The sequence below is a fragment of the Micromonospora sp. NPDC053740 genome, assembly GCF_040677775.1.
GTDB classification, from domain to species: Bacteria; Actinomycetota; Actinomycetes; order Mycobacteriales; family Micromonosporaceae; genus Micromonospora; species Micromonospora alfalfae.
The window spans coordinates 57,672-115,342 of the sequence record NZ_JBFASO010000009.1; the positions used below are offsets into that span (position 1 = coordinate 57,672).

A 57,671-nucleotide genomic window follows, 5' to 3' on the forward strand; every position below is an offset into this window, starting at 1 on the left:
GATTCCCCACACAGGCGTGCCCGTCGCCTGCCGCCAGCTGTCGGCCAGTGGTCCCGCGTCCACCACGCCGTACCCGATGGAGGCGATGAATTCGGTCACCGCTGCCTTCGCGGGTGCGGAGTCGCCGGCGATCGGCAGGTATGAGCGGTCGGCCGCCCCCGCCGGGCGGGCGAGTGAGAGCAGGTGCTTGAAATAGATGGTGTTGAACGCCTTCACGAGCTCGGCGTCCGGGGCGTACCGCAGCAGCAGCTCGCTGGAGGTGAGCGACGTGCCGTCGAGCTCGGGGATGTGCCCGTCACGATCGGGGCCGTAGTTGCAGGTGTCGATGACCGTCTTCCCCGCCAGCGGCGCGGCGGGGACGTCGGGGAAAGCCGTAACCGGCACCGTGACCACGACGATGCCACCGGCCGCCGCGGCTTCTTCGCGCGTCGCCGCGGAGGCCCGCGGCCCCAGTTCCGCCACCGTGTTCGCGAGCGTCTCGGGACCGCGTGAGTTGCTGAGCACGACCTGGTGGCCGGCCGCGACGGCGAGCCGCGCGATGGTGCTGCCGATGGATCCGCTTCCGATGAATCCCACGGTTGTCATGTTCTCGATGTCCTGCCAGTAGGGCCTTGTCCTTGTCATGCCGGACGCGTTGCGATGGGGGTTCCTGCTGTCAGGTAGCGGAGAAGTAGTGGCCGTTGTCCAGATCGGCGAGGAGGCGGGGCTGAGCGGGTTCCCAGCCGAGGGTGCGGCGGGTGATGAGGTTGGACGTCGGGTAGCTCTGCGTGGCGACGTTCGTGAGGAACCCGAAGTATCCCGGCAGCATCAGCTCGTCCAGGGGGACGCTCACGGCGGGCACGCCCAGGCGGCTGGCGATGGCTTCGGCGATCTCGCGGAACGGGATGCCTCCGTCCTCGACCGCGTGCCAGTAGCTGCCAGCCGGGCCCTTCTCCAGCGCCAGGCGGAACAAGGAGGCGGCGTCACGGGCGTGCACGGCGTTCCACCGGTTCTCGCCGTCTCCGGGGTAGCCGGCGAAGCCCTTCTCCTTCGCGAGCGCGATCAGGGCGGGGAGGAAGCCCCCCTGGTCGGTCGTGCTGTGCGCGATGTTGGCGATCCGCACGACCGAGGACCGCACGTTCTGCTCGGCGAGCCCGATGATGGCGGTCTCCACGACGTTACGGGCCCGCAGGGTGCCCTTGTGCTCGTCGCCGACGGGAAGGGCCGGGTCGTCCTCGGTGCCCGGCCGGCCCAGGTCCCTCCCGCTGCCGGGCGAGCCGATGCTCCCCGCCGCGACCAGCGGCTTTCCGGTCCCCGCGAGAGCCTCGCCGTACGCGAGCATGATCGGGAGCTCCGCGGCGGCCACGGCGGCCACCCCGCCGGACGGGAGCAGGTCCTGCCGGTGCGCGACGTGGATGACGCCGTCGGAGTCCGCAGCAGCCTCCTTGAGCCCCTCGAGGTCCTGGAGGTCGCCGCGGCGTATCTTCGCGCCGAGCGCGGATAGCGCCGCCGCTGCGGTGTCCGAGCGGGCCAGGCCGGTGACCTCGTGCCCGGCGGTGACGAGCTCCGGGATGATGTACGAACCGGAATGGCCGGTCCCGCCAGTGACGAAGACGCGCACGGTACTACTCCTTGTGAGTGATGCGGGGGAAGCGTTGGTGGTGCGGGGTGGGCTCAGCCGGGGTGGCTCAGCGGGGGAAGTCGACGCCGAGAGCGACGTCGAAGGTCCCCGCACCGTTCCGGGCCAGGCCCATCAGCAGCGGCCCGACCCCTTCCAGCCAGCGGGCCATCTCCAGGCCGCCGACATCGAGGGGACGCAGCCCGAGGCTCTCGATGAACGCCGACACGCTCGCCTTGGCCCGTGCGTCGTCTCCGGCGAAGAACACGTCCAACGGACGCTCCTGGACCAGGACGTGGCCGAAGACGGTGTTGAACGCCTTCACGACGTGCGCGCTCGCCGGGGCCGCCTTGACGATCTCCTGCGCACCGGACGTGCCCTCAGGAGTGACAAGCTCGGTGGCGTCGGCGTTGAAGGTGTTGGAGATGTCGATGATGACCTTGCCGGCCAAGGCTTCCCCGTACTGGGCGATGACCGGCACGGCGCTGGCGTACGGCACGGCGAGGACGACGATGTCGCCCACAGGTACGGCGCCGAAGGTCCCCGCCGTGGCCCCGACGCCGAGCTCGGCGGCAAGGCCTTTGGCCTTGGCCGGGTCGCGACCGATGAGTTGGACGGAGTGGCCGCCCGATACCGCGCGTGAGGCGATGGCGTGGGCCATGCCCCCCAGGCCGATGAAACTGATGCTGCTCATGATGAGTACTCCTTTCCTCTGGTCTGAATCGAACGGCTTGCCCGTCCGTCGTTTCTTAGGTGGTCGTTTACTGGCTGGTCGCTTCTTAGGTGGTCACAACCGGCCGGTACGCGCGACCACCTCGGCGGTGAAGTCGAGCAGCTGGTCAAGACGCAGCGGGCGCCGGCCCTTCGACCTAGAGCCAGCCCACCCCGCTGCGGCCGACCCGGCGCATCGCGTCGCTGATAGCGGGCCCGACAACAGGAAGCACGAAACCGAGCTGCACTGCGTTGAGCCTCCTCGGGCGAATCCCTTCGCCACTGTTGATGTCTGACAGCGGCGAGCCGGTGGTCCGTCAACCAACCAGAGCGCACGGCATTCTGTTCGCCGACTTCTTGGTGACCCCCAGGGGGCAGCTGGGTCAGCCCGTGAACTCGTTGACGCCCAGGGCGAAGTTCCCGTGGCCGATCCCGTTGCCGGCGAGGCCTACCGTGAGCACTCCCGCTCCTTCGAGCCAGTGCGCCATCTTCAGGCCGCCGACGTCCAGCGGGCGCAGGCCGAGGCTCTCGATGAATGCCGCCACGTCCGCCTTGGCCCGCTGGTCGTCACCGGCGAAGAAAACGTCGGGCCGGCCGTTCTCCAGAACGCCACGGAAGATGGTGTTGAAGGCCTTGAACACGCTGGCGCTGGCCGGGGCCACCTTGGCGACCTCCTGCGCGATCGAGGTCGCCTCGCTGTGGACCAGGCCGTCGAACGCGGCGTTGAAGGGGTTGCTGATGTCGACGATGGTCTTGCCCGCGAGGGCGTCTCCGTACTGGGCGACGGTCGAAACGACACCGGCGTACAACACGGCCGTGATGACGATGTCCCCGGACGGGACGGCGCCCCACTCGCCCGTTGTCGTGCCGCCGCCCAGAGCCTTGGCCAGGCCCTCGGCCTTGGAGCGATCACGTGCCATGATCTCGACGGAGTTGCCGCCCGCTACAGCGAGCGTGCCGATCGTGCGGGCCATGTTCCCCGCACCGATGAACGTGACGCTGCTCATGAGGTGTGCCTCTTTCTCTGTGCTCGAGGCGCCTGTTCTCCAGGCGCCGCTCTGACTTGTTGGTGCGTGGTTCAGATAGCGGTGGTGCCGCCGTCGGCGACCAGTTCCAGACCGTTGACGTAGCTGGAGTCGTCGGAGGCGAGGAACAGGGCGATGCTGGCTATCTCTTCGGGACGGCCCATCGTTCCGCGGGGGATGAGGGACTCGAATGCGGCCCTCGTCGCCTCGTCGAACAGCTCTTCCTGCTTGGCGGTGCCGACCTGGCCGGGGGTCAGGACGTTCACCCGGATCTTGCGGTCGCGCAGCTCGTTGAGCCAGACACGGGCCCAGGCCTGCTGGACGGCTTTGCTTCCCGCGTAGAGGCTCCAGCCGGGGAAGGCGCCGAGGGACGCGTTGGAACCGGTCATGAGGATCGAGCCGTGGTTGTTGATCAGTGGCAGGGCCTTCTGCACGGTGAACAGGGTTCCGCGTGCGTTGAGCGAGAAGGCGCGTTCGAACTGTTCCTCGGTGATCTCGCCGAGGACACCAGGTTCGCCGAATCCGGCGCTGGCCCACAGCACGTCGATCGAGCCCTTTTCCCGCTTGACGGTGTCGTACAAGCGCTCCAGGTCGTCCAGGTCGGACGCGTCACCCTGGACGGCGGTCACGTTGCGGCCGATCAGCCTGACGGCGTCGTCCAGCGCTGCCTGCCGCCGGGCCTGGATGAAGACATATGCTCCTTCCTCGACGAACAGCTTGGCTCCGGCCAGCGCCAGGCCGGTGGATCCACCGGTGATCACCGCGACCTTGCCATCGAGCTTTCCCACGGTCACTCCTTTGAATTGATGGGTTTCCGAAACGGGAACGGAAGAGGCCCAATTATTGATGTGCTCATCCTGGTTTTAGGCCTGCCATCAAATGCCGATCCCGAATTCTTGTACCGATTTCTCTCGGCTGTCATGAACGATGCCATTGGCCGGAACGGCTGTCCAATACCTGTTTCAGCCGTGGTGATACCCTCGAGGCATTGCCGGACCTGGAGGCGCTATGGATCTGGACCTGCGCAAGCTGCGCTACTTCGTCGCCGTCGCCAACAGGCTGCACTTCGGCCGCGCCGCCGACGAGCTGCACATCGCGCAGCCGGCGCTTAGCCGGCAGATCCGCGCGCTCGAACAGGATCTCGGCGCCTCCCTGTTCATCAGGGACAGCCACGGCGTCACGCTGACCGACGCGGGCCGACAACTCCTAGACGACGCCGGTCCGCTGCTCGCCTCCGCGCACGCGGTCCGGCGCCGGGTGTCTGAGACCGCCCGTGGCGGCCAGCGGCTGGTGATCGGTTTTCGGGCCGGCATTCCGGTCATTCCCGCGGCGCGGGAGTTCGGTGGCCGCCATCCGGACGTGATCGTGGACGTGCAGCGCATGGAATGGGACGACCAGGTCCCGATGCTGCTCGACGGCCGCGTCGACGTCGGCTATGTACGGCTGCCCATCGACGAGACCGGCCTGCGCCTGACTCCCCTCTACACCGAGCCGCTCATGGTGGCGCTGCCCGCCGATCACCGGTTGGCCGGAAAGGAGGAGGTCACCGAGGACGACCTGGCCGGTGAGCCGCTGATCTGGCATGCCGACGCGAGCACGCAGCCCACCAGGCGCCCGCACCCCGACTCCGGGCTCCGGGTGCGCGGGGTGGAGGAAAAGCTCGAGCACGTCGCGGCCGGCCGCGGCATCTCGTTCGTGGGGCGTTCGGAGACCGTGTTCTACTCACGGCCGGACATCAGCTACGTGCCCGTCTCGGACTTGGCGCCCGACCAGGTATTCATCGCGATGGCGGCGTCACGCACCTCGCCGATGGCCGACGACTTCTTCGCCGCGGCTCAGGCGACGGCTGAGATCACTGCAGAATGCGGGAACTACGAGATGTGGCAGATTGTGACCGACGCCGCTTCAAAGCGCGGTTGAGCAGCTCGGCTGACAACAGGTTCCTCGCTCGACCGGTTGCTTTGTGCTCTGGAGGCCTGCGGGCTTTTGTGACCGCCATCGCCGCGCTGGCCGGAAATGATCCGTCGTAGCCCACCAGGACCCTGGCAACGCGTGTGTCAGCGATCGGTCCTTACCGACAACGGCTTCCCTGTTGAACTGAAGCCGGGCACGAGGAGTGGAATTCGGGCGGGCACCGTCAACTGAGGCGTTAGGGGTTCTTGGTGTTGGTGTCGATGGTGTAAACCACGTCTGGCCCGACGTCATGGCGGGTGATGCCGGGTACGTCCGGGGCGTAAAGCAGTGGTTCGTACGGGGTGCCTTGGACCCGGTCGCGCAGCAGGACGACGCTGCGGATGCCGAGCTCGTGCAACCGATCCAAGGCCGGCTGGCTGGGGAAGGTCGCCATAACGTCGCGGATCGCCTGACGGTTGGGTGTGGTGTAGCTGGCCGCACCGTTGACCATGGTGGGAAACCCGTCGGTCGACCAAAGTAGAACGTGGAGGTCGATGCCGTCGTTGGACGGCAATACCATGATCGGAGCGTGCGCGGAGGCTAGCGCCATCGCGGCCGGTGCGGCTGGGGTTCGGGGGTGGCCCAGGTCAGGCAGGCCCTCAGCTAGCACGAGGACCAGCAACGGAACGGTCAGCAGCCGCGCCGCGCTCACCGACCATTTCGGCTTGGCGCCCCTGCGAGCCACCTCGGCCAGGTGGGTAACCAGGCCGGCCGCGAGGATGGCCAGGCAGAGAGTGGGCCACAAGATCAACCGGCCTGGTGTACGGGATCCATCGAACCCAGGCACGTAGAGATAGAGCAGGCGGTAGATCGGCCCGTTCGTGCCCAGCGCGAACAGCACTCCGACGACCGTCCCCAACAGCAGCAGAAGCCGTTGCACCGGTGACCAGCGGGATAGGAACAGGCCGACGAAGGCCAGTAGATACAGTGCATACCCGCATAGCAGCACTTTCTCAGTCGGTACGTCACCAAGAGCGGTGCGGGCGTTGTTGTGCAGGGTGCCCCAGGGCAGCGAGGACTGCGGCGCCACGAGAAGCCCGCGCAGTGTCGGGGAGAAGAACGCGACGTAGTCCCAGTCCCGGGTGACATTTGGGTTGAGCTCGCGCACGTGTTGGTACGCGTACGCGAAGTATCCGGTCACCGCGGTAAAGACCAACCCGCCGATCAGATCACTGACGATCAGCCGGCGGCTAAGGCGTGGGCGGTGGATCAGCCAAGCTATCAGTGTGATCAGGCAGAGGGCGGCGAGGACGTATACGAATCCCAGCCCCACGCCGAAGCCTAGGCTGACCTGCCAGGCCGCGACCAGCCAGCCAGCGAACGCCCAACCCGGCCGGACTCGTTCGGCAAGGTAGCCGCGGGTGAACGAGAGTCCGTGGCCGCGCGCCAGCATCGCCAGGGCCAGAGTGATACCGCCAGTGGAGAGAATATTCAAATGGCCGTCGTGGCCGTAGCGCCAGGGCGCGTAGGCGAGAGCGGCCCCGGCTACCGCGGCGGCGACCTTGTTCGCGCCGAGCTGGCGCAGGAGCGCGTAGCCGCCGAGGAAGGCAAGCGCGAAAGCCAGCACGAACAGGATGTTGTAGCGCAGCACGGCACCGACTACACCGCTGCCTATCAGCCCTGCCGGGGCATAGCCGAGCAGGCTGTCGTTCAGGGCCAGGCCGTACGTGTCAGGATAAAAAGCGTTGGTATCCCACAGGCCACGCAGGCCGTGGGTAAGAGCGTGGCCACCCCATCCCACCAGCCATGCTTGGGCCGTCGGGTCACCCACGTCACCGACGATGGTGTGGGCCGGGTCGGCGATCGGCACAGTCTTGGCGCCGGCAGTGACGATGCGAATCACGTACGGCGGAATCAGCCAGATCATCGCGACAGCGAGGAGCACCGAACCGAGGCTCGCGTTACTCAGTTCCCGCCGATGGTCCCCACGTGTCAGCCAGTCCCTCGTGCCTCGGCCGGCGCGCGCGAGTCGGCCAGGTTGTCCAAGCTCGCTGAGGGTGACGGCTGATGTGGGGCCTCCTGCCGGTGGCTCTACCTGCGTCATCGCATCTACCCCCACTTTTGAGCCGCCGCAGTAAATCATGAGCAGGGCGGCGCATAGAGTCAAGGCATTGATCGATGTCGTTCAGGTGGCCGGGCCTTACGCTGTTTGTCAACGGCGTCTTGTCAGGCGGGAGTCGCGATCGGTGCGGCGGCGAATCTTGCCGCTGTCGGAACAGGGCACGCCAGGGTTGTTGCATGCCCTCGCCCGGGTTCCGGACCTGCGGGTACCTGACGACAGCACCCTGTCCCGGGTACTGACTGGTGTCGACGCGGACGCCTCGATGCTGCGGTGTGCTGCTGGCTGCTCAGCCGGGCGGGTCTGACCGGGGCCGGCAGACGAGTGATCGCGGTCGACGGCAGGACACTGCGCGGCAGTGGGCCGACCGGGGCCCCAGGTGCACCTGCTGGCCGCACTGGACCACGAAAAACAGATCGCTCGAAGCGCTACTGCACCCGCAGGTCTCAGCCCCGCCGGTGCAAATCGACCGTCTCAGCATCGATGCGTACACCGCGCGGCCTGAAGCCGGCCGCAGCGATCGCCTTGCCGAGAGAGTTCTGCGATGAGTACCAGTAGGGGAGGTGCTTTCTGGCGGAGGGTGCCAAGGTGTCTCCGAGGATGTCTTCGATTTCAGCGAAGGTCATCGAGGTCGAGTCGGCCCTGATCGCGCTGAGGTAGTCGGCGAGCGGCCTGTACTTGCCGGCTGGCTCGAACTCCACTTCCGTGTCTGATCGTGGCGATCTCGGGCCAAGGATCTCCGTGACCTCTGGGGGGATCCGTACCGCGTAAAGCCGTCCGGGGCCGCGGTACAGCGCCGTCAGCATGGGAGTTACCGCTTCAGGCAGACGCTGTTCGGCCTGCAGGCTGGCGGTGATGCGGGCGGTTGGGCGGGTGAAGCCAACCAACAGTCGGTCGTTGCTGTAGCCGCATATCGCGTAGACGGCATCGCGGCTGATGGTGCCACCCTGGCGAGCGGCCTCAAGGATAACCTCGGCCAGATCTCGTCGGCTCTCAATGCGAAGCCGATCCAGCAGGTCGTCCACGGTCTCGGCGGTCCACTCTCCAACGCTTACCTCGTCCGCACCCGCATCTATGACGTCATCGATGTCAGAGCGGCTGGTGCCGGCGTCCTTCGCGGAGTTCGGGTTCACCTGCACGTTGAGGGCGTCCGAGTGGTCGAGTAAGTCACTGGGACGCATCAGAAACAGCCTGTGTCCCGTGAGGTCGAAGAACTCTCTCGTCATCTCCTGGCGCGGTCCGATCAAGTCTCCGCCCCGTCGCCACCACCAGTCTTCCTTCTCGTCGTTGGTGACGATAACCAGGTCTAGCTGACGGGTCTTGGCCTCTTCGCATGCCTGGATGTATACGAGGAAGTCGCCTGCGGCGCCCTCCGGATTCTGATCGCTTTTCTCCGCATCCAGGTAACCGGGCGGCACCACCTCGGCTACCCGCTGCTTCCCCTCGTCGATGAGGGCAGACCAGCGGCCGTCGTCGGGGCGCGGAAGCACCTTGCCGTCGAGAAGATCTGTCAGCCTGTGCAGGACAGGGTCCTCGTCGGTCGGTGTGGATGGGTGAACGCGATCTGGCGCGGCGCCGTCGACGGCGGTCCGCAGCTTGTCGAAGATTTGTCCCACGTCGGCGTGTAGGTGCTGCAACTGGGATTCATCCAGTGCGACCTGTTTGGACCAGCTGTCGAGGGCGCGCAGGGCTGCCTGCTGGCTCTTGTCGAGCGCGGTACGTGCATCGTTGTTTGCTTGTTCCGGGTTGCCGATCGCTTTGAGACGGTTGCGGTGAAACTCTAGAATTGCCTGATGGGGTACGACGAGTCGATCGCCGAGCTTGTCGAGAACCGCCAGTAGATCGTTCGTTGTCCGCGGGTTGTAGCGGTACAGGTTGAGAAGCACGTTGGCGTCGACTGCAACCAGCGCTGCGGTGAGCGCTTGGCGCTTCTCCGCAGTGGTCACTACCCGGTAGCCCTCGAATCCGTCGAACAAGCCGGCCATCATTGCCTTCCGCCAGGGTCCTCCGGGGCTGACCAATCTCGCAGCGTGCCGAGGTCATTGAGATTAGCGAATCGCCACGGGTCCTGGGAACTATGGAAATCCGGCGAAAGGTGGGTAGGGCCGGCCGGTGGCCCCGACCACTGTCAACCCTGGCCTGCCGCTGACGAGCTGACGGCGGCGTCCGGTGTCCGGAACCGCTGCAGCCGTCGTGTGAGTGCCCTGTGCACAGGTCGTTGCGGGACAGCATCGAGAGCGCACCGTCGCGTGGCATCTCGGAAGATCGAGACGGCCCCTTTGTCGTACCTGGCTGACCAACTGAGTGACTACGCCTCAGCGTCGAAGATCCGGTGCACGGCGACAGCGCCGCCCAGCGAGTACTGGCCGGTGACCGTCGTGCCGGAATGACTACGCGACGGGCCCTGCGGGCCGCCCTTGACCCCGGAGCCTCTGCGACCCTCGGGCCGGCTATTGCCGGCAAGCCAGGGGTCTGCCGGTGGTGCACGCGCCGCATCCCCACCACGGCCTCGTCGGGGCGTGCGTCGTCAATCCCCGCTTGACGTTGGGAGGGTCTTCACGATCGTCCCTGCCAAGGTCGTCGCCTTCTCTTGAGCCATGGCGGTGATTTCGGAGGCAGAGTTCTGCTTGCGAGGCCAGAGCGTGAGCGCTTCGATGCTGATCAGCAATGATCCATGTGCGAAGACCAGCCGGGCGTCGCCAGGCAGATAGTCCACGCCTGCATCGATTTCCGGGTTTACTCGTTTCACCGTCGCCGTGGTTAGCCGCGCGCTCGTCGACTCGATGGTCAGCGCGCGTGACCCCCACCGGGCAGTCGCTTGGCCGATGTTGAGGCGGAACTCGTCGCTCGGGCAGCGTGCAGTTCGCGCCCTGGTCGCGGCGGCGACGGCCGCAGACGCATCGGGCAGATGGACCACCCTGACGTCCAAGAGGGTCATCGGGCGCTGGATGTTCTGGAAAGACGCGACGGGGTTGACCTCAAGGCCAGCGGCCCAAACTGCATCAAGCTGCAACCCGGCCCCCTTTGCCCGGTCCGGATCGGCGATCAGCAAGTCGCAGGGTTCGTACTGCGCCTCGCCGGTCTCGATCTCTCCCTGCCGGATGTTGTTGCCTACACCGGCCTGCTGGACCAGCCCGCCGATGGTCGCCATCAGCGCCTGCGGCTCGTTGGGTAGAGCCGAGCGCGTGGGGGTCACTGACGGCGGCGGTGCCGACGGGACTGGCTGTTCCACGCAGCCGGCAAGTCCCGCCAATACCAGCACGCTCGCGATGAGCGGTTTTCCGCGCATTCGATCACCCACACTCATGGATCACCCGATTCCATTCGGGCCGCAGCATACTGTTCTCCGCCTTCGACGGCTGCCCGTGCCGTTTGGCGACGACGTGAGGGCGAAGTCGGGGCCCACGCCCGTGACGGCGAGACAAGGATGTAGGCCACCGTGGTGCCGGTGAGCGATGGCGCTGGCGGCTGGTTACCACCTCGGTGACGACCGACACGGGCAAAGGCGGACGCCGGTGAACGCTGGCGGATCGTTCGGCAGCTCAGTCAGTCCGCCTCCGCAGCTAATCGACTGGGGATCGTTCCTTCACACCGAAGGTGTGTGCCCGGTCCACAGCGGACCCGACGGGCACCGCGCGCAGCCGGTGATGTCGCAACCTTGCACATTGGCCGCCGCGTGGATTGAACCCGTACCGCGGAGCAGGTCTGTTCCACGATGTGCGGACTCACGGCGCGGAGATGGGCTTGAAGAGCAGGAGCAGCCCTTTGCCCCACACCAGCCGCCAGCAGTCATGATCTCTTCAGGACGAGGGCAATATGATCGGTGGCCCACGTCAAGGAGGTCAGATGGAGACATGGCGCTTCGTGGCCGCTGTCACGATGATTCTGGCCATGGGCCTCATCGGTGTCGCCCTAGCGACCAACTTTCGAGGCGTGACTGAGTGGCACATGCGCCGGTCGATGGCGACCGCGAGTGTGTTACGGCGAGTTCCGCCGTGGCGCTGGCGTCAGAATGCCCAGTACGACGAGCGTTTGGCGCGTTTCGTTCTGCTGGAGCGGGCAATTGGCGTGATCTTCGCTGCGGCCAGCGTCATGTTCTTGATCGTTCTCGTTCATGGGGTTCTGTCCGGCGAGCCGATGCCGTCGAGCAAATGAGGAAGGCGACGGTCAACAGCGGTCACCTCCTGGACGTGCCGGACAGTAGGGCGACGCAGTCCAAGAGGGTTTCCACAGGTCATCGACTTGCGGAAACCCTCTTTGTGTTCGTCTGGCGCAATCTCTCGCCGTGTGAGGCGCTGCTGGAACCCTGAGGTGGTCTGCCGGCTCAGCGCTTTGGCGGCTCCAGCGCCGGCCTCGCCGCGGAGCGCACAGACGTCGACAGGTGCCCGGCTCGGGCTCCTGATCGCTGCCCCGGGCAGGAGAGCCGGTCATCAACGTCGATGACCGGCTCACTGAATGGACCGCGCTGCGCGTCAAAGGTGAGACCAAGCGATCGGGCTCAGCAGCGCGGTCACACTCGTTCCGGCAGGGTCACGCGGAGTTGCGCCACTTGCGGCCGTTCCGGCCGATGAGCCGGTCGGCGTCGGTCGGGCCCCAGGAGGCGGCCTCGTAGGTGGGGATCGGAGAGTTGTCCTTCTTCCAGTTGTCGATGATCGGGTCGACGATGCGCCAGCACTGCTGCACCTCGTCGCTGCGGATGAACAGCGACGCGTCACCGATCAGCGCGTCCAGGAGCAGACGCTCGTACGCCTCCGGGGACTCCTCGACGAACGTCTGGTCGTAGGAGAACTCCATCGTGGCGGTGCGGACCCGGAAGGAGTGGCCCGGCACTTTGGCACCGAACCGCAGCGAGATGCCCTCGTTCGGCTGGATCCGCAGGATCAGCGCGTCAGCATCGAGGCCGGTGAGCTGGTCGGTCGGGATCGGCAGGTGCGGCGGCCGCTGGAACTGCAGTGCCACCTCGGTGAGCCGCGCCGGCAGGCGCTTGCCGGTGCGTACGTAGAAAGGCACCCCGGCCCAGCGCCAGTTGTCCACGTTGAGCCGCATCGCGGCGTAGGTCTCGGTCCGCGACAGGGGGTCGACGCCGGCCTCCTCGCGGTAGCCGGCCATCAGCTCCTCGCGGGTGCCGCCCCGGGTGTACTGTCCCCGGACCGCGGCCTCGGCGATGTCCCGGTCGGTGGGGAGCCGGATCGCCTGCAGCAGCTTGACCTTCTCGTTGCGGAGGCCCTCAGCCTCGAATGAGGCCGGTGGCTCCATCAGTGCCAGCGCGAGAACCTGAAGCACGTGGTTCTGCACGATGTCCCGCATCGCGCCGGCGTCCTCGTAGAAGCCGCCGCGGCTGCCGACGCCGAGCGTCTCGGCGACGGTGATCTGCACGTGGTCGACCCAGGAGCGATCCCAGATGGGCTGGAAGATTGAGTTCGCGAAGCGCAGCGCCAGCACGTTCTGGACGGTGTCCTTGCCCAGGTAGTGATCGATACGGAAGACCTGGTGCTCGTCGAACGCGTTGTGCACCACGCCGTCGAGTTCGCGGGCCGTGACCAGGTCGCGCCCGTATGGCTTCTCGATGACCAGGCGGGAGAAGGAGCCTTCGCGTGCCTGGTTGAGCCCGACACCGGCCAGTCCGTTGATCACCGGCTCGAAGGCCCCGGCCGGGGTGGACAGGTAGAAGAGCCGGTTGCCGGACGTGCCCCGCTGTGCGTCCAACTCGTCGAGGGTCACCACGAGCCGCTTGTAGGTCTCCGGGTCGTCGTAGCCGCCGGCCACGTACCGTACGCCCCCCTGGAGCTGGCGCTTGCTGGCGAGGGTGCGTTCGCCGAGGGCGCTCTCGGCGAACTGCTCGTCGGTCATCGACGTACGGGCGACACCGACCAGCGCGAACTGGTCCGGGAGCCGCTCGTGCCGAGCCAGGCTCTCGATTGCGGGCAGCAGTTTACGCCGGGTCAGGTCACCGGAGGCACCGAAGATCACCAGTGTGGCCGGCGGGGCACTCCGCTCCTGGATGAGCTGAGATGCGTGGTCCATGGTCTGCGTTCCTCCGGGCACAAGGGGTGTGGGCTTTGGGGCTGTGCTGTCGTGCAGGGATTGTGCGGGCTCTGGCGTTCGTGTCCGGGGGCCACGCGGCGTGGCCCGTTGGTGACGGAGCTTGAGCGTCGCATGCCGGGCTGACGGGTAGACGATTCGGTGCGGTCTGTCGGCGTACGCGGTGGTGGTACGAATGATCGTGGCCGGGCAGCCCGCGGAGGTCAACGGGCTCGCGACGGCGGCGCGGGGGACCGCCAGGGTGCCGGCTGCGGGAGCAGCCCATCGACGAGCAGGGCCGCCGGCTGCCCGGCATGTGATCCGCCAGGTGATGTGCGACAGGTGTCGGCAGCTAGGCGGCAGGTTGCCGACGACGAAGCGCCCTGTCAGGTCGAAGATGGGATACCTGGCCGCGACGATCCCGGGGTGCTCGAGAGCTTGCCCGGACTACCCTCATCGGCGTGCCTGTCGATGACCTTCCGTTGCCTCCTGCGTTCGAAGCGGTCACGGCCTGGGCTGGCACCGGGCGGGTGGTGCGTGCTACCGAGCTGGACGTGGCGACGTGGCGGCTTCCCGAGCAGCAGAAGACCGCACTGGTCTCCTGTGGCGTGCCGCTGATCGATGACCTCGTCAGTGCGGTGTCATTCGACGCAGAGCCAACGACGTACCGGTTGGCGAACTCCGACGACGCGCGCTGGGTGTACGGTGCCGCGCCGGGGACAGGTGAGGTGCGGATATGGTCGCCGGACGGCAGCGCCGCGTTCGTCAACTCGACGATCATCCAGTGGCTGTGGTCGCTGCACATGGTTGGTAGCTGGCTGACCAGCTCAACCGTCATCGACCGCTGGGACGATGACGGACAGGCCGAGGAGCGAGCGCTCGCGGAGCTCACCGACCTGTTGGGACGCATCAGGGACCTTGACCCGCCCGCGTTCGGGGACGGCGACCATGCAACTCACTTCTGGCCCGGGGTGCTCGACCGGTGGCTCTACTGATCGTTGAGGCTGTGCGTCACATCCTGGACGACCCTTCGGGCTTGTCGCCGAGAGCTGCCCACTTCCTCCGCCAAGTCGCGGAGCGAACGTCGTTCGAGCTTTCGGATGGGCCCACAGCCGACGAGCTCCTAGCCGGCGACGGCGCCGTGGTCTACTGCTTCACGGGCCCCGGCTCGTCGCCGGTGGTGCCCGTCTTCCCTGGCGTCGACGCACTGCTCGAAGCCGGGGCGCTCTACCACGATTGCGCCACGTGGATTCCGGTGTCGCTCGATGATGCGCCTGGCCTGGCGGCGGTCGAAGCACACGCGGCCCGCCTCACCTTGATGCGGGAGGCGTGCGGGTACACCGAGCGCTGGTGGGAGCAGGACGGTTTCCGGCTGCACGTCTGGAGAACGTTCGCCGCCGTGTTCCCCGGCGCTGGTGCGCGGTGGGCAGTGTGGGCCCGCGACCATGCCGGCGAGCTGGCCGCCCGATCCTTCCTGACTCAGGCGAGGACGTAGCTGCTCTTCTGGTGAAGCCAAGGCGTGCCGCATCATGCGGAGTACGACACGCTGGCCGAAGTGGATGCTCCTGTTGAGTGTCAAGCTCTCGGCGGGCGGACCAGGCAGGCTGAAACGGCGCTATTCGCGGCCCACCCAGGTAGCGACGCAAGCCTCGTTGCCCTCGGCGTCAGCCAGTACCCACCACATCGGCGCGTGCGCCTCGGAGACGAGGTGGCCGCCTGCGGCCAAGGCTGCGGCGATGCGGGCCTCGGCTTGATCGTGCGGGACGGCGATGTCGAGGTGCATGCGGTTGCGTTGTGGACGCGCCGCTTCCATCTTCTGCAACCCGAAGCCTGGGCCGCGGCGTGCCGGGTCGGCCAGGTAGTTGTCGCCGACCTCGCGGTAACCGAGCAGCGCCCGCCAGAATGGCAGCACCTTCGCGCTGACGAGTACGTCGAGGGTGACGTTGATGAGCTGCACGGCGGTCGGGTCGGCGGGAATGTTCAGTGCCCTGGCGGCGGCCGAGATCTGCCGGGCCAGCCCGATGTCGCGCCGAGACAGGGACACTGTGACGCCGGCGTGGCGCAGGTCGATGTTGAGGTACGGCTGCTCGGTTTCGCTGGCGAGCTCACCGATCTCATCGACGAGCGCGATGCCCTCGGCCAGCGAACCGGTCCGGAAATAGGCCGAGACCACGTGGTACAGGGACCGCCAGTCCTCGACACCGTCGGCCTCGTGGAACTGCCCGGCGGTGATCTGCCCAGTCATGCTGGCGAGGCTAACATCGGCGACGTGGCCACCCCTCCGACCGAGCGGAACCGCGTGCCGCAACCGTCAAGGGTGGCAGCGACCCGGGGACCAGGTGGGGACCAAGGGTCGTACCTCGGCACATGACACGGCAACCGCGCTGCGGGTCGTCGACCTGCGACGGCAGTGCCCGGCCAGGCTCGGCACGGTCATCCCACTGGAGTGAGGTCAGGCGACCCGACGGCCTGCCGGTGTTCGGCCGGGCTGAGACCGCGTACCCGTTTGAAGGCCGCGCTCAGTGCGAATGAGCTGCCGTAGCCGACCTGGCGGGCCACCGCGGCGACGGTGGCGTCCGGCTCGCGCAACAGGTCGGCGGCCAGCGCGAGCCGCCAGTTGGTGAGGTACGCCATCGGTGGCTCGCCGACCAGTTCGGTGAACCGGCGGGCCAGCACCGCCCGCGAGGTACCGGTTTCGGCCGCGAGGGTGGCCACCGTCCAGGACTTCGCCGGGTGGTCGTGCAGCAGCCGCAACGCCCTGCCGACCACCGGGTCGCCGTGCGCTCGATACCAGGCGGGCGCCGCCGCGTCCGGCCGGGAGAACCAGGCCCGGAGTACGGCGATGAGCAGTAGGTCGAGCAGCCGGTCCAGGACCACATCCTGCCCCGGCTCGTCCTTGGTCATCTCGTCGCCGAGCAACGGGATGAGCGGGCTGTCCAGTGCCCCGGCCGGCAGCACCAGGAGATGGGGCAGGACCCTCAGCAGCCGTTGACTGACCTCGCCCTGCAACTGGTATGTGCCACTGAGCAGCACCGCCGCCCCGTCAGCGCGTTCGCCCCAGGTCCGCATACCCAGGTCCATCACTTCGCACAACTCGTCCCCGGTGGGCGTGGTGCTGTGCTCACCGGGATGAATCACTGCCTGCGGCGCTGTGGCCGGGTCGTCGGCGATCGTGTACGGCTCCGGGCCACGGATGATCGCGACATCGCCGGGGCGTAGTGGCACCGGAGCTCCCCGGTCCGGCACCACCCACGCTGTGCCGCGCAGCATGGTGACAAGGGTGAGGGGCGCGCGATCCTGGATCCGTACCGACCAGGGCGGGTCGAACACCGACCGCATCAGGAACGCACCGCGCGCCCTGGGCCCGTCCAGCAGCCCCGCGAGCGCATCCATGCGCTCAGGTTAGCCCTGTTACGTGGGCGGCCGAGACGCCGGGACATGCGATCGAGAGTCTCGCCCATTCCCGGTGCGCTCGCCCTCGACTTGACTGGCTGACATGACGAAGACCGTTGATGAGCAGCCAATCCTCGTACTGGGCGGCACCGGCAAGACCGGCCGCCGGGTGGTGGATCGGCTCGCCACACTCGACCGGCCGGTGCGGGTCGGCTCCCGCTCCGGTGAGCCGCCGTTCGACTGGACCGACCAACGCACCTGGGCACCCGTACTCGACGGGGTTTCGTCGGTCTACCTGGTGTACTACCCGGACCTGGCCGCGCCGGACGCCCTCGCGACGATCCGCTCGTTCACCGAACAGGCGGTGTCCGGCGGCATCGAACGGTTGGTTCTGCTTTCCGGCCGGGGCGAGGAGGAGGCCAAACTCAGCGAGCAGGTGGTCCAGGACTCCGGTGTGGCCTGGACGATCGTGCGGGCGAGCTGGTTCAGCCAGAACTTCAGCGAGGACTTCCTGACCGACTCGATACGCGGCGGCGAGGTGACCCTCCCGGCCGGGAACGTGCCGGAGCCGTTCGTCGACGCCCTCGACATCGCCGACATCGTGGTCGCGGCGCTGACCGACGACGGGCACGCGGGGCAGCTCTACGAGGTGACCGGCCCGCGGCTGCTCACCTTCGCCGAGGCGACCTCGGAGATCGGCGACGCGCTCGGGCGGAAGATCCGGTACCGATCGGTCTCGCCCGAGGAGTACGCCGCCGTGATGGCCGGGTACGACGTGCCGGCGGAGCTCGCGGCGGTGCTGACCGAGCTGTTCGGCAAGGTGTTGGACGGCCGCAACGCGCAGCTCGCCGATGGTGTGCAACGGGCCCTGGGCCGCAGCCCGCGCGACTTCACCGACTATGCCCGGGACGCCGCCGCCGCTGGTGCATGGAACACGTCACCCGGTGGAGTCCGGGCATGAACGCCACAGTGGCTGCCTGGTCGGCGGCGGTGACCCTGGCGGTCACGGGTGCGATCACCGGTGTCTACTACGCATTTTCGGTGGCGGTGATGCCCGGGTTGAACGCCGCCGACGCCGGCACCGCGATCCGGGCCATGACGAGCATCAACCAGAGGATCCAGAATCCGCTGTTCTTCGTCACGTTCTTCGGCCCGCTCGTCGCCGCCACGGTGACCGGAGTGTTCCTGTTGACCCTCGGGAAGCGGTCGGCGGGTGCGCTGTTCCTGTTGGCCGCGGCGGTGTACCTGGTGGGCGCGTTCATCCCGACGGTGGCCATCAACGTGCCGATGAACGAGAACCTCGGCGCCGCAGGCGTGCCGGCCGATCCTGCGGAGGCGGTCCGGGTGTGGGCTTCCTACTCGTCGGCCTGGACGTGGTGGAACTCTGTACGCGCCGGCGCCAGCCTGATCAGCCTGTTGCTGGCTGGTCTCGGGGTCTACCTCTCGGGCACGTCCCGATGACGTCGCCGTCCGTGCTGGCAGGGTGGCCAGTTCTGAAAACGTGGTCAGCGTGCGAGGTGTTCATCGATGTTGGACAGGGCGGCCGGCGTCGAGCCGCTGCGCGTCACGGTGGGCACCGGCGCGGTAGCGGCGGGAATGCTCGACCTGGTGGTCCACACTCGACTGCAGGGGCTTCCCGGCCGGGAGCACGTCGGAGCGTGGAGCGCCGTACCAGCTGTTAGCGTCGTGGAATGTTTGCCACCGACCGGGTTCGACTGCGCCCGCCCACGCCCGACGACGCGCCGAACATGTTCCTTCTGCTCGGTGACCCCGAGCTGCACCTGATCACAGACGGCGAGCCATTCCTGCCGCGTCACGTCGGCCAAGTCCGGGCCCGGCTGGAGAAGCAGGTCACCGAGCCGCCCGACACTCAGGCGATGGTGTCGCTGCTGGCCGAAACCGTGGCCGACGGCGCTTTCCTCGGTGGCAGCACGTTGTGGGGGATCAACGCGTTCAATCAGTACGCCCACCTCGGCGTCGCCCTGCTACCTGAGGCGCGCGGCCAGGGGTATGGGGCCGAGGTGATCCGGCTGCTCTGCCGGTACGGCTTCCGCAACCGCAACCTACGCCGCCTGGAATTGGAGACGCTGGCCAGCAACACGGCCATGCGGCGGACCGCGGAGACGTGCGGCTTCACGCACGAAGGCACCCAGCGGGAGCGCGAGTACGACGGCGACGGCTTCGTGGACATGGTGAGCTACGGTCTGCTCCGGCGAGACTGGACGCTGTAGCCGGTCGGTTCAACGTCTGGTTCTTCGCCGGGACCTTGCGCCGGGTAGCGCAGGGGCGGGCGCTCGGCCCGTTTCCGTCGGCCGGATGCCTGCGGCTTTTCTGCGCGCGTCTCTAATGTGCTTGTTACGTCTGCATGTTGCTGTTCGCATGTTGAATATTGGCGACAGGCGACAGGCGACAGGCGACAGGCGACAGGTGACAGGCGACAGGTGACAGGCGACAGGCGCTGGCGGTGGGATTCCAGCCATTTTTGCCGTGGGAATCCCGTGCCGTCGGCTCATCAGGTGGGATGAACGTCGCGGCTGAAGGGTCGCGGTAGGAATATGACCGCTTCGGGCGATTCACTATAGACGGCCATGATCGTGACGGTATTGAATTAGGTGCGGTCCTCCGATGATTGTCCGGATGGGCCGGCCGTACGCCCTCGTAGCCCGGCAGTGGCCTGGGGATCGTTGGCGATAGCAGGGTCCGGCACGTGCCGGGTGATTTATTGGGCTTCCGGGACATCATTCCGCACTTCTGGCTACCGGTCTTTTTCTGCGGGTTGTGGTGCGATGTCGGAAAGAACTGCATCTCGACGCCACCTGTCAAATATGGGTTGGCCGCGCGGGTATGTTTCGACACTCGGCAGTGCTCCGGTAGAGTGCGACCAATTCCATTGACTGTGCCGGAAGGCGTCTGGTCTGCGTGATGACACCTGGGCTGGAAAGCGCATCATCGAGCTTGCGCTTCGTTGGGCGACGACCACAGTTGGCACGTATCGGGACTGCCCAGGCCACCGTGCTGAGCCGTGGCTGGCAAATGGTTTGCGAGGTCGTCGGAGAGCCGGGCATCGGCAAGACCCGGTTCGTCCGCGAGGCCCTGGCGCGGTGCGACTCCACAGTCCCCTGGGCCGTCGGGACCTGCTCGCCGGATGAGCGAGGAGTCCCCTTCCATGTGTTTCGACACGCCTTCACGAAGGGGCAGTCACTCCGACGCGGGGTGCGCGCCGGACGGCCCATCGCGGAGAGCTGGGCGGAGTCCGTCGCGGCGGTGCCAGCGGAGCCGGCGCGGCCGTCGGACGCCCGGCGGTTCCGGACCTACCAGCTGGCCCGCCGGCTGATCGCCCTGGCGGCCCGGGACGGTCTGGTGCTGGTTCTCGACGACCTGCACTGGGCGGATGCCTCCTCCACCGGCCTGATCGCCCACCTACTGCGGTATCCGGTGCCCGCCCCGCTGCTGCTCGTGCTCGTCTACCGTCCGCGGCAGATGGCGACCCCGATGCCGTTCGGGCTACCAGATCCCGACAAGCACGCCGATGCGGAGCCGACGTCACACGACCGGATCGAACTCGGCCCTCTCAGCCTTGCCGAGGTCGCGCTCCTGCACCCCGACACCGACCAGGTGGAGCTGCGCGCCCGGTACGACCTGACCGGCGGCAACCCCGGTTATCTGGCGGTGCTGCCGAGCGACAGCACCTCGAACAGCGCAGACCCGATCCGTGAGGCACCTGGTGGCCGGCTGTCCGACGCGGCGGTGGCCGTGCTTCGCCGCGAATGGACGGACCTACCGCCCGTCGAGCTGGCCTGTCTGCGGGCCGGGGCGATAGTCGATGCACCCTTCACCGCGGACCTTCTCGCCGAGGTTGCTCAGGTCCCGACGTCACCGGCGGTCGAGGCCTGCTGGCGGCTGGCCCGACTCGACCTGATCCGCCGCGTCCCCGGCACTGGACGTTTCGCCTTCCGGCACCCGGTGCTGCGGATGGCGGTCGCTCAGGACACCGACACGCAGTGGCAGGTGGAGGCGTGCGCGCGGGCGCTCACGGCGCTGGTCGATCTGGGCGCGCCACCAGCGGATCGGGCCCGCTACGCGGAGCGCCTGCTCGCCCTGCCCAACGGCGGCTGGGTCGACCGCTGCGTCAACGTGCTCTGCCGGGCGGCGCAGGAGGTCCGGCGCGAGACGCCGGACCTGGCCATCCGCTGGCTGCGGCTGGCGTTGCGTGCGCTGCGGCCGACGGCCGGTCTGACGCAACGTCGTCAGGACGTGTCGCTCGCGCTGGCCGAGATCACCGGGGAGGCGGGGGATCTGGCCGAGAGCAGGGCCCTGCTCCAGGAGATCGTGCCGCTGTTCCCCGCCGACCCGGAGGGACGGCGGGCGCAGGCAGTAGCTCTGTGGGCGCGCGTGGAACGTCTGCTCGGCAACTACGCGGAGGCGGCGGCCATCAGCCGGCGGGAGTTGTCCGTCCTGCCACCCGATGCAGGGCCCAGCGACGGCTACCGCCTCGCCACCGAGATCGGCGTCGCCGGCATCCTGGCCGGCCGCCCCGTGACCGGGCTGCCCGACGTGCTCAGCGGAGATCTCGGCGGCTCCGGCGCGGACCGAGCCAGCCTGCTGGCGGTGCGTAGTCTGGCCGCCGCACTCGACGGCGCACTCGACGACGCCCGGGGCTTGCTCGATGCCGGCGCCCGAATCGTCGACTCGCTGCCGGACCGGGACCTGCGGGACCATCCCGACTGCTTCACCGCACTCGGCCTGAGCGAGTTGTACCTCGAACGGCAGGCCGACGCGGTGCGGCACCTCGACCGAGGGCTGACGCTCGGCCGTGCCGCACACCGCGACGACGGACTGTGCCAACTGCTGCTCGGTCGCAGTCAGGTGGCCTACCACGGCGGGCAGCTGAACACCGCCATCGGGTTGGCCACCGAGGCGGGCATCGTCGCCCGGCGCATCGGCAGTCACCACCTGCTGAGCTTCGCCCTGGCGTTCGAGGCGGAGGCGACGGCGTGGCGTGGTGGCCTCCGCGACGACGAACGGGCGGTGGCGCTGGCCCGCAGCGCCGCCGGAATCGCCACCGACCTCGCCACCTGGTGCGGTCGTACCGCCGCGACGGCGCTGGCGACCGCGGCGCTGCTGTCGGGTGATCCGGCGACCTGCGCCGACCTGGTGCGCTCGGCTGGCGGTGACAGCCGGCTGAGCCGTCTTCAGGCGTCCCTCCGACCCAGGTGGTACGAGCTGCTCTGCGCCGCCGCGCTCGTCGCGGGCGACGTGGCCGACGCCGAGCGGCAGGCGCGACTGGCACTGGCCGAGGCGGATCGGGTCGGGCTGCCCGGGCAGCGGGGGTTCGCCGAGTCGGCGTACGGCGAGGTGCTGCTCGCCCGCGGCGAGGTCCGGGCGGCGCTGCCGCACCTGGAGACCGCGGCCGACCTGTTCCGCGCCGGCGGGATGGTGCTACGGCGCAGTCTTGTCCTGGCCTCCCTGGCCCGGGCGGCCGAAGCCGCCGACCAGGCTGGCCTGGCGGCACGGGCCCGCCGTCGGGCGCTGGAACTGGCGGGGTCGTGCGGAACGGAGCGGGTCGGCCTGCGACTGGCCCGTCCGGTCGGCCCGATCGGGGTCGCCGCCCTGACCGACCGGGAGTGGCACATCGCGCGGTTGGCGGCGACCGGGGCCACCAGCCGACTGATCGGGCGGCAGCTGAACATCAGCCCCCGGACTGTGGAGGCGCACCTGACCCGCCTCTACCGCAAGACGGGCGTCGCTTCCCGGTCGGGCCTGGTCGCCTGGGTGGCTCGGCTCGATGACACCGATCGATGACTGCGTTCCAGGCCGGATGACGTCGTTCGGTGCAAGGTCGACAGGCCGGGCAGCACGAGGCCGCGCCGCCACCGTCGTAGCCCGACAGCCGCTCACATACTCGACTGCGTCGGGCGCGATTCCCGTGCACCGGTGGTGGATGGAGGACGAGATGCTGGGCAGAAGATCCGTCAGGAGCCCGCGTACCCTCGCCGCGCCGGTGCCGGCCATGCCGTTCGCCGCCGCCACGGTGGCGCTGCTCATGCTGACCGGCTGTGGTGGTGAGCCGGTGGACGCTGCCACCCCGGCGCCGCACGGTTCGGCCACTTTCGGTCGGGACCGCGCGGCGCTCGTGCTCACCGCCTTCGACCAGGCCGACTCGGCCGCCTCGGTGGCCGGCGACGTGGAGGCGCTGCGGGCGCAGGAGGTGTCGCCCTCGCTGGACCTCAGCATCGCCGCAGTGCGTCGGGCCGCGTACAACCAGCGTCCGCAACCGTCCTTCCAGCACATCAACCCGGTCTTCGCGGTGCCGCCCGGGGAACCGTCCTGTTTCCTCGCCACGGCGACTCTCCGGTTGACCGGCTCGGAGCTGGCGCCCACCGACGTCAGCCAGTTCGTGCTGGGTGCCGACGGCCAGTGGAAGCTCAGCCACAACGTTCAGGTCACCCAACCGTCGCTGGTGGTCGCCCGGAGCATCGACGGCCGGCCGGCCACCGCGGGCGGCGCCGCCCTGGACGAGACCAGCCGTCGGGCCCTCGCCGCCGAGGTGTTCTCCCGCAGCATCGGGTCCACGACGGGCAACCGGTCCCTCGTCGTGTCGAGCCCGCTGCTCGACGGCCAGTTCGCCGGCGGTTGGGAGGTCTACGGGCAGCAGCTCGCCGGCGTCGGCGGGGCGGTGCAGCGGACGATGGACCGGGCGGAATGGTCCGACTGCGCGGTCGCGGTGCCGACCGGCACGCTCACCTTTCTGACGATCCACGCCACCGACACGCTGCGCCCGGCGCCCGGCGGCCCGGCCACCGTCCGGTTGGAGCCGCAGAGCCCGGATCTGATCGCCACCGGTCACCTCAAGGCGGTCAGCGGAAAGTCGATCCGGGTCACCCGGGTGGAGACCTTCGTGCTGCTCGTGCCGGCACAGAGCGTCGGCACATCGGTGCTGGGGCTCAACGACACCGCGCTGACAGTCACCGCCGGCTGACCCTGCCGCCGAGCGTCCTCGGCGTCGGCGACGGCAGAAACCGGTGGCATCACTCGGATCGGACGCCACCGGACCGCGACCATGACAGCAGCCGTGATCGCCGGCGGGGCCGGCGGTACCGCGGTCCGACCACGAAGCTCGGGAGGAACCCATGTGGCGTCCGCGCTTCCGATCGGACTACGTGCCGGTGCGGCTGCCCGACGGTCCGCTCGTGGTGCTGGGGGAGACCCGCAGCCTCCTCATCGACGACCCGGTCGCCGCGGACCTGGCCGACCAGCTCGACGGTGCCGCCCCGTTGGCCGACGTGGTGGCCCGGCTGGCCACCCGACACCCGGTCGCCGCCGTCGCCGCAGCCCTCGCCCGGCTGCGCGACCACGGCCTTCTGGTGTCCGGTCCGACGCACACCTCGCCAGCCGAGGCCGCCGGCTGGGACGCCCGGGGTGTGCCGCCCGACGCCGGGCGGCGGTGGATGGCCGGGGGAGCTGTCACCATCGTGGACCTGGGGGCGCCCCGGGTGGCCGAGACCGCCGACGCGCTGCGCGCCCTCGGGCTCGCCCCGACAGTGGTCGGGCCGGACGCACCGGACCCCGGCCCGGGCACCGCCCAGGTGCTGGTGCTGCCGTCGTCGATGCTCGACTCCCGGCTGGCGTTGCTCAACGACCGCCACCTGGCCGCCGGTCGCGCGTGGACGCTGGCCCGGCCGCACGGCAACGTCGTCTTCCTCGGCCCGCACCTCGTGCCGGGTCGCACCGGCTGCTGGGTCTGCCTGCGCCAACGCTGGCAGGAGAACGAACAGGTGAACGCCTTCCTCGACGGGCAGGACCTGGCCGGTCCGCTGCCGCAGCCCGGTCACGCGGTCCTGCCCGGACTGGCCACCATGGCGGCCGGGCTGCTGGCCGCGGAGCTCGCCGTGCTCGCCGTCCGGGGCGCGTCGCCCCGCCTCACCGGCCGGATGGTCGCCCTGGACACCAGGGACCTGAGCACGGAGAGCCACCAACTGGTACGCCAGCCGCAGTGCCCCGCCTGCGGTGACCCGGACCTCGTCCGCAAGGCCGAACCCCGGATCGACCTGCCACCCAGCGGCACCCAGCCCAGTCGCGGCGGGGACTCCCGCATCCGGGAACCCGCCGAGGCGTACGCCTCGCTCGTTCACCATGTCAGCCGGTATCTGGGCGTGGTGAGTCGGCTGACCCCGCTGGAGGCGACCGACAACGGCGTCACCCACACGTACTCGGCCGGGCACAACTTCGCCCAGCCCCGTCAGGTCGCCGCGCTGCGCCGCAATCTGCGCGGGCAGAGCGGCGGCAAGGGCCGCACCGACCTGCAGGCCCGGATGAGCGCGGTCGGGGAGGCGGTGGAACGCTACTGCGGGGTGTGGCGCGGCGATCGCCCTGTCCACCGGGCGACCTACCGGCAGCTCGGTCCGGACCGCGCGGTACACCTGCGGGAGCTGCTGCTGTTCTCGGAACGCCAGTACGCCGACCGGGACCGGCTCAACCGCGACCTGGGCCACCTGCACCGCATTCCCCGCCCGCTGCCCGACGACGTGGAGCTGGACTGGACCACGGGTTGGTCGCTGACCCGGCAGACACCGCGTGAGCTGCCCGCCGCGCACTGCTGGTACGGGCATCCGGAGCTGACCGGGCTGGGGGTGTGTTCGGCCGACTCGAACGGCTGCGCGGCCGGCGGCAACCTGTCCGAGGCGATCCTGCAGGGCTTCTGCGAACTGGTGGAGCGCGACAGCGTGGCCCTGTGGTGGTACCACCGATCCCGGATGCCCGGGGTGGACCTCGCCTCGTTCGGCGAGCCGTGGACGGCCGCCTGCGTCGACCATCACGCCACCGCGCTGGGCCGCGAACTGTGGGCCCTCGACCTGACCGCCGACCTGGGTGTGCCCACGTTCGCGGCGGTGTCCCGGCGGGTCGACCGGGGGCCGGAGGACGTCCTGGTCGGTTTCGGCGCGCACCTGGACGCGCGGGTCGCGCTGACCCGGGCGCTCACCGAGGTGAACCAGTTCCTGCCCGCCGTCGCCGGTCCCACCTCCGCCGGCAACCGGTACGGGGTCGACGACCCGGACACGGCGCGCTGGTTCGGCACCGTGCGGGTGGCCGCCCAGCCCTGGCTGACCCCGGATCCCACCCGGCCGCCGCGCACCGCCACTGACCACCCGCCACTGACCACCGGCGACGTCGGGGACGACGTGCGCCGTTGCGTACACCGGGCGGAGCGGGCCGGCCTGGAGGTGATCGTCGTCGACCAGTCCCGTCCGGATGTCGATCTGGCGGTGGTGAAGGTCGTCGTGCCGGGCCTGCGGCACTTCTGGCGCCGGCTCGGTCCCGGCCGACTGTGGGACGTGCCGGCCCGGCTCGGTCGGGACCCGCTGGCGGTCGACGAGACGTCGGCCAACCCGCTGAACGTCTTCTTCTAGCCGGCGCTCCCGGGGCACCGGGACCGTGGGAAGGATGTGGGGATGACCACCGTGGTGGACCCGGTCGGTCGGCGGTCGTCGTGAGCGGCTCCGTCGGCGGTCCGCCGATTCAGGAGTCGTACCGGCTGCGCCGTGACGCGGAGCTGCGGCTTGGCGAGGACGGCTCGCTGACGCTGCGGCAGACCCGCTTCCAGCTCATCCTGGAGCAACCTGGCATGGGCCGGCGGGCGCTGCTGCTGCGGCTCGCCGCCGACTGGGTCAACGACGTCGAGGTCGGCCGGCTGATCAGCGGCCTGGAGGGGGAGAGCCGGGTGTTGCCCGCGCAGTTGCTGCTGCGCCGGCTGCTCGCCCACTCCTGGCTGGAGCGGCGCGTCCAGGTCGACGATCGGCCGCTGCTCGACCTGGTGCCCACCGGCCTGGGGCGAGGCAGTCTGCCGGAGAGTCGCCTGCACACCCCCGGGGTCCGCTACCGGCTCTCCCGCTTCGCCGCCCTCCAGCACGAACGGGGCATGCTGGTGGCCGCATCACCACTGAGCACCCTCGTTGTCGGCTGCGCCGACGCCGCCCTCGGCGCGGTACTGGCCGCCGCCGCCCCGGGCGTCGGACCCGAGGCGGTGGCCCGCACGCTCGGCGTGCCGCCGGACGTCGCCGGACGGGTGCTCGACGAGCTGGCCACCGCCCGGATCCTGGTCACCGACGCCGAGTTCGAGGCGGAGTGCGACGAGGCGCCGCTGGCCTACTGGTCACCGGAGGAGCTACGGCTGCATCATCGATCCCGGGCCGGGCGACACGCGCTGCCGGTGGGCGGCACCTACCGGATGCGGGGGAGCTTCGCACCGCTTCCGCTGCGCCGCCCGTACGACGGGGGCCGGGCGGTCGACCTGCCACTGCCGGACCTGGCGACGATCGCCAAGGCGGATCCCGCGTTCAGCCAGGTCGTCGCGGACCGGCGCAGCGTGCGCGAACACGACGACGCCGCGCCGCTGCCGCTGGAGCGGCTGGCGGAGTTCCTGCACCGGTCGCAGCACACCAGCGCCGTCGGCGAGGCCGGCGGGCAGGAGATCGGTCACCGGCCCTACCCGGGCGGCGGCGGCGTCTACGAGCTGGAGATCTACCCACTGGTCGCGCGCTGCGTCGGGCTCGACCCCGGGCTCTACCACTACGACGCCGTCGGGCACCGGCTGGAACCGGTCGCCGGCTGGGGACCGGCCGCCGACCGGCTGTTGGCGTACGCCCGGGCGGCCGGCGCTCTGCCTCGGCCGCCGCAGACAGTCCTGGTGGTCACCGCCCGGGTCCAGCGGCTCATGTGGAAGTACGAAGGGATGAGCTACGCCATGATTCTCAAGGACGCGGGTGTGCTGACCCAGCAGATGTATCTCGTCGCCACCGCCATGGGGTTGGCGCCGTGCGCCCTCGGCGCCGGGGACTCGCAGGCCTTCGCCGAGTTGTCCGGGCTCGACCCGCTGGTCGAGCCGAGCGTGGCCGACTTCCTGCTCGGCTCGCGCCGCGCCACCGGTCCGGCCGCAGCGGAGGCCCGGCCATGAAGTTCCGGCGGCAGGCGCTGCGCCAGTTGGAGGCGCCCGAGCAACTGGACCGGGCGGTCCGGCTGACCACGGTGCCGAACTGGCTGGCCACCACCGCGCTGGTCATCGTCGTCGTCGCCGCGGGTGTGTGGTCGGTGCGCACTGTGGTGCCCCGGACCGTCGAGGCCGCCGGAGTGCTGATCCACTCGAACGGGATCTCGGCCCTCGACGCGCTCGACAGCGGCCAGGTCACCAAGGTGTGGGCGTCACCGCACCAGCGGGTGCCGAAGGGAACCCCCCTCTACAGCCTTCGCACGGCCGACGGCAAGGTACGGGTGGAGACCGCGCCGGGTGACGCGTACGTCGTCGCCTGGCTGGTCTCGGAGGGCGAGATCGTCACCCCGGGCACCCACCTGGCCGACCTGGAACGGCTCGACGCCGCAGGGGACGCGTTGCAGGCAGTCGTCTACGCCCCCGCCGTCGCCGCCCCGCTGCTGCAACCCGGCGTGTCCGTCGAGGTGGCCGCGGCGGCCGCGCCGCGCAACGTGTTCGGCACCCTGGCCGGCCAGGTGACCACTGTCGGCGCGTTCCCGGAGACCGAGGCGTCGCTGCGCGCCTTCCTGGGCACCGGGCCGGACGTCCGGCGTCTGCTCGCCCGCGGCAGCGTGGTGCGGGTGACTGTCGCCCTGGAGCCCGACCCTGCCGCCCCGGGCGGCCTGCGCTGGACCAGGTCTCCGCCGCCGTTCCAGCTCAACTCGGCCAGCGAGGTCACCGCCTGGTTCACAGTGGACCGGGAACACCCGATCGACTGGTTGCTGCGGCGATGAGCGCGCCGACGACCGCCGTCGGCGGCGCGCCGGAGCTGCCCAGGATCCGGCGTCGACGGGTCCGTACGCCCACCCTGATCCAGATGGAGGCGGTGGAGTGCGGCGCCGCCGCGCTGGGGATCCTGCTCGCGCACCACGGTCGGCACGTGCCCCTTGAGGAGTTGCGCCGGGTGTGCGGAGTGAGCAGGGACGGCTCCACAGCCGCCACCGTGCTCAAGGGCGCCCGCCGCTACGGCATGGTGGCCAAGGGTTTCCAGATGGACCTGGCGGGCCTGGCCACAGTGGCGCTGCCGGCGGTGCTGTTCTGGCGGTTCGAGCACTTCGTGGTGCTGGAAGGGCTCGGCCGTAAGGTCTTCATCAACGATCCGGCCACCGGTCCCCGTGCGGTGAGCTGGGAGGAGTTCGACGGCGCCTTCACCGGCATCGTGCTCACCATGGAGCCCGGCCCGGAGTTCCGGCCCGGCGGCACCCGCTACCGGTTGGTGCGGGCGCTGGCCGAGCGGTGGCGCGGCCCGGGCTCGGCGATCGCGCAGATGCTGCTGCTCGGCCTGCTGATCGCCGTGGTCGGTCTGACCATTCCGGTGATGGCCAAGGTCTTCGTCGACCGGGTGCTGTTGCAGGAGGATCGGGCCGCGTTCGCCGGCCTGGTGGCGGCGGTGGCGGTGGCCACCGTGCTCACCTTCCTGGCCAGCCTGCTGCAGCAACGCCTGACCGTACGCGCGGAGACGGCGCTCGCCCTCGCCAGCGCCGCCAGGTTCTTCCGACATCTGCTGCGGCTGCCACCGACCTTCTTCGACCAGCGGCAGGCCGCCGACCTCGGCCAGCGGGTCCGCGGCAACGAGGTGGTCGCCGAGGTGCTCACCCGCCGGACGGCCACCACAGTGGTGGACACCGGCCTCGTGCTGGCGTACGGGGCTCTGCTCTGCCATTACGACCTGCTGCTCGGACTGTGCGCGGTGGTCCTCGCCGGGCTGAACGTCAGCGTGCTGCGCTATGTCGCCTCGACCCGGTCCACCGCTGTCGCCGGTCTTCAGGCGGACCGCAGCAAGCTGGTGACCACTGTGTACACCACCGTCCAGATGATCGAGACGGTGAAGGCCGGCGGTGAGGAGGAACGCGCGGTGGCCCGGTTCGCGGCGCGCCACGCCACCGTCGCCAGCCGTCAGCAGCGGCTGGGGGTGCCCACCGCGGTGCTCTCCGTCCTGCCGGCGCTCCTCGCCTCGGTGACCACCGGGGTGCTGCTGTGGTTGGGCAGCCGGCAGGTCGTGGCGGAGGCGATGAGCGTCGGGGTGCTGGTCGGCATGCAGAGCCTGGCCGTCGCGATGAACCGCCCGCTGGGCAACCTGACCGCGCTGGGCTCGCGGTTGCAGGACATGAGCGCCGACCTCAACCGGCTGCGGGACGTGGAGCGGTACCCGTTGCCGTCGGCCCAGCACCGGTCCTCCCGCCCGGTGACGCCGATGGAGGGGCACCTGCGCATCGAGGAGGTCACCTTCGGTTACAACCCGTTGGGCCGTCCACTGCTGGAGAACTTCAGCCTTGACCTGCCGCCGGGCGCCCGGGTGGCCCTCGTCGGTCGCTCGGGCAGTGGCAAGTCGACTGTCGGCCGGCTGGTCGCCGGGCTCTACCGTCCCTGGACCGGTCAGGTCACGGTGGACGGGCTCGAGCGGGCCGCAGCCGACGACGGGCTCTGGACGGCCACCGTCGCCATGGTGGACCAGGACCAACGGCTGTTCGAGGGGACGGTCCGGGACAACGTCACCATGTGGGACCTCACGGTCGCCGACGAGGACGTCGTCGGCGCGCTGACCGACGCGTGCCTCTACGACGAGGTCGCGGCCCGTCCGGGTGGCCTCGGCAGCCCGGTGCGGGAGAACGCCCGCAACTTCTCCGGTGGGCAGCGGCAGCGGCTGGAGATCGCCCGGGCGCTCGTGCGCAACCCCCGGGTGTTGGTGCTGGACGAGGCCACCAGCGCGTTGGACGCCGAGACCGAACGTCAGATCGACAGGCACCTGCGGAGGCGTGGGGCCACCTGCCTGATCGTGGCCCACCGCCTGTCCACCGTCCGCGACTGCGACCTGATCGTCGTGCTGGACGGCGGCCGGGAGGTGGAGCGCGGCACCCACGAGCAGCTCGTCGCCCGGGACGGGGCGTACGCGCGCCTGGTCCGGGACCACTGACCACGACGATCCGAGGAGACGCTGATGAGTGGCGCGGTGGAGGATGCCCCGGCCGGCGGCCTGATCGACTTCTGCTCGGACGGCGTACGCCAGGTTTGCCGCCTGGACGGCCCGGCGGCCAGCTGGCTGGTGACCGGAGGCGAGGCCGACCTGTTCGCGGTGCGCCGGGCCGGGATGAGCCCCTCGCGTCGTCACCATGTGGCGCGGCTGCCTGCGGGTGGCCTGGTGCCGACGTCCACCGCGATCGGTGCGTGGCAGTTGATCCTGGTGCCGCTGCCCGGCACGGAGCTGCGCGGGCTGTCCCGGCGTCACCTGTCCCTGCTGGAGCGGCATGTTCGGCTCGGCCGCGTGGCGGACGACGGGGCGTCGCTGCGGGCGCGGACTGCCGCGACGGAGCTGGTCGCGGCGCTCGACCTGGTGCTGGTCACCGTCGCCGACGCGCTGCGCCGCGGGCAGGCGCCCCGGGAGGCGTCCACCCTCCGCGGACGCGAGATCATTTCGCTGGCGCAGGGGAGCGCCCTCACCTCCACCGGCGGCGCGTGGTGGCTGCGCAGCGCCGGTGGACAACTGCGACGCAACGACGGTGGCCCGGCGGAGATGTCGGGGGAGCGGGAGCTGCTGCTGGTCGCCGAGCGGGACTGGGTGGTGGCCGAGTCGCCGTGCGCTGTGGAGAGCCACGGTAGCTGGGACCTGCTGGTCAACGGTCAGCTCCGGTCGGCCGTCGACCAGCATGTGGCCCGGCTGCTGCGGATGGTGGAGACCCGGATCGAGGAGGCTGACGAGGCGTTGCTGAGCGCCGTACAGCGGCGCCGGGAGACCGACGCGGCGGTGCTCGCCGCGGCGGCCCGACGGTCGATCGGGGTGATCGGCGCGGGCGGTGCGGTTCCGGTTCCCGACGGCGAGCCCGGCTTCGACCGGTACGGGCGGGCGGCCTCGGTGGTCCGGGTGGTCACCGAGGGGATGGGCAGCCCGATCAACGAGCCGGCTGACCGCAGCCGCGCGCCGCTGGACGACCGGGCGGCGGTGCACGCGGTGACCCGAGCGTCCAGCCTGTTCCTGCGTGAGGTGCGGCTGCCGGACCGCTGGTGGCGGCGGGACCTGGGGCCACTGGTGGGGTGGCGGGCCGGCGATGATCCGGAGCGCGCCGTCGCGGTGCCGCTGGTGTTCCGTCGAGGCCGCTACCACCACGTCGACCCGGACACCCGGGCGTACGGTCCGATCGACGCGACGGTGGCCGCGACGTTCGCTGCCGAGGCGACCGAGGTGCAGGCGCCGCTGCCGCCGACCGCTCGGATGCGCCACCTGCTGCGGGCCGGGCTGGTCGGTGCGTCCCGCGACGTGCGGGGTCTGCTGTTCGCCGCCACCTGCGTGGCACTGCTGGGCCTGGGCGTGCCGCTGGCCACCGGCGAGGTGCTCGGCCAGCTGGCCCGGCAGGGCGAGGTGAACGGCCTTGGCGGTTTCCTCGCGCTGATGCTCAGCGCCGCGGTGGTCGCGGGTCTGGTGGGGGTGGTGCAGAACCTGCGTCTGCTGCGGTTGGATGGCCGGATGCAGTCCGGCGCGCAGCTGGCGATCTGGGACCGCCTGATGCGGTTGCCGGCCCGGTTCTTCGCCGGTCGCAGCAGCGGGGAGATCGCCAACTCGATGTTGGGGATCTCGTTCGTCGGTGAGGCGCTGAGCGCGTTGCTGCCGCAGCTCGTCTCGGCGGCCGCGACCGTCGCGGTGACCCTCGGCATGCTCCTGGTGGTCGAGCCCGTGCTCGGGCTGTGGGGAGTGGGGATCGTCGTCGTCACCATGTTGACCTTCGGCGCGTTCGCCGGGCTGATCGTCAGTCAGCAACGGGCCGCGCTGCCGGCCGAGCACCGGGCGGCTGCGATGACCAACCAACTGCTCGGCGGCATCATCAAGATCAAACTGGCGGCCGCCGAAACCCGTGCCCACGCGCGCTGGTCGGAGGTCGCCGCGACGGCCCGAGCGGCGCTGCAACGGGTCCGCCAGAGTCAGGCGGGCCTGGTCGCCTTCGGCACCGTGCTGCCGGTCGCCGGCCAACTGGTCCTGTTCGCCGTGCTGATGGGGCCGATGGCCGGGCGGGTCGCGCCGGCCGACTTCTTCATCCTCAACGTCGGTTTCGCGATGCTACTGGGCGCGCTGCTGGTGCTGGTGTCGGCCGGGGTCGAAGTGATCGCGGCGGTGCCCCGGCTGGGCAGCCTGCGGGAGATCCTGCGCGCCGACCCCGAGGCGCGGCCGGACCGGGTGGACCCGGGGGAGCTGCGCGGCGAGATCGCGCTGCACCGGCTCACCTTCGCCTACCAGCCGGACGAGCCGCCGGTGCTCGTCGACATCGACCTGCACGTCCGACCGGGTGAGTTCGTCGCCATCGTCGGACCGAGCGGCTGCGGGAAGTCCACACTGCTCCGGTTGCTGCTCGGCTTTGAACGCCAGCAGCAGGGCGCAGTGCTCTACGACGGCCAGGACCTCTCCGAACTTGATGTACACGCGGTCCGTCGGCAGTGCGGAGTGGTCCTGCAGGATGGCCAGCTCTTCGCCGGCTCGGTACGCGACAACATCTGCGGCGCCGGCAGCTTCCCACTGGACCAGGTCTGGGAGGCGGCGCGGATGGCCGGCCTCGCCGATGACCTGGAGGCGCTGCCGATGGGGATGAGCACGATGGTGCCGTTCGGCGGCGGGACGCTCTCCGTCGGGCAGCGGCAGCGGGTGCTGATCGCCCGCGCGCTGGCCCCGCTGCCCCGGATCATCTTCCTCGACGAGGCGACGAGCGCTCTGGACAACCGGACGCAGGAGGTGGTCAGCCGCAGCACCGCGGCCCTGGCCGCGACCCGGGTGGTCATCGCCCACCGGCTGTCCACGGTGCGTGCGGCGGACACCATCGTGGTCCTTGAGGCAGGGCGGATCGTCCAGCGGGGCAGCTTCGACGAGTTGATGGACGACACCGACGGGCTGTTCCACCGGTTGGCGCGGCGGCAACTGCTCACTGAACCGGAACGGTCCGACACCGTGCCGGAGAGCCGACAGGCGGACGGGCAGCCCGCGACAGGCTGACGACCCGGTCACCCGTTGTCGATGACAGTGCTGTCCTCCAGGCACACGTCCGCGTCGAGGTGGTTCTCCAGCAGCTCGGCGATGTGCGCCTCCGACTGGTTCTCCACGGCGAGCCGGAACGCCTCGGTGAGCACGTTGACCACGCCCTGGGTCAGCAACAGGGTTTCCCGGTCGAGGTCGGCCCAGGACGACCGGGCGCCGCTGCGCACCAGCTCCGGAGCGAGGGTCAGCAGCCGGGCGGTGACGGCGGCGACCAGCTCGTCAGCCACCGGCCGGAGGCTGTCCAGCACCTCGCTGAGGGTCTGCAGTGCCGGCACCGTGCCCACTCGTACCCGATGCAGGTCCAGGGCGGCGCGCAGCGGGCGTGGCCGGACGGTGCGGACGGTGCCGTCGGTGGTCCGGCCGATCACGCCGTGGCGGGTCAGCGCGTGGGCCAGCGCCGGACGGTCGGCGGTCAGGCGTTGCAGCATCGCGGTGAGCCCGTCGGGCGCCTCGTCACTGGCCCGGACCCCGAGCATCGCCTCGATGGACACCAGGTTGAAACCCTGTCGTTGCAGGGCGAGGATCGCGTCCAGTCGGCGGACGTGGGAGTCGTCGTAGAGCGCGGCCCGACCGCGCCGCACCGGCGGGGGCAGCAGCCGCCGGGCCTGGTGGGCTCGGATGTTGCGCGGCGACATCCCCACCTTGCGGGCGAGCTCGTCCACGCTGTACCCGACCGGGGCGCCGGGCGTCGTCGTCACCTCGTCGATGGTCACGGTGGCCTCCGGCAGCACTCGGTGGCGGAACACGGCAACCCCGTCGAACCGCTGTCACGCTGAACGGTCCGCCGATCGCAGCGTAGGTGTGGGGACCGGGCGGGTGACAGGCGGGGAATTGCTACTTGTCCACAGTGGTGAAACTGATTAAAATCGCCGTCCGCCGCAAGTCGCTGATTCCCAATTACCCGGCTTTCGCCGCAGCGCGACCTTTTCGCGGCCACATTCGATGAAATTCCCGCCCTCTGGGCGGACCGGGTCCACCGGTGACCCACGATGAAGCGAAACCGGTGGCCCGGAACTTCCCGCGCTGCCTGTCGCCCGCCGCCGGCGGCCGACCATCGAAGGGAGCAGGGTGTGACACCTGTCGATCGAGCGGTCTTCGTGGCCGCGTACAGCCGACTGGTCGCCGAAGTCTGGGCCGACCCGGCCAAGGAACAGGCGCTCGACCGGGACCCGCGAGGGTTCCTCGCCGGCTACGGGCTCCAACTGTCCGAGGACGTGCAGGTCCGGGTTGTTCGGGACGTCGCAGACGCCGATCCGGATCTCGAGGCGCAGGTCGAGTCGTGGCAGCAGGCGGGCACCACCGGCACTTTCGTGCTCTTCGTGCCGTCGCTGCTGCCGGTGGCTCGGACGGAACTGGCCGAGGACGAACTGGACAGCGTCGTCGCTGGCCTGGACCCCAGCTGTGCCTGCTGCTGCCCGTGCTGCTGCACCTGACACCGAAGTCAGCCACCCATTAGCTGGCGCGGCAGATTCTGATGGCAGTCAGACGGAATCATTGATTGTCGAACCTCAATTTTCGTAGCGTTCTCGCCACGACGATCACCCCCGTCTTGCAGCGACCCCCGAGGAAAGGACCGAACGATGAGCAACGACGACCAGGAATATGGCGCGAGGTTCGTGACCAAGTACTCGGAACTGGTCACCGCGGTGTGGCGCAGCGACGAGGAACTGCAGCGCCTGCTCGCCGACCCGACCGGCTACGCGACGGCGGCCGGCCTGCCGGTCGCCGCCGGCTCCCGGGTCGAGGTCGACCGCGCCCAGCCCGCCACGCTCTACACCAAGGACCAGATCGTCGCCGACTGGGCCGGCACGCCCGGCCTGCACGTGCTGCACGTGCCCGAGGTGCCGCTGGTCGACCTCAACGAGCTGACCGAGGCCGAGTTGGAGACGGTCGCCGGCGGCGTGGCCCCGATCGCCGACAACAACGTCAACATCATCGCCGTCCTCATCCTCTGAGTTCCTGACCCGCAGCCGGGAGCCTCGATGACTGACACGACCGAGACCATCGCGTTCCGATCCGGCACCTACCGGACGGCCACCGTGGAGCAGACCTGGGAACGGATCGGGGGTCTGCTCGACCGCTTCCGGATCACCCGGGTCGCCGACATCACCCGGCTCGACGAGATCGGCCTGCCGGTGCACGTCGCCTACCGGCCGGTGGGAGCCACCATGGCGGTGAGCGTCGGCACCGGCGCCACAGCGACGCAGGCCCGGGTCAGCGCGGTCATGGAGAGCATCGAGTCCTGGCATGCCGAGAACCTCCGGCCGGGGACCGTCGTCCGGTCCCCGGCCGAGGCGCTCGACCTGCCGTACGACGTCCGGTGGCTGCACCTGGCGGAACGGTCACCACTGACCCCTGCCGTCGAGCTCGACTGGGTTGCTGGCCGTGGGCTGGTGACCGGTGCGGAATGCCTGGTGCCCCGCGCCACCATCGAACTCGACTTCACCATCCGGCGTGGCTGGGACCGCGCCCTGTTCACACCCAGCAGCAACGGGCTGGCCACCGGGAACACCTTCGCCGAGGCCAGCCTGCACGCTCTGCTGGAGGTCATCGAACGTGACTGCATCGCCCCGTACTGCACCGCACCGTTGGCCGAGCGCACCTACGCCGACCCGGGCACCGCCACCAACGTGATGACCCGCACGGTGTACGAGGCGCTGGTGCGGGCCGGTTGCTGGGTGGAGGTCTGCGACATCACCAACGCTGTCGACGTCCCCTGCTACGCCGCCTCGATCTGGTCGGAGGACATGCCGGTCACCTTCGGCGGCTTCGGTTGCCACGTGGACCCTGAGATCGCCGTCGGTCGGGCCATGGCGGAGGCAGCGCAATCGCGGCTGGTCATGGTCTCCGGAGCCCGGGACGACATCGACGCCACCGCGTACCAGGACGTGGGCGGACCGCCGGTGCCGCCGCCCACCGTCGACCGGCCCGTCCGACCGGTCCGCCGGGATTCGCCACCGGCGGGGGACGTGACCCAGGTGCTGCGCGAGCTGGCGTCGCGGGTGCAGCGGGTCACCGGCGTCGAGCCGTTCAGCGTCGACCTGACGCACGACGACATCGGCATTGCGGTGAGCAAGGTGTTCGCCCCCGGGCTGCGGATGTTCGACGAGCGTGCCCTCAGTACCCGACCGGGAGTGCCCCGTGACTGACGTCGTCTTCATAGGTCCGAGCCTCCCGGCCGACGAGGTCGGTCGTTTGCTGCCCGACGCTGTGGTGCTGCCGCCCGTCGCGCACGGCGACCTGCTCCGCCTGGACGTCGTCCCCGGCGACCGGGTCCTCATCATCGACGGGTTCTTCCTGCAACACCCGCCGGTCCGCCACCGGGAGATCCTCGACCTGCTCGACCGCGGCGTGACAGTGGCCGGCGCCGCCAGCATGGGCGCGCTGCGCGCCGCCGAGCTGTGGCCGTTCGGTATGCGTGGCGTGGGGGAGGTGTTCCGGCTCTACCGCGACGGGATCGTCACCGGCGACGACGAGGTGGCAGTCGTGCACGGGCCCGCCGAGGAAGACCACCGTGCGTTGAGCGTCCCGCTGGTGAACATCCGGGTCGCGCTGCGCCGCGCCGTCGCGGCCGGTGTGCTCAGCGACACCGAGGCTGTGCTGCTGCTGGACATCGGCCGGAACCTGCCCTTCCGGCGGCGGTCGTACCAGGCGTTGGAGCGCACCGCGCCACCCGAGGCCGCGGCCCTGATGGGCCGGTTCCTGACCTGGCACCGGCGGGACCCCCACGACGCCAAGGGCGCCGACGCACGGATGCTGCTGTCGATGGCGGCGGACAACGCGCCCGAGCTGTGCCCGGCGAACGTCGGCGACCAGCCGCTCGACAACCTGCACACCCGCTTCCTCGACAGCTGGCGCTCGCGGTTCGCCGGAGAGTCGGTCGGCGGGCACTGGGCCAGCGACCGGGAGGCCGCCGCGGTGCTGATGCTGCTGCATCCCGAGTCGGCAACCTGGCACCGGCGGTCGGTGCTGGCCGGGCTGGCCGAGGTCGACATCGGCGACCCGATGGTTGAGGAACGCGCCAGCGAGGTGGCCCGCCGACGCGGGCTGACCGGTGCGCCGCCGAGCGGGTGGGACTGGCTGACCGACCGGGAACGGGGTCTCGACGACCACGAGGCGGTGCTGCGGGTGCTGGTGCGGGCGTTCGGCACCACGCCGTACCGCAGCCTGGCGCTGTGGATGGTCGCGGCACCGCTGCGAACTCCCGCGTTACTCACCGCCGCACGGCAGGTCGCGGCGACAGCGGCGTCGCTGAACGAGACGCTCGTCCCGCGTACGACGGGGCGTCGTCGCCCGGGTGCCCGGCTGCACTTCCGCACCGAGATCGTCGACGCGTGCTTCGCGAGGCTGTGGGGCTGTGCCGCCGACGGGCTGGAAGCGGCGGCGTGGGACCGGGGCTTCGTCGACCTCGCGGCGTTCCGGTACGCCGCCGAACCGTTTGTCGCCTACGTCAAGGCGTTCGGTGCCCCGCGACTGCCCGCGGTGGGCACGCGCGCGCAGGAGGACACCCTGGCCGTTTCAGCGGCCCGGGTCGGTTGAGGAGGAGTCGATGAGCGGCACCGTGAAGGCAGCACTGATCTACCCCCCGCTGACCGATCCCACCTCGGGATACCACTCCCTGAACTACCTCGACTCGTACGCCCGGGCACAGGGGCACCGGCCGGCGGAGATCATCGACGCCAACATCGAGGCGTTCCACCACTCGTACACCCCGTCGGCGCACGAGTGGCTGCGGCGGGAGCTGTCCCGGCTTTCGACCGAGGATCTCAGCGGCCCGGACGCGCTGATGGCCCGGGCGAACCAGCTCGGCGTGCCCGACCCGGATCCGGAGCGGCTGCGTCGGTCGATCGGGGTGCTGCAGGATCCGACCCTGTTCTACGACTACCGGCACTACCAGGACGCCGTCGAGGGCGTGATCTCCTGGATGGACGCGCTCGGCACTGTCGGGTTCCCCGGGCAGTTCCACGCCGGCTTCCGGCTGCACCCGCCGCCGATGATCTCAATCGGCTCGGTGGCCGCGCTGACCGACGAGGCGCTGCTCGCTCGGCTCAACCGGCCTTTCCTGCCCTACTACGAGGATGTGCTGATTCCACGGCTGGCCGCTGGCGGGCACCAGGTGATCGGCATCAGCGCCACCTACCAGTGGCAGTTGCCGTTCGCCCTCTGGATCGCCCGACTCGTCCGGAAGGCGTGCCCGGACGTCTTCCTCATCGCGGGTGGCACGGAGATCTCCGACGTCTGGAAGTGCGCCAGCAAACCCGAGTACGTCTTCCAGGTGCTGGCCGACTTCGACGCGATAGTGGTCGGGGAGGGGGAGAGCGCGTACACGGAGATCCTGGACGCGGTGGCGGCGGGCACGCTGCCGGCCGGGCATCCCAACGTCCGGCTGCACCCCAAGTACGGCCGCCAGCGTCAACTGCCCCTGCGCTATGAACGCCTGGCGCAGGTGCCGGTCCCGGACTTCTCCGGCCTGCCCTGGGATCTCTACCTCAGCCCGGAGCGGTTCGTCTACTATTCGCCGACCCGAGGCTGCTACTGGAACAAGTGCACGTTCTGCGACTACGGACTGAACACCGACGGTCCCACCAGCCCATGGCGGCAGGACACGGTGAGCACCATGATCGCGGACGTCACCGAGCTGTCGAAGTTCGCCAAGTTCATCTACTTCTCGGTCGACGTGCTCGCTCCCGCTACCATCCTGCGCTTCGCCGAGCAGGTCGTCGAGCGAGGGCTGGACTTCCGTTGGGGTGCCGAGATCCGGCTGGAGAAGTACTGGTCGGACGAGCGCTGCGACCTGCTGAGGCGCAGCGGCTGCGTGGCCATCTCGGTCGGTTTCGAGTCCGGTAACCAGCGCGTCCTCGACCTGATCGACAAGGGCACGAAGCCGGAACAGGCACGACGCACCATGATGGCGATGACCAAGGCGAACATCGGTGTGCAGATGATGGGCTTCACAGGCTTCCCCACCGAGACCCGCGAAGAGGCGCTGGACAGCGTCAACTTCCTGCGTGACAACCCGGACCTGTGGACCCTCGGCGGGCTCGGCGACTTCATGCTGACGCCGGGCGCCATCGTCGCCAAGGAGCCGGACCGGTTCGGCATCACCAACGTGCGGCCGGTGCAGGGATCGGACATCGTCCGGATGCTCAAGTACGACGAGCCGGTCACCGAGGCGGCGCAGGCCGAGGTTGCCCAGGCCAAGGCCGGCCTGAACCCCGGGCATTACCACCGCCCGTGGTTGGGCGCCACCGACACCCCGCACACGTTCTTCTACCACGACCGGTACGGCACCGCTGTTCGCGGCGTCCTCGCCCACGACCGGTTACGACATGACACCGACGACCAGACCGAGTTCCTGGCCAACGGCTCCTTCGTGGACCGCGACGACGAGCAGGTCTGGGAGGCGTACCGGCGAATCCGCTCCGACGAGCAGGACGGCGTCCCGGGCGACCTGCCGGCGGACCGGCACCTGTTCCGCCGAGTCGACGGTCAGGTGTTCGCCCTCAATCGCAGCAGCCGGCTGTTCCTGGATCTCTTCAGCGCGCCGCTCACCCTCGCCGAGGCGCAGCGCCGGCTCTGGATCGTCGAACCGACCGTCGCGGACCGGGTCTGGCGGACCTTCATCGGGCAGCGGCTGATCCGCCGGCATCGGCTCCCGGCCGGGCCGGCGCGGTGACCCGATCGCCGGGCGGGGGAGCAGGTTGGGAGAGCCGGGTGCCGATGCGGTCAAACCAGTCGATCCAGCTTCTCGCGGGCGGTGGTGTCAGGCCGAGGCGTGAGGACTACCAGGCGTAGGTCGGTGTTCTGGGTGGTCAGGACGTTGGCGTCCAGCGGGATGGCGCCCACGTCGGGGTGTACGGCGGTCTTGTGCGCGCTCTCGTGATTGGCCACCGCGCGGAGGGCCCAGAGGTGGCGGAATCTGTCGTTCCCGGTCATGCGCGAGACCAGTGCCGCCACGTCGGGGTCGTTCGGATAACGGGCGCTGGTGGCCCGCAGGTCGGCTACCAACGACTGCTCGAAGTAGGCGCGTTCGGTGTCGGTCTGGCGGACTCGGGGGTTTCGGGATTCGAACTGGACGATCAGGGCGTTGCGATCGTCGGCGGTGGCGTCGGCCGGGTCGCCGAAGACGGCCGCGAACAGGCGGTTCCAGTGCAGAAGCCGCCACAGGGCGTCATAGACGGCCGCGGGGGTGTCGCCGAGGTGGTCGATGACGCGGTGCAGGCTGCTGGGGATCAGCCGGGGGATCCGGTCCGGGGCCGCGGCGAAGCCGGCAAGGCGCATCAGGTGCGCCTCCTCGTCGTCGGAGAGTCGTAGCGCGCGGGCCAGGGATGCGCATACCTGTGCCGATGGTGTGGCGGCCCGGCCCTGTTCGAGGCGTGCTACGTATTCGGGGGAGATGCCGGCCAACGCTGCCAGTTCGCCGCGTCGTAGCCCGACGACGCGGCGCGGGGATGCGTTCGGGAGACCGACCGCGGCCGGGCCCGTGCGATCCCGCCAGGCCCGCAGCGCGGCTCCGAGGTCATTCATGAAACACATGATCCGCCATCGGTTTGGGACCTGGGTGGTACCAGCGGTACGCGGAACATCTGTGCCTTCCCCAGTGGTGGCTCCGCCCTTGAGGATGGGGATCATGAGCAGAGTGACCAGGATGAATCACATCGGAGTGCCGGTGAGCGATTTGGCACGCTCGGTGCGGTGGTACGAGGACGTCCTCGGCATCGCGCCGAACGGCGTGACGATCTCGGCAACGAACCCGGCGATTGGTGCGGTTGTCGAGGTTGAGAACCCGTCGATGCGGGCATCGTTCGCGCTGGCCGGAGACAATGTCCTCCTGGAACTCATCCAGTACGACAACCCGGAGCCGAGGCCCTTCACCGGGCGCAACTGCGACGTCGGAGTGATGCACCTGTGTTTCGAGGTCGACGACCTCGACGCGGCGCACCGCGACTTGGTGGAGCGGGGCGTGCATGTCAACGCCGATCCGGTCGTGCTCCGGGACGGCGACGGCGTCGAAGCGGGGGTGCTGGCCGGTACGAAGATCCTTTATCTACGTGACCCCGACGGCATCCAGCTGGAACTGTTCGAGTTGCCCTCGTAGGAGCGTCGGCCGGACCCGGTGGCGGTCGACCCGGTCGGTGTACCGCTGTGGATACCATCGGTCGCGCCGAACAACTGGAGGGGAGCTGGCACCGTTACCCGCCATGCGCTCGATATCAGGTCAGGGTCTTTCGTCGTCGCTCGAGCAACGGAGCTGGGCGAGGTCGTTTCGGTGACGGCGCGTGCGGCACAAGGCCGTGGAGGGGCGATACTCGTTCTCGGTGACGCGGGGATCGGCAAGTCGACGCTCATCGACCAGGCCGCCGCGAGGCTCGACGGATGGCAGGTGCTGCGCGCCGGTGGTATCGAGTTCGAGAGCGAACTGCCCTACTCGGCCCTGCACCAGCTGTGTGCGCCAGTGTTCGATCATCGCGCCGGGCTGCCCGCACCGCAGCGGCGCGCGCTCGACACGGTGTTCGGGCTCTACGCCGAGGTCACGCCGACCCCGATGCTGGTCGGCTTGGCGGTCCTGGGCCTGCTGAGTGCCGCAGGCCGTCGCCGGCCGGTGTTCTGCGTGATCGACGACGTGCAGTGGATCGACGCCGGCTCGCGGCAGGTACTGGCCTTCGTCGCGGCACGCGTGGCGGCGGAGCGGGTCGCCATTGTCTTCGCTGCCCGCGACGTCGCCCCGGTGTCGGAACTCGGTCGCCTACCCGCCCTCACTCTCACCGGGCTCACCGACTCGGAGGCCCTCGCCCTGCTGCGGTCTCGGGCGCCGTTTGGGCACGAGGCGGCGATCGTGCAGCGGATCCTCGCCGAAGCTGCCGGTAATCCGCTCGCCCTGGTGGAGTTCGCCAACGATGCCGGACCGTTCGGACTACCCGGCGACGCCGGGCGCGGCACCGTGGAGCGCCGGTTCGTGAGCCGGTTCCTGCGGCTGCCGGCACCCACGCGCTCAGTTCTGGCGCTGGCCGCGGCGGAGCCGACTGGCGACCTCGTACTGCTGCGGCGCGCCATGGCGATCCAGGGACTGGACGCCGCGGACCTGGCCGCAGCCGAGGACAGCGGCCTGTTGGTGACCGGCCCCCGGGTGCACTTCCGACATCCGTTGGCGCGTTCCGCCGCGTACCGGTCGACCGGGGCCGGGGCGCGACGGCAGGCACATGCCGCGCTCGCCGCCGCTACGGACGTCGACGTCGAACCCGACCGGCGGGCCTGGCACCGGGCGAACGCGATCAACGGCCCGCACGAGGAGACCGCGGCAGAACTGGAGCGTTCGGCCGGACGGGCACAACGCCGCGGCGGACTCGCGGCCGTGGCCGCGTTCCTCGAACGCGCGGCCCGACTGACGCCAGGCCGGTCGCAGCAGGCACGCCGCCTGTTGACCGCGGCTCGAGCACGGTTGGGTTCCGGCGCGCCTTCTGCCGCCCGTGAACTCGTTGACGAGGCCGAGCGTCTCCAGCCAGAGCCGGCCGACCGCAGCGCCGCGCGACTGCTGCGCGCGACGATCGACTATCACGTCGCGCGCAGCATCCCGGCGACGATCGCCCTCATCGACGCGGCCGACGGTGTGGGGCCCGACGACGCACGCGAGACATACCTGGAAGCCTTCGCGTCGCTCATGTTCAGCGTCGACGAGCCTGGGAGGTTACGGCGGCTCGCCCTGCACATCCGGGAACGGGTACCCCCGCGTCAGTCGCCACGCCCGGTCGACCTGCTGTTGCAGGCGTTGGTCGAGCAGAACCTCCGCCCGGTGGACGAGGCGATGCCCCAGATGCGCCGTGCCGTCGACGCCTTCCGGGAGCACGCCCGCACGCCGGACGCGGATCCTTGGTGGATGGAACGCGCCTGCGTGTTGAGCGTCGACCTCGGTGACAGCGATGCCATGGATGAGATCGTCGACCGTCAGGTGGAACTCGCCCGGGCGCAGGGCGCCTACGCGATCCTTCCCCACGCGCTGCGCTTTCAGGCGGTCGCCCGGACGATTGTGGGCCGCTTCGCCGAAGCGCACGTCTGCATCACCGAGGCGCGTGCGGTCGACGAGGCCGCGGGGACCTCCAACCTTGTCGGGTCCGACCTGATGCTCGCCGCGTGGAGCGGCGATGCCGACCGGTTCCGGGGGATCCGGGAGAAGCTGCGCGGCTGGGTCGGGGTGAACCCCACCGCGTTGCACTATGCGAACGCTGTGCTGTGCAACGGTAGCGGCGACCACGAGGCGGCGCTTGAGGCGATGCTGCTCGTGCGGGACCAGCACCGGCGCGGCTCGTACGCTGTCAGCGCCTTCCACCACGAGCTGGTCGAAGCCGCCGCGTACGTCGGACGTCCCGAAGAGGCCAAGGAATCGGCCGCCTGGATCGGGGATGTCGCACGGGTCAACCCGAACGCGTGGTCGACTGGTACGCATCTGCTGGCGTGTGCGCTGCTCGACGCCGGGCTCGGCGCGCAGGACCACTACCTCGAGGCGATCAGCCGGCTCGCCGGGAGCGGGATGCGGGTCCACTACGCGCGCTCCCGCCTGCTGTACGGGGAGTGGCTGCGACGAATCGGTCGCCGCACCGAGGCACGGGTGGAGCTGCGCACCGCGTACGACCTGCTTTCCACAATCGGCGCGCGCGGGTTCGCCGGCCGTGCCGCCCGCGAACTGGAAGCCATCGGCGAGCCGAGCCTGGCCGACGACGCCGATCCGCTCGCTGGGCTGACCGCGCGGGAACTACTCGTCGCCCGCAAGGTCGCCTCTGGCGCGGGCACCAAGGAGGTTGCCGCGCTGCTCTTCGTCAGCCCGCGTACGATCGACGCCCACCTGCGCAACCTCTACCGCAAGCTGGGCATCACTTCACGCCGGCAGCTGCGCGAACTGTTCCGCTGACGGAGCTGGGCTGATCGAGCGACGAAGGGCCCCGCCGGCACGAGACCGGCGGGGCCCTTGAGTCGCGTCAGCGCCGGGCCCGCTCACACTTCCGCTCGGCGAGCGTCTTCAGCTCCGTCAGCCACGTCTCCAATCCTGCGCCGAGAGCCGCAGTGGAGAATTCGACGTCCTGCTCGACCTGCTCACCGCGCCACGTCTCCTCGGTGCGCACCAGAACCCGGCCGTCGACCTCGGTGAACGTCCACACGTGAACTCCCTCGTCGATGGTCAGTCCTGCACCGACCGCCGGCCCGCTCCACCGAAGGCACTTCTGGTGTTGGAGCTGCCGGACAGTCGACGTGACGACGAGGGTCGTGGCGGGATTCAGCGCGGTCTCGCGTACCGGTGTCGTCCATCGGAACGATGATCCGGGACGCAGTGGGCCACGATCGAGCCGCTTGCTGGAGAGGACCGGCTTCTGCCACGACGGCCACCGTTCCACGTCGGTCTGGATCTCCCAGACCGTGCGTAGCGGGGCGTCGATCACCGCCGCCGTCTTGTAGCGGATCTTCGCCGCGGTGTCGACACTTCCCCCCGCGCACCTCAGGGTTGCGCCGTCGGCGCTCCCATCATGCCTGGGATCGGCTTCAGCCGGCGCACCTGCGACGCCCACGAGGCCGGCCGCGATCACTGCCGCCACGACAGCTACCACACCATTCTTCATGAGGCGGTCGACTCCTCGGCGGTGCGCTTGAGTCGATCCAGCCACGTGGTGAGGGTTGTGTCGAGACCCTCCTGGAACGGCGCGGGGTTGGCATCGACGGGCGGACCGGCGAAGGACTCCTCGGTGGACACGCGCACGCCGTCGCCGACCGGAGTGAGCGCCCAGACGTGGACGCCGAGCACGCCGTCCGGTCCGTCACCGTGTCCCTGCCACACGAGGCGTTCCTGCGGCCGTACCTGAACGATCGTCGACTCGATCTCCATGCCCGCGGCGGACCAGCGGAACACGGAGCCCGACGCGAGCGGCCCGGGTGTTTCGACGTGAGCGTGAGGGATTTCCGGCAGCCAGGCCGTCCACGCGTTGATGTCAGTGAGGATCCGCCACACGGTGTCCGCGGACGCGGTCACCGTGACACTGTGGCGGCTGACGACCGGGGCCGACACGTCAATGTCGGCCTCGTCGGCGTCCGTAATGTTCTCCATCGGAAAAGCCTCTCTGCGCTCACTGACGTTCGAAGCGCCGGGCGTGAGCGAGCCGCTGAATGCACGCCCGGCAGAAGCGATCGTGCCAAGACTGCCGCCGGTGCACATCGGCAAAAATCACCTAGCTCGACTACCGGACCGGACCTCTGCCGCTTGAACGATGCCGTCCCACGGACGCGCTTGCACAACAGGCTGTCGTCAGGCGTCCGCCGCTCGGTGGTGTGGCTTCCTGTGGCTCATCTCTTGACTTCTCCTCCAACCGGGCGTAAACAAAGCACAAGCAAAACGAAACGGCGGTGAAACAACATGTACGCCGAGGAGCGGCAGCAGGAGATCCTCCGCATCGCCCGGGACGTGGGCCGCGTCGAGGTGGCTGGCCTGGCCGATGGGCTCAACGTGACGTCCGAGACGATCCGCCGCGATCTCACCATCCTGGAGCGAGCCGGGGTGCTGCGCAGGGTCCACGGTGGAGCGATTCCGGTCGAACGGCTCGGGTTCGAGCCCGCGCTGGCGGCACGTGACGCGGTGCTCATCGAGGAGAAGGAGCGCATCGCCAAACTCGCCTTGAACGAGGTGCCGGAGGAGGGCGCGATCATCCTCGACGCCGGCACCACGACCGCCCGGCTGGCGCAGCTGCTGCCGGTCGACCGGGAGCTGACCGTCGTGGTCAACTCGCCGGTCATCGCCACGACCCTCGGTACCTGTGCCAACCTCAACGTTCTGCTGCTGGGTGGACGGGTCCGCGGCAAGACCCTGGCGACCGTCGACGACTGGGCGCTGTCGCCGTTGGCGGACCTCTACGTCGACGTCGCATTCATCGGGACCAACGGCATCTCGGTCGAGCGTGGGCTGACCACGCCGGACCCGTCCGAAGCGGCGGTGAAGCGGGCGATGGTCCGTGCGGCCCGTCGCACTGTGGTGGTCGCCGACCACACCAAGCTCGGCAACGACTATCTGGCCCGCTTCGCTGAGTTGCTGGACGTCGACCTGCTCATCACCGACAGCCGTGCCGATCCCGACCTGGTCGGTGACCTGGAGTCGGCAGGCGTCCGGGTGGTACGCGCATGAGAGCGGTCCGGGCATGATCGTCACCGTCACCCTCAACCCCAGCCTCGACCGGGCCGTGGAGGTCGATTCACTCATCCGGGGCGAGGTCATCCGTGCTGCCACCGCGCACCTCGACCCCGGCGGCAAGGGCGTCAACGTATCCCGTGCCCTGCTGGCCAACGGGGTGCCGTCGGTAGCGGTGGTGCCCTCCGGCGGTGACGAGGGCAACCAGCTCATCCGCCTCCTTGAGGCGGAGGGTGTGGAGGTCCTGGCCGTGTCGATCTCCGGACGGACCCGTTCCAACATCACCCTGGCCGAGCCCGACGGCACCGTCACCAAGATCAACGAGCCTGGTCCGACAATGGGCCGCGCCGAGTTCGACGAGGTGGCCGACAGTGTGCTCGCCCGTGCCAGCGGTGCCGACTGGGTCGTGCTGTGCGGCAGCGTCCCGCCCGGCCTGCCCGCCGACGCCTACGCCCAGTTGTGCCGGAAGTTGCGTGCTGCCGACGTCAGGGTCGCCGTCGATACCAGCGGTCCCGCCCTGCGCGAGGCCGCCCTGGCCGGGGCGACAGTGCTCAAGCCCAACCGCGACGAACTGGCCGACGTGGTCGGCGCCCCGCTGAAGGACCTCGCCGATGTGGTCGATGCCGCTCAGTGCCTGCGGGCCTGGGGAGCCGGCACCGTCGTGGCCAGCCTCGGCGCCGACGGCGCTGTCCTGGTCGACGCCGAAGGAGTGCGCACCGGCACCTGTCCGGTGGCCCGGCCCCGTAGCACCGTCGGTGCCGGCGATGCGCTGCTCGCCGGGTTCCTCGCCGCGGGCGCGCAGGGTGCCACCGCCCTCGCCGAGGGCCTGGCCTGGGGCGCCGCCGCGGTGAGCCTGCCCGGCAGCCGGATGCCCGGCCCGGCGGACCTGTTCCGCCACGACGTCACCATCCACCCCTAGCCGGACAAGCTTTTCCCCCGCGGCCGTCTGGACCGCCCCTCGATGAAGGAGATACCCCCGTGACCTCCTCTTCCTACACACCAGAGGTGAAGGGCCAGGGCCTCAGAGCCACTGTGCAACGCCTCGGCGGCTACCTGGCCGCGATGGTCATGCCCAACATCGGCGCGTTCATCGCCTGGGGCCTGATCACCGCACTGTTCATCCCGACCGGCTGGATCCCCAACGCGACACTGGCCGAACTGGTCGGCCCGATGATCAGCATCCTGCTACCGGTGCTCATCGGCTACACCGGCGGCCGGCTGGTCCACGGCCAACGCGGCGCCGTCGTGGGCGCGGTAGCGACAATGGGCCTCGTCGTCGGCGCGGACGTGCCGATGATCCTCGGCGCGATGATCATCGGGCCGCTCACGGCCTATGTCCTCAAACTCTTCGACGGCCTGGTCGAAAACAAGATCCGTCCCGGCTTCGAGATGCTGGTCGACAACTTCAGCGCCGGCATCATCGGCGCCGCGATGGCCATCGGAGGCGTCTACGGCATCGGCCCGGTGGTCGAGTGGCTCACCAAGCAGGCCGGCGCGGGCGTCGACTGGCTCGTCGGCAAGGACCTGCTGCCGCTGACCTCGGTGCTCGTCGAACCCGCCAAGGTGCTCTTCCTCAACAACGCCATCAACCACGGCGTGTTCGGCCCGCTGGGCATCGCCGAGGCGGCCGACAAGGGCAAGTCGATCCTGTTCATGATCGAGTCGAACCCCGGTCCCGGCCTCGGTCTGCTGCTCGCCTTCATGGTCTTCGGCCCCCGCGCGCTGCGCCCCAGCGCCCCAGCCGCGATCATCGTGCAGTTCCTCGGCGGCATTCACGAGATCTACTTCCCGTACGTGCTGATGAAGCCGAAGCTGATCCTCGCCATGATCGCCGGGGGCGCGGCCGGCGTCGGCACCTTCGTGATCACCGGTGCGGGCCTGGTCGCCACCCCCTCGCCGGGCAGCATCTTCGCCTACCTCGCGGTCACCCCCAAGGGCGGCCACTTCGGAGTCATTCTCGGCGTCGTGGTCGCCGCCGCGGTCACCTTCGCGGTCGCCTCGGCCCTGCTCGGCTTCGGGCGCGGCGAGCCCGCCGCGGACGCTGTCGGCCCTGACGAGGAGACGGCTGTCCGCCCAGAGCAAGAGGGGGCTGTCGAGCCCGACGAGACCCTCGACAAGTCGGCGAAGCAGGAGGTCTGAACAGATGCCCACAATCAACGGCACCGAGATCAGGAAAGTCGTCGTCGCCTGCGACGCCGGCATGGGCAGCAGCGTGATGCTGGCCAGCCAACTCCGGCGGCAACTGTCAAAGAACGCCGTGACCGTCGAGCACACGCCGGTCAACTCGATCCCGACGGACGCGGACGTGGTCATCTGCCACCAGGGTCTCGCCGCGCGGGCCAGGGTCAGCGCACCCGACACGGTGATCGTGCCGATCCAGGTGTTCATCGGCGACCCTGCCGTCACCAGGGTCGTGAACGCGGTGCAGCGCGGTGGTGAGCTGAGTGGCTGAGCTGCTGGCCCGTGACGCGATCCGGCTCGACGAGCGGGCCCGATCGCGGGACGAGGCGATTCGCCGCTGCGGCGCGGTACTCGTCGAGGTCGGCGCGGTCGCCCCGGCGTACGTGGACGCGATGCTCGCCCGCGAGCAGAGCGTCTCCACCTACATCGGCGAGGGCGTCGCCATCCCGCACGGCACCCTGAGCAGCAAGGAATCGGTCCAGCGCGACGCCCTCGCGGTGCTGCGCTTCCCCGACGGCGTCGACTGGGACGGCTTCGACGTGCGGGTCTGCGTGGCCATCGCCGCAGCCGGCGACGGGCACGTGGACATCCTCGCCCAGCTCGCCTCGGTGCTGATGGACCCGGCGCAGGCGCAGCGGCTACGAGAGTCGACGAGCGCCGATGACGTGATCACTATCCTCGAAGGGAAGCCCTCGTGAAGGTCGTCCGATTCCACGCACCCGGTGACGTCCGCATCGAGGACGCGCCCGAGCCCACGCCGGGCCCCTCCGACGTGAAGATCCGCGTCCGCGCATGCTCCACCTGCGGCACCGACGTGAAGATCTCCCGCTTCGGCCACCACCACATCGCCCCGCCGCGCGTCATGGGCCACGAGATCGCCGGCGAGATCACCGAAGTCGGTGCCGATGTCACGGGCTGGCGGCCGGGGGACCGGGTCCAGGTCATCGCCGCCATCCCGTGCGGTACGTGCGCCGAGTGCCGGCGTGGCCGGATGACGGTGTGCCCCAACCAGGTGTCGATGGGTTACCACTTCGACGGCGGGTTCGCCGAATACGCTGTCGTGCCGCACAACGTCCTCGCCGTCGACGGGCTCAACCGGATCCCCGAGGGACTCAGCTTCGCCGAGGCGTCCGTCGCGGAGCCTCTCGCCTGCGTCCTCAACGGCCAGAACCTCGCCGGTGTGGGGGAGGGCGACGACGTGGTGGTGGTGGGCTCCGGGCCGATCGGCTGCCTGCACGTCCGCCTGGCCCGCTCGCGCGGCGCGGCCCGGGTGTTCCTCGTCGACCTCAACCGCGAACGCCTCGACCTGGCCGCCAACCTGGTGCAGCCGGACGCGGCGATCTGCGGCGCCGAGACCGACGTCGTCGACGCGGTCCTCAAGCTCACCGAGGGCCGGGGCGCCGACGTCGTCATCACCGCCACGGCCGCCGGCGCCGCCCAGGAGCAGGCGGTGCAGATGACCGCGCGGCAGGGCCGGATCAGCTTCTTCGGCGGCCTGCCGAAGGACAAGCCGGTCATCTCGCTGGACTCCAACCTCGTGCACTACCGCGAACTGACCATCGTCGGTGCCAACGGCTCCAGCCCGGAGCACAACAAGGAAGCGCTGCGACTCATCGCCAACGGCTCCGTGCCGGTCGCCGACCTCATCACCCACCGTCTGCCGCTCGACCGCACCCTCGACGCCTTCGGCATCGTGGCGCGCGGCGAAGCGATCAAGGTGACGATCGAACCGTAGGAGGATCCGTTGCCCACCAGAACAGTCCTCGTCGGCTCCGCCAGCGGGCTGCACGCCCGCCCGGCGGCGCTGTTCGTCGCCGAGGCGGCGAAGCAGCCGGTGCTGGTCACCATCCGCACCAGCGACAAGAAACCCGTGCCGGCCCGCAGCATGCTCGGCGTGTTGTCGCTCGGCGCCAAGAAGGGCACCGAGGTCACACTGGAGGCCGACGGCGACGATGCGCAGGCCGCCGTCGACATCCTGGCCGACCTCCTCGAACGTGACCTGGACGCCGTCGATGCGTGAACTGCGGGGGATCGGAGCCAGCCCCGGTGGTGCGGCGGGGCCGGTCTACCGGCTGGCCCCGCCGCCGGCCCTGCCGCCGTTGGCGGAGACCGTTGATCCCGAAGCCGAGAAGGCGACCGTCCGGGCCGCTGTCGTCGCCGTCGCCGCCGACCTGACCCGTCGCGCCGACACCGTCCTGGAAAAGACCTCCGCCGAGGTCCTGCGCGCGCAGGTCATGATGGCGCAGGACGAGACGCTCATCGACGCCGCTGACATCGCCATCGACGGCGGTGCGGACGCGCCGCACGCGCTCACCGACGTGCTCGCCGTGCACCGGGCCGCCTTCGAAGCCGCAGGCGGGTACCTCGCCGAGCGGGTCAGCGACCTCGACGACCTGCGGGACCGCCTCGTCGCGGCGTGCCTGGGACGGCCGATGCCGGGCGTGCCGAACCCCGGCCATCCGTACCTGCTCATCGCCCGCGACCTGGCGCCCGCCGACACCGCCGGCCTCGAACCGGGTCTGGTGCTGGGCCTGGTCACCGCCGAGGGCGGACCGACCAGCCACACCGCGATCCTGGCCCGGACACTCGGAATCCCGGCCGTGGTCCGCTGCGCGGGCATCCTGGACGTGGCCGACGGCGCGCTGGCCAGTCTCGACGGCGCGAGCGGCGTCGTGGTGGCCGGCGTCTCCGCCGACACGGTGACCACTGTCAACGCGGACCGGCTCGCGGAGATCGAACGCCGCACCCGCTCCCAAGGCCCCGGGCGGACCGCCGACGGCCATCCCGTCGCGCTACTGGCCAACATCGGCTCCGCCCGCGACCTCACCGGCGAGGTGGAAGGCGTCGGCCTGTTCCGCACCGAGCTGCTCTACCTCGACCGCAGCGACCCGCCGCCGTACGAAGAACAGGTCGCCGCGTACCGCGACGTCTTCGCCGCGCTGCCCGGCCGCAAGGTCGTCGTGCGCACCCTCGACGCCGGTGCCGACAAGCCACTGCCGTTCCTGCGTCTGGCCGCTGAACCCAATCCCGCGCTGGGCATCCGCGGTCTGCGGGTCGCACGGCAGACACCGTCCGTGCTGAGTACGCAGTTGGCGGCGATCGCGGCGGCGGCCGCTGCGACGGACGCCGACGTGTGGGTGATGGCGCCGATGGTCGCCACTGCGGCGGAGGCGGCATCGTTCGCCGGGTCCTGTGGTGAGCACGGCCTGCCGATGGCCGGCGTGATGATCGAGGTGCCGGCCGCGGCCCTGCGCGCCGGCCAGGTGCTGCGCCATGTCGACTTCCTCAGCGTCGGCACCAACGACCTCAGCCAGTACACGTTCGCCGCCGACCGCATGTGCGGTGACCTCGCTGACCTGCTCGACCCGTGGCAGCCCGCGCTGATCGCGCTCCTCGCCTCCTGCGCGGCAGCCGGCGTCGAGGCGGGCAAGCCGGTCGGTGTGTGTGGAGAGTCCGCAGCGGATCCCGCCTTCGCGCTGGTGCTGGCAGGCCTCGGCATCACCAGCCTGTCCATGGCACCCCGCAGCATCCCGGCGGTGCGCGAGTCCCTGGCCGCGCACACCCTGGCCGAGTGCCGCCAGATCGCCGAGGCGGCCCTTGCCGCTCCCAGCCCGGAGGCAGCCCGGGCGGCGGCCGGCGCTTAAGTACCAGCTCCGGTTGGGCGACGGCCTTCCCGTGCGGTGAGCCGGTCATCGCCAGACTGTGACGCAGCGCTGGTCCGCCCGGCGCGGGGTCCACCGGCGCTCCTGGGGTGAACGTCGGTCGGACCGGTGCCACAGCCCCTCAGGTACGCGGAATGTCATGGCGAGGTGGTGACGTGGTGTCACTGCCCGCACGCCACCGCAGGTGCTGCAATGTAACGCGTACCTTTCCGGCCAGACCGGACATGCTGACCGGCGGATCTGTCGGTGCGCCTTCGTCCAGCGGCGAAAAACGTGCTTCACGGCACGTGCTCGTGGGCGCCTGACGGATTCACCCCGAGAGGAAATGCTCCGATGAACGCACCACCAACCGACGGGCCCCAGGGGAGCACGAGTCGCCCGAACCCGCCGGTCTCCGGCGACTCGCCCCCGCTGACGCGGGAACGTCCCCGGCCAACCGTCGACCCCTCCCGCCCGTTCGGCGCTCACCTGCGCATGGCGTGGTGGAAGCCGCTAGTGGTCGTCGCCGTGCCACCGCTGGTGATGCTGGCCCTCCAGGTGCTGTCGTGGCAGCTCGTGGGTGTCATCGAGGGCAGCGACGACCCGATGTCACCCACCATGACACCGTTGAAGTCCCTGGCCATCAACATCAGCATCTTCGCGGCGGGCGTCGTGGCGGTCCTGCTTCTGGCGCGGATCGCCGCGGTGCCGTGGCGCAGCCTGATCAGCTCACCCCGGGGCTTCGACGCCCGCCGCCTGAGGACTTACCTGGTCGGAGCGACGCTGCTGGTGGGCGTCGGGCTCGGTGTGGTGGCACTGGTCGCGCCCGACTCGCCAGGCTGGAAGGCCTTCGGTCTCAGCGGCACGACGATCGGCCTGCTGGTCGTCACCCTACTGACTACGCCGCTACAGTCAGCCGGCGAGGAGCTGTGGTGGCGAAGCGCCGTGCTGCCGGCGGCCGCGTCCTGGGTGCGGGCGGTCCGGCCGGCACTGGCCGTCGGGCTCGTCGTCTCCAGCCTGGGCTTCGCCATGCTCCACGGGTCGAACGACCCCTGGCTGTTCGGCTACTACACAGTCGTCGGCCTCTGCACCGGCCTGATGGCGATCATCAGCCGCGGCATCGAAGCGCCGGTCGCCTTCCACGTCGCCAACAACGTCCTGTTCGGGATCGTCAACACGGTGCTGGCCGACGGCGAGCCCTACGCGATAGACCGGTCCACCGACTCCGGTGACGCGTCCCTGCTGATCCTCGGCGCCGTCAACATCGCCATGGTGGTGCTGGTCTGGCTACGCGAGCGGCGCTCCCGGGGGGCGGGCGCGAGCTGACCTCGACAGGACACGAACGCGACGAGCGTCATCCACCGGTCACAGCGCCAATGAATGGAGTAACCATGACCAACCCGACAACGACGAGCTGGCCGAGCCTTCGGGTCTCGGACTGGACCCCCACCCGCGACACCCTGCACATGTGGACCCAGATCGTGGGCAAGATCCGCATGGCTCACGCGCCGCTGCTCAACCACTGGTGGCAGGTGACCCTGTACGTGAGTCCGCGCGGACTGACGACGTCGACCATCCCGTACCGCGCGGGTGCCTTCGAGATCGAGTTCGATTTCCTCGGCCACCAGCTCGACGTCCGTACCAGCAACGGCGGTGCACGCAGTCTCCCGCTCCGGCCGATGCCGGTCGCCGAGTTCTACACGCGAATCCTGGACATGCTCAGTCAACTCGGGATCGAGGCACCGATCCGGCCGCATCCCAACGAGGTCGACCCGGCTATCCCGTTCGCCGAGGACCACGATCACGCCTCCTACGACGCAGAGGCGGCCAGCCTGTTCTGGCGGCAACTGCTGCAGGCGAACCGGGTGATCGGCGAGTTCCGGTCGCACTTCGTGGGCAAGGTCAGTCCGGTGCACTTCTTCTGGGGCGGGATGGACCTCGCCTGCACCCGCTTCTCCGGCCGGTCGGCCCCGCCGCACCCTGGCGGAGTGCCCAACTGCGGGGACTGGGTAATGGTCGAGGGCTACTCCCGGGAACTGTCCAGCTGCGGCTTCTGGCCCGGTGGCGGCGAGGAAGGCGCCTTCTACTCCTACGCCTACCCCGCACCTGACGGGTTCGCCGAGCAGCAGGTCGGTCCCGAAGGCGCCTACTTCAGCTCCCAGTTCCAGCAGTTCCTGCTGCCCTACGAGGTCGTACGCGCCGCACCGGACCCGGACCGCGCAGTCGCCGAGTTTCTCCGCACCACCTATGAAGCCGCCGCGGACCTGGGGCGCTGGGACCGCTCGGCATTGGAGGACAACCCGTTGCGGTGGCAGCAGACCCCTGCTGCCTGAGGACACCGGCGGGCGAGCGGCAGCGGTCTGGTTCGCCAGGAGATGCGGCTCCTCGCCACCGCCCAGCGGTAGGCGGCTGATCTGATCGGGCCGGGAACGGCCAGCCGTTCCCGGCCACCCCTGAGACGTACGGAGGACACGTGATGGTGGAAGTGAAGGACGTTCCCGAGGCCAACCGGTACGAGGCCCGGGTCGACGGCGAGTCCAGGATCGCCGGCGTCGCGCAGTACATCCGCACCGCGGAGCTCGTCGCGTTCGTGCACACCGAGGTCTCGCCGGATTACGAGGGTCGGGGGATCGGGTCGGCGCTGGTCCGCACCGCCCTCGACGAAGCCCGCGCCGCGCACCTGCTCGTCCTGGCCACCTGCCCGTTCTTCGCGGGTTGGATCGCCAGGCATCCCGACTACCAGGACCTGGTCTACCAGTCCCGCAGCAGAGTCAGCGACTGAATGCAGGGACGGTTCCCGGGCCGCACCGGCGGCCCGGGATCGGCGCGTCAGGACGTGTCAGGTCCGGTTCCCGGTCCAGGCCGCTTCGAGGATCGCGGTCAGGCTGGCGGTGTCGGTCGGGCCTGGATGGTTCTGGATCAGGCGGGTGACGCCACTGGCCATCTCCGCGAAGCGCGGGAGATCGGCGCGTGCCACGCCGATGTCCGCCAAGGTGGGAGGGATACCGATGTCGGCAAGGAGACCGTCGAGCCAGGTGAGGAACGTATCTGCGGCCTCGGCATCCGTCGCGTCTGTCACGTCGAGCCCGCACACCCCGGCGAGGATGGCCAACCGGTCGCTGATGGCATCCTTGGCCGCCGCCAGGGCATAGGGCAGTAGCAGCCCGACGCCCAGGCCGTGCGGCGTGTGCGTGGCCGCGCCGATGGGGTACTGGAGAGCGTGCGGGGCAGCGTTGCCCGCGTGGGAGAAGGCGAGCCCGGCCAGCATCGACCCATAGGACATGTCCGCGCGCGCTTCGGTGTCGCCGCCGTCCCTGACAGCACGACGCAGGCTACGCGCGATCCGCTCGGCGGCCAGGAGCGCGTAGTGGTCGGTGATCGGGTTGCGGCCGAGGAACACCTGCTCCACCGGGTCGCGCGGTCCGTGGGCCCGGGGTCGCGCCGTGTAGCTCTCCACGGCGTGACACAACGCGTCGATGCCGGAGTGGGCGGTGACGCTCGCAGGGCAGGTGTAGGTGAGTTCGGGGTCGACGATGGCGAAGTCGGGCACGATGTGGACGCTGGACACCCCGACCTTCAGCTCGCGGTCCGGGTCGGTCAACACCGAGACGGGTGTGAGCTCGGAGCCGGTGCCTGACGTCGTGGGGACCGCGACGAGAGGAATCGTCGGCCCCGGCACCTTCGACTCGCCGTAGAAGTCGCGCGGCGTCCCACCGTGGCGGCGGATGACGCCGACGATCTTGGCGAGGTCGATCACCGTGCCACCCCCGATGGCGAGGATCACGTCGGCATCCACCTCGGCGGCCACCGAGACGGCCAGGGCGACATCGGAGAGTGGCACGTCTGGAGTCGCATCGGAGAAGACCTCGACGGCCTCGACCCTCTCCCGCACGGCGGCCACGATCTCGGCCACGCCGGGCTGCCCCAGCAGAACCTTGTCGGTCACGATGAGGACCCGCGAGCCGCTCTCGGCCACCACTCGTGGGATGTTCTGCGCGACCCCTTCGCCCACTATCAGCTGGCGTGGTCCGCGGACGGTCTCAAGCATGTCAGTGCCTCTCCGGAACGTCGGCGGCGATGTGCTGGTCGGCGGGCGCCCGGGGCAGCAGGCCGGTCATGGTAGGTCGATCGCCACGTAGGTGAGGTCGAGGTACTCGAGGATGCCCTCGTGCGACCCCTCCTTGCCGATCCCGGACTGCTTCACGCCACCGAACGGAGCTGACGGATCCGAGATCAGGCCACGGTTGATGCCGAGCATTCCCGTATCCAGCCCCTCGCTGAACCGGAGCGCCCGCTGGAGGTCGCGGGTGAAGACGTATCCGGCCAGGCCGTGCTCGGTGTCGTTGGCCTTCGCCATCACCTCGTCGTCGGATGTGAACGAGATGATCGGCGCCACCGGGCCGAAGATCTCCGCCTTCAGCATCTGCGCGTCTTCGGGTACGTCGACGAGGACGGTGGGCGGGTAGAAGTGGCCCGGCCCATCCGGACGTTCGCCACCCACGAGGACCCGGGCCCCGCGATCGACAGCGTCGGCGACGAGCCCATCGATTGTGGTCACCGAGGCCTCGTCGATCAACGCTCCGACGTCCACGCCGTCGTCGAGACCATGACCCACTGACAGTGCGCCCATCCGCTCGACGAAGCGTGCGGTGAACTCCTCGCGCACCGGCTCCTCGACGTAGATCCGGTTGGCCGCGATGCAGGACTCCCCGATGTTGCGCATCTTGGCCACCATCACGCCGTCGAGCGCGACGTCGAGGTCGGCGTCGGCACACACGATCAGGGCCGCGTTGCCGCCCAGTTCCATTGAGGTACGCAGCACGTTGTCCGCGGCCTGTCGGAGCAGCACGCGCCCGACCTCTGTGGACCCGGTGAACGAGAGCTTGCGGGTCCGA

At 69.9% G+C, this 57,671-nt stretch carries 49 protein-coding genes (2 of these 49 cut by a window edge); 32 read left to right on the forward strand and 17 right to left on the reverse strand.

Annotated features, from left to right (window positions below):
• From AB0K35_RS23045 to AB0K35_RS23065, 5 genes are all read right to left on the reverse strand, one after another.
• Positions 1–585 carry the 5' portion of an NAD(P)-binding domain-containing protein gene (locus AB0K35_RS23045; RefSeq protein ID WP_363887441.1) on the reverse strand. It extends 84 nt beyond the left edge of the window, so 585 of the gene's 669 nt are visible here — the first part of the coding sequence; the start codon lies at positions 583–585; its stop codon lies beyond the left edge, outside the window.
• A gap of 70 nt (positions 586–655) precedes the next feature.
• A complete protein-coding gene (locus AB0K35_RS23050; protein WP_238668630.1) occupies positions 656–1,600 on the reverse strand; it encodes an SDR family oxidoreductase in 945 nt (314 codons plus the stop codon).
• A gap of 67 nt (positions 1,601–1,667) precedes the next feature.
• On the reverse strand, positions 1,668–2,291 hold the full coding sequence (locus AB0K35_RS23055) for an NAD(P)-binding domain-containing protein (RefSeq protein ID WP_238668629.1): 624 nt from the start codon (positions 2,289–2,291) through the stop codon (positions 1,668–1,670).
• A gap of 400 nt (positions 2,292–2,691) precedes the next feature.
• On the reverse strand, positions 2,692–3,315 hold the full coding sequence (locus AB0K35_RS23060; protein WP_363887444.1) for an NAD(P)-binding domain-containing protein: 624 nt from the start codon (positions 3,313–3,315) through the stop codon (positions 2,692–2,694).
• A 71-nt stretch (positions 3,316–3,386) separates the two neighbouring features.
• Positions 3,387–4,121, reverse strand: coding sequence for an SDR family oxidoreductase (locus AB0K35_RS23065; RefSeq protein ID WP_238668626.1), 735 nt, complete (start codon positions 4,119–4,121; stop codon positions 3,387–3,389).
• 220 nt (positions 4,122–4,341) lie between these two features.
• On the opposite strand from AB0K35_RS23065, the gene AB0K35_RS23070 reads away from it, so the two are divergent.
• Positions 4,342–5,253, forward strand: coding sequence for a LysR substrate-binding domain-containing protein (locus AB0K35_RS23070; RefSeq protein ID WP_363887447.1), 912 nt, complete (start codon positions 4,342–4,344; stop codon positions 5,251–5,253).
• A 229-nt stretch (positions 5,254–5,482) separates the two neighbouring features.
• Here the strand turns inward: AB0K35_RS23070 and AB0K35_RS23075 are convergent, their stop codons facing one another.
• The 3 genes from AB0K35_RS23075 to AB0K35_RS23085 form a co-directional block, all read right to left on the reverse strand.
• Positions 5,483–7,171: a hypothetical protein gene (locus AB0K35_RS23075; protein WP_363887449.1), complete on the reverse strand. Its 1,689-nt coding sequence runs from the start codon at positions 7,169–7,171 to the stop codon at positions 5,483–5,485.
• 620 nt (positions 7,172–7,791) lie between these two features.
• Complete coding sequence (locus tag AB0K35_RS23080; protein ID WP_363887451.1) at positions 7,792–9,321, reverse strand: PIN-like domain-containing protein; 1,530 nt, start codon at positions 9,319–9,321, stop codon at positions 7,792–7,794.
• A gap of 551 nt (positions 9,322–9,872) precedes the next feature.
• Positions 9,873–10,634, reverse strand: coding sequence for a hypothetical protein (locus AB0K35_RS23085; protein ID WP_238668622.1), 762 nt, complete (start codon positions 10,632–10,634; stop codon positions 9,873–9,875).
• Positions 10,635–11,191: 557 nt separating this feature from the next.
• Here AB0K35_RS23085 and AB0K35_RS23090 point away from each other — a divergent pair.
• Entirely contained in the window at positions 11,192–11,500 is a 309-nt protein-coding gene (locus AB0K35_RS23090) for a hypothetical protein (RefSeq protein WP_238668621.1), read from the forward strand.
• Between the two features lie 375 nt (positions 11,501–11,875).
• Here the strand turns inward: AB0K35_RS23090 and zwf are convergent, their stop codons facing one another.
• Positions 11,876–13,369, reverse strand: coding sequence for a glucose-6-phosphate dehydrogenase (gene zwf / locus AB0K35_RS23095; RefSeq protein WP_363887454.1), 1,494 nt, complete (start codon positions 13,367–13,369; stop codon positions 11,876–11,878).
• Between the two features lie 458 nt (positions 13,370–13,827).
• Between zwf and AB0K35_RS23100 the strand changes: the two genes are divergently transcribed.
• Both AB0K35_RS23100 and AB0K35_RS23105 read left to right on the forward strand, forming a co-directional pair.
• Positions 13,828–14,361, forward strand: a complete 534-nt coding sequence (locus AB0K35_RS23100) for an SUKH-4 family immunity protein (protein ID WP_238668619.1) — start codon at positions 13,828–13,830, stop codon at positions 14,359–14,361.
• An 11-nt stretch (positions 14,362–14,372) separates the two neighbouring features.
• Positions 14,373–14,861: a hypothetical protein gene (locus AB0K35_RS23105; RefSeq protein WP_238668618.1), complete on the forward strand. Its 489-nt coding sequence runs from the start codon at positions 14,373–14,375 to the stop codon at positions 14,859–14,861.
• A 120-nt stretch (positions 14,862–14,981) separates the two neighbouring features.
• On the opposite strand, the gene AB0K35_RS23110 is transcribed toward AB0K35_RS23105, so the two are convergent.
• Positions 14,982–15,611: a VOC family protein gene (locus AB0K35_RS23110; protein WP_238668617.1), complete on the reverse strand. Its 630-nt coding sequence runs from the start codon at positions 15,609–15,611 to the stop codon at positions 14,982–14,984.
• Positions 15,612–15,799: 188 nt separating this feature from the next.
• Positions 15,800–16,759: an AraC family transcriptional regulator gene (locus AB0K35_RS23115; protein WP_238668616.1), complete on the reverse strand. Its 960-nt coding sequence runs from the start codon at positions 16,757–16,759 to the stop codon at positions 15,800–15,802.
• 103 nt (positions 16,760–16,862) lie between these two features.
• Here AB0K35_RS23115 and AB0K35_RS23120 point away from each other — a divergent pair, with 103 nt between their 5' ends.
• The 10 genes from AB0K35_RS23120 (at position 16,863) to AB0K35_RS23165 (ending at position 33,753) form a co-directional block, all read left to right on the forward strand.
• Complete coding sequence (locus AB0K35_RS23120; protein WP_238668615.1) at positions 16,863–17,720, forward strand: NmrA family transcriptional regulator; 858 nt, start codon at positions 16,863–16,865, stop codon at positions 17,718–17,720.
• Positions 17,717–18,220, forward strand: coding sequence for an anthrone oxygenase family protein (locus tag AB0K35_RS23125; protein ID WP_238668614.1), 504 nt, complete (start codon positions 17,717–17,719; stop codon positions 18,218–18,220). The genes AB0K35_RS23120 and AB0K35_RS23125 overlap by 4 nt, the downstream gene beginning before the upstream one ends.
• A 230-nt stretch (positions 18,221–18,450) precedes the next feature.
• Positions 18,451–18,990, forward strand: coding sequence for a GNAT family protein (locus AB0K35_RS23130; RefSeq protein WP_238668613.1), 540 nt, complete (start codon positions 18,451–18,453; stop codon positions 18,988–18,990).
• A 691-nt stretch (positions 18,991–19,681) separates the two neighbouring features.
• A complete protein-coding gene (locus AB0K35_RS23135) occupies positions 19,682–22,561 on the forward strand; it encodes an AAA family ATPase (protein ID WP_363887457.1) in 2,880 nt (959 codons plus the stop codon).
• Positions 22,562–22,712: 151 nt separating this feature from the next.
• Entirely contained in the window at positions 22,713–23,738 is a 1,026-nt protein-coding gene (locus tag AB0K35_RS23140) for a hypothetical protein (protein WP_238668611.1), read from the forward strand.
• A gap of 151 nt (positions 23,739–23,889) precedes the next feature.
• On the forward strand, positions 23,890–26,166 hold the full coding sequence (locus tag AB0K35_RS23145; protein WP_363887459.1) for a TOMM precursor leader peptide-binding protein: 2,277 nt from the start codon (positions 23,890–23,892) through the stop codon (positions 26,164–26,166).
• Positions 26,167–26,246: 80 nt separating this feature from the next.
• Entirely contained in the window at positions 26,247–27,710 is a 1,464-nt protein-coding gene (locus AB0K35_RS23150) for a SagB family peptide dehydrogenase (protein WP_363887462.1), read from the forward strand.
• A complete protein-coding gene (locus AB0K35_RS23155; RefSeq protein ID WP_238643770.1) occupies positions 27,707–28,516 on the forward strand; it encodes an HlyD family efflux transporter periplasmic adaptor subunit in 810 nt (269 codons plus the stop codon). Before AB0K35_RS23150 ends, AB0K35_RS23155 begins: the two co-directional genes overlap by 4 nt.
• On the forward strand, positions 28,513–30,696 hold the full coding sequence (locus tag AB0K35_RS23160; protein WP_363887464.1) for an NHLP family bacteriocin export ABC transporter peptidase/permease/ATPase subunit: 2,184 nt from the start codon (positions 28,513–28,515) through the stop codon (positions 30,694–30,696). The genes AB0K35_RS23155 and AB0K35_RS23160 overlap by 4 nt, the downstream gene beginning before the upstream one ends.
• A gap of 24 nt (positions 30,697–30,720) precedes the next feature.
• On the forward strand, positions 30,721–33,753 hold the full coding sequence (locus AB0K35_RS23165; RefSeq protein ID WP_238668607.1) for an ATP-binding cassette domain-containing protein: 3,033 nt from the start codon (positions 30,721–30,723) through the stop codon (positions 33,751–33,753).
• A gap of 8 nt (positions 33,754–33,761) precedes the next feature.
• On the opposite strand, the gene AB0K35_RS23170 is transcribed toward AB0K35_RS23165, so the two are convergent.
• Positions 33,762–34,541, reverse strand: a complete 780-nt coding sequence (locus AB0K35_RS23170) for a MerR family transcriptional regulator (RefSeq protein ID WP_238668606.1) — start codon at positions 34,539–34,541, stop codon at positions 33,762–33,764.
• A 324-nt stretch (positions 34,542–34,865) separates the two neighbouring features.
• Here AB0K35_RS23170 and AB0K35_RS23175 point away from each other — a divergent pair, with 324 nt between their 5' ends.
• The 5 genes from AB0K35_RS23175 to AB0K35_RS23195 all read left to right on the forward strand — a co-directional run bounded on the left by AB0K35_RS23175 (position 34,866) and on the right by AB0K35_RS23195 (position 40,471).
• Complete coding sequence (locus tag AB0K35_RS23175; protein ID WP_363887468.1) at positions 34,866–35,228, forward strand: hypothetical protein; 363 nt, start codon at positions 34,866–34,868, stop codon at positions 35,226–35,228.
• Between the two features lie 147 nt (positions 35,229–35,375).
• A complete protein-coding gene (locus tag AB0K35_RS23180; RefSeq protein ID WP_238668604.1) occupies positions 35,376–35,750 on the forward strand; it encodes a class IIb bacteriocin, lactobin A/cerein 7B family in 375 nt (124 codons plus the stop codon).
• Between the two features lie 27 nt (positions 35,751–35,777).
• Positions 35,778–36,944 (forward strand): YcaO-like family protein, encoded by a 1,167-nt coding sequence (locus tag AB0K35_RS23185; protein ID WP_238668603.1) that lies wholly within the window; start codon positions 35,778–35,780, stop codon positions 36,942–36,944.
• On the forward strand, positions 36,937–38,334 hold the full coding sequence (locus AB0K35_RS23190; RefSeq protein WP_363887470.1) for a TfuA-like protein: 1,398 nt from the start codon (positions 36,937–36,939) through the stop codon (positions 38,332–38,334). The genes AB0K35_RS23185 and AB0K35_RS23190 overlap by 8 nt, the downstream gene beginning before the upstream one ends.
• A gap of 10 nt (positions 38,335–38,344) precedes the next feature.
• Positions 38,345–40,471 (forward strand): radical SAM protein, encoded by a 2,127-nt coding sequence (locus tag AB0K35_RS23195; protein ID WP_363887471.1) that lies wholly within the window; start codon positions 38,345–38,347, stop codon positions 40,469–40,471.
• A 50-nt stretch (positions 40,472–40,521) separates the two neighbouring features.
• Here the strand turns inward: AB0K35_RS23195 and AB0K35_RS23200 are convergent, their stop codons facing one another.
• Entirely contained in the window at positions 40,522–41,322 is an 801-nt protein-coding gene (locus AB0K35_RS23200) for a helix-turn-helix transcriptional regulator (RefSeq protein ID WP_363887473.1), read from the reverse strand.
• 121 nt (positions 41,323–41,443) lie between these two features.
• Between AB0K35_RS23200 and AB0K35_RS23205 the strand changes: the two genes are divergently transcribed.
• A complete protein-coding gene (locus AB0K35_RS23205; RefSeq protein ID WP_363887840.1) occupies positions 41,444–41,893 on the forward strand; it encodes a VOC family protein in 450 nt (149 codons plus the stop codon).
• Positions 41,894–41,911: 18 nt separating this feature from the next.
• Entirely contained in the window at positions 41,912–44,698 is a 2,787-nt protein-coding gene (locus AB0K35_RS23210) for an AAA family ATPase (RefSeq protein WP_363887474.1), read from the forward strand.
• Between the two features lie 67 nt (positions 44,699–44,765).
• On the opposite strand, the gene AB0K35_RS23215 is transcribed toward AB0K35_RS23210, so the two are convergent.
• Entirely contained in the window at positions 44,766–45,401 is a 636-nt protein-coding gene (locus AB0K35_RS23215) for an SRPBCC family protein (RefSeq protein WP_363887475.1), read from the reverse strand.
• Positions 45,398–45,991, reverse strand: a complete 594-nt coding sequence (locus AB0K35_RS23220; protein ID WP_363887476.1) for an SRPBCC family protein — start codon at positions 45,989–45,991, stop codon at positions 45,398–45,400. Before AB0K35_RS23220 ends, AB0K35_RS23215 begins: the two co-directional genes overlap by 4 nt.
• 198 nt (positions 45,992–46,189) lie before the next feature.
• Here AB0K35_RS23220 and AB0K35_RS23225 point away from each other — a divergent pair, with 198 nt between their 5' ends.
• From AB0K35_RS23225 to AB0K35_RS23275, 11 genes are all read left to right on the forward strand, one after another.
• Positions 46,190–46,951: a DeoR/GlpR family DNA-binding transcription regulator gene (locus tag AB0K35_RS23225; RefSeq protein WP_363887477.1), complete on the forward strand. Its 762-nt coding sequence runs from the start codon at positions 46,190–46,192 to the stop codon at positions 46,949–46,951.
• A gap of 13 nt (positions 46,952–46,964) precedes the next feature.
• On the forward strand, positions 46,965–47,873 hold the full coding sequence (gene pfkB / locus AB0K35_RS23230) for a 1-phosphofructokinase (RefSeq protein WP_363887479.1): 909 nt from the start codon (positions 46,965–46,967) through the stop codon (positions 47,871–47,873).
• A gap of 59 nt (positions 47,874–47,932) precedes the next feature.
• On the forward strand, positions 47,933–49,093 hold the full coding sequence (locus AB0K35_RS23235) for a PTS mannitol transporter subunit IICB (protein ID WP_308193458.1): 1,161 nt from the start codon (positions 47,933–47,935) through the stop codon (positions 49,091–49,093).
• A 4-nt stretch (positions 49,094–49,097) separates the two neighbouring features.
• Positions 49,098–49,406 (forward strand): PTS lactose transporter subunit IIB, encoded by a 309-nt coding sequence (locus tag AB0K35_RS23240; protein WP_238668594.1) that lies wholly within the window; start codon positions 49,098–49,100, stop codon positions 49,404–49,406.
• Positions 49,399–49,833: a PTS sugar transporter subunit IIA gene (locus tag AB0K35_RS23245; RefSeq protein WP_238668593.1), complete on the forward strand. Its 435-nt coding sequence runs from the start codon at positions 49,399–49,401 to the stop codon at positions 49,831–49,833. Before AB0K35_RS23240 ends, AB0K35_RS23245 begins: the two co-directional genes overlap by 8 nt.
• A complete protein-coding gene (locus AB0K35_RS23250; RefSeq protein WP_363887482.1) occupies positions 49,830–50,870 on the forward strand; it encodes a zinc-dependent dehydrogenase in 1,041 nt (346 codons plus the stop codon). Before AB0K35_RS23245 ends, AB0K35_RS23250 begins: the two co-directional genes overlap by 4 nt.
• A gap of 9 nt (positions 50,871–50,879) precedes the next feature.
• Complete coding sequence (locus tag AB0K35_RS23255; RefSeq protein ID WP_238668591.1) at positions 50,880–51,155, forward strand: HPr family phosphocarrier protein; 276 nt, start codon at positions 50,880–50,882, stop codon at positions 51,153–51,155.
• Positions 51,148–52,779 (forward strand): phosphoenolpyruvate--protein phosphotransferase, encoded by a 1,632-nt coding sequence (ptsP, locus tag AB0K35_RS23260; protein WP_363887484.1) that lies wholly within the window; start codon positions 51,148–51,150, stop codon positions 52,777–52,779. The genes AB0K35_RS23255 and ptsP overlap by 8 nt, the downstream gene beginning before the upstream one ends.
• Positions 52,780–53,130: 351 nt before the next feature.
• Positions 53,131–54,102, forward strand: coding sequence for a CPBP family intramembrane glutamic endopeptidase (locus AB0K35_RS23265; RefSeq protein ID WP_238668589.1), 972 nt, complete (start codon positions 53,131–53,133; stop codon positions 54,100–54,102).
• 65 nt (positions 54,103–54,167) lie between these two features.
• Positions 54,168–55,109: a DUF5996 family protein gene (locus AB0K35_RS23270; RefSeq protein ID WP_238668588.1), complete on the forward strand. Its 942-nt coding sequence runs from the start codon at positions 54,168–54,170 to the stop codon at positions 55,107–55,109.
• 143 nt (positions 55,110–55,252) lie between these two features.
• Positions 55,253–55,558, forward strand: a complete 306-nt coding sequence (locus AB0K35_RS23275; RefSeq protein WP_238668587.1) for a GNAT family N-acetyltransferase — start codon at positions 55,253–55,255, stop codon at positions 55,556–55,558.
• Between the two features lie 57 nt (positions 55,559–55,615).
• Here AB0K35_RS23275 and AB0K35_RS23280 read toward each other — a convergent pair whose 3' ends face one another.
• Positions 55,616–56,824, reverse strand: coding sequence for an iron-containing alcohol dehydrogenase (locus AB0K35_RS23280; protein WP_238668586.1), 1,209 nt, complete (start codon positions 56,822–56,824; stop codon positions 55,616–55,618).
• A gap of 66 nt (positions 56,825–56,890) precedes the next feature.
• Positions 56,891–57,671 carry the 3' portion of an NAD-dependent succinate-semialdehyde dehydrogenase gene (locus tag AB0K35_RS23285; RefSeq protein ID WP_238668585.1) on the reverse strand. Its footprint extends 680 nt past the window's final position, so the window shows 781 of its 1,461 coding nt (coding positions 681–1,461); its start codon lies beyond the right edge, outside the window — the gene reads right to left on this strand; the stop codon is at positions 56,891–56,893.

Bases quoted from the DNA above. Each gene is read 5' to 3' on its own strand.
- AB0K35_RS23055 (WP_238668629.1), bottom strand. From the start codon at position 2,291: ATGAGCAGCATCAGTTTCATCGGCCTGGGGGGCATGGCCCACGCCATC.
- AB0K35_RS23060 (WP_363887444.1), bottom strand. From the start codon at position 3,315: ATGAGCAGCGTCACGTTCATCGGTGCGGGGAACATGGCCCGCACGATC.
- AB0K35_RS23070 (WP_363887447.1), top strand. From the start codon at position 4,342: ATGGATCTGGACCTGCGCAAGCTGCGCTACTTCGTCGCCGTCGCCAAC.
- AB0K35_RS23085 (WP_238668622.1), bottom strand. From the start codon at position 10,634: ATGCGCGGAAAACCGCTCATCGCGAGCGTGCTGGTATTGGCGGGACTT.
- AB0K35_RS23090 (WP_238668621.1), top strand. From the start codon at position 11,192: ATGGAGACATGGCGCTTCGTGGCCGCTGTCACGATGATTCTGGCCATG.
- zwf (WP_363887454.1), bottom strand. From the start codon at position 13,369: ATGGACCACGCATCTCAGCTCATCCAGGAGCGGAGTGCCCCGCCGGCC.
- AB0K35_RS23110 (WP_238668617.1), bottom strand. From the start codon at position 15,611: ATGACTGGGCAGATCACCGCCGGGCAGTTCCACGAGGCCGACGGTGTC.
- AB0K35_RS23115 (WP_238668616.1), bottom strand. From the start codon at position 16,759: ATGGATGCGCTCGCGGGGCTGCTGGACGGGCCCAGGGCGCGCGGTGCG.
- AB0K35_RS23120 (WP_238668615.1), top strand. From the start codon at position 16,863: ATGACGAAGACCGTTGATGAGCAGCCAATCCTCGTACTGGGCGGCACC.
- AB0K35_RS23125 (WP_238668614.1), top strand. From the start codon at position 17,717: ATGAACGCCACAGTGGCTGCCTGGTCGGCGGCGGTGACCCTGGCGGTC.
- AB0K35_RS23130 (WP_238668613.1), top strand. From the start codon at position 18,451: ATGTTTGCCACCGACCGGGTTCGACTGCGCCCGCCCACGCCCGACGAC.
- AB0K35_RS23135 (WP_363887457.1), top strand. From the start codon at position 19,682: ATGACACCTGGGCTGGAAAGCGCATCATCGAGCTTGCGCTTCGTTGGG.
- AB0K35_RS23140 (WP_238668611.1), top strand. From the start codon at position 22,713: ATGCTGGGCAGAAGATCCGTCAGGAGCCCGCGTACCCTCGCCGCGCCG.
- AB0K35_RS23145 (WP_363887459.1), top strand. From the start codon at position 23,890: ATGTGGCGTCCGCGCTTCCGATCGGACTACGTGCCGGTGCGGCTGCCC.
- AB0K35_RS23155 (WP_238643770.1), top strand. From the start codon at position 27,707: ATGAAGTTCCGGCGGCAGGCGCTGCGCCAGTTGGAGGCGCCCGAGCAA.
- AB0K35_RS23160 (WP_363887464.1), top strand. From the start codon at position 28,513: ATGAGCGCGCCGACGACCGCCGTCGGCGGCGCGCCGGAGCTGCCCAGG.
- AB0K35_RS23165 (WP_238668607.1), top strand. From the start codon at position 30,721: ATGAGTGGCGCGGTGGAGGATGCCCCGGCCGGCGGCCTGATCGACTTC.
- AB0K35_RS23180 (WP_238668604.1), top strand. From the start codon at position 35,376: ATGAGCAACGACGACCAGGAATATGGCGCGAGGTTCGTGACCAAGTAC.
- AB0K35_RS23185 (WP_238668603.1), top strand. From the start codon at position 35,778: ATGACTGACACGACCGAGACCATCGCGTTCCGATCCGGCACCTACCGG.
- AB0K35_RS23195 (WP_363887471.1), top strand. From the start codon at position 38,345: ATGAGCGGCACCGTGAAGGCAGCACTGATCTACCCCCCGCTGACCGAT.
- AB0K35_RS23200 (WP_363887473.1), bottom strand. From the start codon at position 41,322: ATGAATGACCTCGGAGCCGCGCTGCGGGCCTGGCGGGATCGCACGGGC.
- AB0K35_RS23205 (WP_363887840.1), top strand. From the start codon at position 41,444: ATGAATCACATCGGAGTGCCGGTGAGCGATTTGGCACGCTCGGTGCGG.
- AB0K35_RS23215 (WP_363887475.1), bottom strand. From the start codon at position 45,401: ATGAAGAATGGTGTGGTAGCTGTCGTGGCGGCAGTGATCGCGGCCGGC.
- AB0K35_RS23220 (WP_363887476.1), bottom strand. From the start codon at position 45,991: ATGTGCACCGGCGGCAGTCTTGGCACGATCGCTTCTGCCGGGCGTGCA.
- AB0K35_RS23225 (WP_363887477.1), top strand. From the start codon at position 46,190: ATGTACGCCGAGGAGCGGCAGCAGGAGATCCTCCGCATCGCCCGGGAC.
- pfkB (WP_363887479.1), top strand. From the start codon at position 46,965: ATGATCGTCACCGTCACCCTCAACCCCAGCCTCGACCGGGCCGTGGAG.
- AB0K35_RS23240 (WP_238668594.1), top strand. From the start codon at position 49,098: ATGCCCACAATCAACGGCACCGAGATCAGGAAAGTCGTCGTCGCCTGC.
- ptsP (WP_363887484.1), top strand. From the start codon at position 51,148: ATGCGTGAACTGCGGGGGATCGGAGCCAGCCCCGGTGGTGCGGCGGGG.
- AB0K35_RS23265 (WP_238668589.1), top strand. From the start codon at position 53,131: ATGAACGCACCACCAACCGACGGGCCCCAGGGGAGCACGAGTCGCCCG.
- AB0K35_RS23270 (WP_238668588.1), top strand. From the start codon at position 54,168: ATGACCAACCCGACAACGACGAGCTGGCCGAGCCTTCGGGTCTCGGAC.
- AB0K35_RS23275 (WP_238668587.1), top strand. From the start codon at position 55,253: ATGGTGGAAGTGAAGGACGTTCCCGAGGCCAACCGGTACGAGGCCCGG.
- AB0K35_RS23280 (WP_238668586.1), bottom strand. From the start codon at position 56,824: ATGCTTGAGACCGTCCGCGGACCACGCCAGCTGATAGTGGGCGAAGGG.